The sequence below is a fragment of the Clostridioides sp. GD02404 genome (assembly GCF_045898275.1).
In the GTDB taxonomy this organism is placed as follows: Bacteria; Bacillota; Clostridia; order Peptostreptococcales; family Peptostreptococcaceae; genus Clostridioides; species Clostridioides difficile_A.
Genome location: NZ_JBJOCA010000003.1, coordinates 115,344 through 173,014, shown reverse-complemented (window position 1 = coordinate 173,014; position 57,671 = coordinate 115,344). Strand labels below are relative to the sequence as shown.

Here is a 57,671-nt window from a genome sequence, read left to right as displayed (position 1 = left end):
TTGTTTCTTCTTCTATAAAGTACTTCTCTAAGTCTAAATCTTCTTTAGTTGTGTATCTCCAATCAAGTATAAATCTCATATTTAGGTCAATTACACAATCACCAGTAAGTTTGGTATGTGTATCTCTCCATAGACCAAATTTTGGATTTCTACCTAAATACTCATCACCAACATTATATCCACCTACAAATCCTACTTTACCATCAATGACAACAATTTTTCGGTGATTTCTATAGTTTAAGTTAAAGTTTACGATTTTTAAGAATGATGGAAAGAAACTTCCAACCTTAACACCACTTTCTTTAAGCCTAGAAAGTGTACTATTCTTTAGTGTTCTACCACCAACGGCGTCAAATAAAAGTCTTACCTCGACACCTTCTTTAGCTTTAGCTACTAGAATGTCGATTATTTCAGTTCCGATTTTGTCATCTTTGAAAATGTAAAATTGTATGTTTATATATTTTTTAGCCTTTTTAAGTTCTTCAAGAAGACTGTTAAAAAATTGACTAGACTCAGCATAAATCCACACATCGTTATTATTGGTATAATGAGCATTATTTGAGTTAGCTAATGCATAAATCATATCCTTATGTTGATGTATATCTGAATCAATTTCAGAAGTAGATTGTAACTTTACCTGAGTATCTAGTATGTTACTTTTGATTATCTTATCGTCCTTTTCTTTTAATCTAAACATATTGTTTTTTGAAATGTTTCTACCAAAAGCTATATAAAGTATGAATCCAAGTGCAGGGATTAACACTAATATAAGAAGCCATGTTAGAGTTGTATTTATGTTTCTTTTTTCCCTAAAGATAAGGTTCAGTATAACCATGAAATTAATTATATATATTGTAGTAACTGCTATTTCATATATTGACATTTCGAAAAATGATATATCAAACATAAACTTTCCTCCTTCAAATATTTATTAAAATAAGTAATTATATATAATAACACAAACATATATCTATTATATATAATACCTCAACAATAAAAAAGTAAAATAAATAATCGAGAGGTAAATTTTTCAAATTCAATATAAATTATTTCGAAATTAACAAAGTTGGTATATAATAAATAGTATAATTATATGAGACAGCTATATATATGCATATAGTATATTTTTTATGTTAATAAAATTTATTATATATCATATTGTTATTATATAATTATTGCCATAAAAAGACAAGGAAAAGTATAATTTTTAAGGGGGAAGGATTTATGAGTAAAGGATTCTTGACACCTGGGGAAACAGCACAAGCAACAATAAGTGCTGGCATCAAAAAAGCGAATATTTCAACACAAAATGCAATTTTATTAGGTTTATTTGGAGGAGCATTTATAGGGTTAGGGGCATTGGGAAGTATGATAGTTAGTCAGACTTTTGCTAAGATAGACCCAGGGGTAGCTAGTTTTTTAAGTGCTATGATATTTCCAGTAGGTCTTATGCTTGTAGTGGTAGCAGGAGCAGAGTTATTCACTGGAAATACTTTAATGATTATTCCACTTATGGATAAAAAAATAACATTAGGAAAAATGTTAAGAAACTGGGGACTGGTTTATTTTGCAAATTTAGTAGGTTCAGTTTTGTTAGTAGCAATTTTATTTTATTCTTCTACATTGACAGGGGATGTAGCTACAAAAGCTATAGCTGTGGCAGAAGCTAAAGTTAATTCAACTATGGTTTCCATGTTTTTAAAAGGAATACTTTGTAATGTTCTAGTAGTTTTAGCTGTATGGATGGCTACAGCGTCACAAGATGTAATTTCAAAGTTAGGTTCATGCTGGACAGTAATAATGTTATTTGTGTTATGTGGATTCCAACATAGCGTTGCAAACATGTTTTTTATACCAATGGGGATGGTATTAGGAGCAAATATAACTATGGTTCAATTCATAACTAATTTAGTATTTGTAACACTTGGAAATATCGTTGGGGGTTCCATAATAGTTGGAGGAATTTATTATCTTTGCTATGTTAAAAATAGTTAGATAAATAATACGAATTAAATTGCCTTTTAAAGCATTGATATCAGTGATATTGATGCTTTTTTTAAATTATTTATATTCTTTTATATGTTGTTATTTTTTTTTTTTTAATTTATTATATATTTATTGAATATAGTTTGTAATTAAGAAACTTAAAATATAAAATCCATATGATAAGCAAAATCATATATTATTGAATATAGTTAATACTATATATTAATGTAATTTAAATAAGAATGACAGCTAAAGTTCAGTATAATTTGGGAGGAAATACAATGAATAATCAAGATATATATGAAAATTTATTAAATATATTAAGTAAAGATGATATAAAGGTTGATGAACCTATGAAAAAGCATATTTCATTTAGAGTAGGAGGACCAGCAGATATATTGGTTAGACCTAGAACAGAAGAGCAATTAAAAAATGTACTTCTTTTGGTGAAAAAGGAATCAATTCCATATTTAATAATTGGAAATGGCTCAAATATTTTAATTAAAGATGGTGGAATAAGAGGCGTTGTAATAGAATTGGCAGATAATTTCAATTCTTATGAGATAAATGATACTAGGATGATTGCTCAGTCAGGAGTTTTATTATCAGTTTTAGGTAAAGCTCTTCAAAAGCAGGAATTAAAAGGATTTGAATTTGCATCAGGAATACCTGGAACATTGGGAGGAGCATTAGCCATGAATGCTGGAGCATATGGTGGTGAAATGAAGGATATAGTAAAGTCAGTAAAATTGATGGATATGGAAGGAAATATATTTGAATTATCAAATGAACAGATGGAATTTGGGTATAGAAAAAGCATAATATCAAAAAATGGCTATATAGCTTTATCCGCAGAATTAGAATTGCAAAAAGGCAATTATGATGAAATAAAAAGTTTAATGGACGATTTGGCAACAAGAAGAATAACTAAACAACCATTAAATTTTGCTAGTGCAGGAAGTACATTTAAAAGACCAACAGGATATTTTGCAGGTAAATTAATAGAAGAAACTGGATTAAGAGGTCTTACTTTGAGAGGAGCACAAGTGTCTGAGAAGCATTGCGGATTTGTAGTTAATAGAGGAGAAGCAAATGCTAAAGATATCTTAGATTTAATATATGTTATAAAAAGTGCTGTATATGCCAAGTTTGGGGTTATGTTGGAAGAAGAAGTCAAAATACTTGGAGAGGATTAACAAATGAAAATACTGGCTGATTATCATACACATACATTATATAGTCATGGAAAAGGGACTATTGAAGACAATGTAAAGGTGGCCATTTCTAAAGGAATAAAGACAATAGGGATATCAGACCATAGTTATAAGCATATTGCATATGGTGTAAAGAAAAAAGATATTCTTAAAATGAGAGAAGAAGTAAACTATTTGAATGATAAATATGGTGATATAAATATACTCTTGGGTATGGAATGTAACATATTAGATGATAAAGGCAATATAGATATGGAAGATAAATTTATTAAAGAATTTGATTATATTATGGCTGGATATCATTTTGGTTCTACTCCAACATCATTCAAAAGTCTATTAAATCATTGTAATAATTATGTATTCAAAACTGAAAAAGCAAAAGAATATAATACAAAAGCTGTAATAAATGCAATGAGTAATAATGATATTTTTATAATTACTCATCCTGGAGATAAAGGCGATGTTTATATAGAAGAAGTAGCAAAGATAGCAAAAAAGACAGATACTAGACTTGAAATAAATAGTAGCCATTCTTTTTTAAATGTGAATCAGTTAAACAAGATAAAAGAGTTAAAAAATACATTTGTAATAGGCTCAGATGCACATTGTCCACAAAGAGTTGGTGACTTTGAACTGGCTATAAAGACTATATTTGATTCTAATCTAGATGTATCATTAGTAGAAAACATTATAATAGAATAAACATAAGATAAAAGGGAGGAGTTAGCAATGAAATTTGTTATAGTTACAGGTCTTTCAGGATCTGGAAAAAGTGAGACAATGAGAGCTTTAGAGGATATGGGATTTTATTGTGTAGATAATCTACCTCCTGCTTTGATAACTAAATTTGCAGAATTATGTTATCAGCCGAATTCAAGTATTGATAAAGTTGCTCTAGGTATAGATATAAGAGGAAGAAAGTTTTTTGAAGCTCTTCATGAAAGCTTAAATTACTTAGAAAAAGAAAATTATGAATATGAAATGGTATATTTGGATTGCAATGATGATGTATTGTTAAAAAGATATAAAATGACAAGAAGAAATCATCCATTGGCAAAAGATATGCAGATTCCAGAAGGTATAAAAATGGAAAGAAAAATAATGGAGCCTTTAAAGGAATTATCCACTTGTATAATTGATACAACTAATATGAAGCCAAAAGACCTTAAAGAAGAAATAAAGAAAATATATTCTTCTGGTGAAGATAATCCAAACTTAACAATATCTGTAGTATCTTTTGGATTTAAACATGGTATACTTGCTGATGCAGATTTAGTATTCGATGTAAGATTTCTTCCAAATCCCTATTATATTGAAGAATTAAGGTCTAAAACGGGTGATGATAAAGAAGTTAGAGACTATGTTATGAATTCTAAAATAAGTGAAGAATTTTATATAAAACTTTTAGATATGATTCATTTTTTAGTGCCTCAATATATAGAGGAAGGAAAACAACATTTAGTAATTGGTGTTGGATGTACAGGTGGAAGACATAGGTCAGTTACTATAACAAATCTTATAGCGGAGGATTTATCTAATAAAGGATATAGGGTTGTAAAGAAACACAGAGACTCTATGTTACGATAATGGAGGCAAACATGGCTAAATTACTTATTATTGTAGGAATTTTAGGTTGGATTGCATTAATTGTATCGTTATTTATATATAAGAAAGCAAAGAATGAAAAAGTAAAATTATTTCAAAGGTCTATTGTTGAAAATAGAGACCCAAATGTGGTTGTGATAGGTGGAGGTACTGGTCAGTCAGTATTTTTAAGAGGTCTTAAACATACTACACAGAATATAACTGCGATTGTTACTGTTGCTGATGATGGTGGAGGTTCAGGTGTACTGAGAGAAGACTTAGGGATGCTACCACCAGGAGATATAAGAAACTGTCTATTAGCACTTGCAAATATAGAACCAACAATGAATGAAGTCATGCAATATAGGTTTACAGAAGGTCTTCTGAAAGGTCAGAGTTTTGGAAATCTATTTTTAGCTGCTATGAATGGATTATATGGAAACTTTGAAAAAGCTGTATATAAATTAAGTGAGATTTTTGCTATAACAGGAAGAGTTTTGCCAGTAACTTTAGAAGATGTAAACTTGGTCGCGAAATTGGAGAATGGCAACATAATAAATGGAGAATCTAGCATACCTAAAGAATCAAAAAGTCAGAAAAGCTCTATTGACAAAATTTTCTTAAATCCAAAAGATGTAAAACCATTAAAGGATGTTATTGCTTCTATTTATGATGCTGATATTATAATCATGGGTCCTGGAAGCCTATATACAAGTATAATACCAAATTTGCTTGTAGATGGGATTGTAGATGCCATTAAATCGTCTTTAGCTCCAAAAGTATATATATCAAATATAATGACTCAACCAGGCGAGACAGAAGGTTATAATGTATTAGAACATGTTGAGGCTATAGTAAAGCATACTGATGAAAATTTGATAGATTATGTAATAGCAAATAATGAAATATTACCTGAGGAAATGCTCAACTTATATAGACAAGATGGAGCAGAACAAGTTTTGCTAGATAAAAAGCAAAAAGATAAATTAAAAGATATGGGTATAAGAACTGTAGAAAAGAATTTAATTGAAATAAAAAATAATTATATAAGACATGATGCAAAGTATATATCTAACATAGTTATTGAGTTAGCCCTAAATCATAATTACAACAAAAGTTAGTAAAAAAGGATTTTAAAAAATTGTGTAGAAATCCTTATCATTATGTTAGTTTTAAGGAGTGAACATCGATGAGAGAAGAGGTTAGTGCTGGTGGTGTAGTCCTGTTTGGCAATACGATTCTTTTACTAAGGAAGTTCAATGGAGATTGGGTGCTACCCAAAGGAAAAGTAGAAGAAGGGGAAAATAACCAAGAGGCAGCATTACGTGAAGTAAGTGAAGAAACTGGAGTAAAGGCAGATATATTGAAATATTTAGGTGAAATACATTATACATTCAAAGAAAACTGGGATGAAAACAGAGCAGTTCATAAAACAGTTTTTTGGTATTTGATGCAAGCAAAGAATATGGATACTATTCCACAAAAAGAGGAAGGCTTTATTGATGCCAAATTTATCCATCTAGATAGAGTAGTAGACCTAGCTAGGTACGATGATGAAAAGGAGATAATAAAGGTTGCTTTACAAGAAATAAAAAAAAGGTTAAAGAAAAATTAGTTAATAGGTGATAGAGATGTCTTTTTCAACTGAAACCAAAAATGAACTAGCGAGAATTGTATCTGAGAATGAATGTTGTAATATAGCTGAATTATCAGCTTTAGTCAAATCAGGGGGAAGTATACAAATCGTTGGATATAAAAAGCTAAATCTAAAGATAACAACTGAATTAAATTCGATAGCCCGAAAAGTATTTAAGTTATTAAAAAAGAATTTTAATATTAATACTACAATCTCTGTAAATAAGAATCAAATGTTGAAGAGAAATAACAGTTATGTATTAATGGTAACGAGTGAAATGGGTTCAGAAATATTATTAAAAAAATTAGGTATACTTGAAGATAAAGAAGGATTTTTTACTATAAACAAAATACCAGATAACTTAATTAAACACGAAGGGTGTAAAAGAGCTTTCATAAGAGGTGCTTTTCTTGGCGGAGGTTCTATAAGTGACCCAGAAAAGAACTATCATATGGAATTTGTGACTAACAATGAGGAGTTTGCAGATTCTTTAAAAGAACTTATAAACTCTTTAGGTTTTAATAGTAAAATTGTGGCTAGAAAAAATAATCATGTTGTTTATATTAAAGAAAGTGAGCAAATATCTGATTTGCTGAGTATTATAGGAGGACACCACGCTCTTTTAAGTCTCCAAAATACTAAAATAGTAAAAGAAATGAGAAATAATGTAAACAGGATAGTAAATTGTGAGACAGCTAACCTTTCTAAAACAGTAAATGCAGCAGTAAGACAAGTGGAAAATATTAAGTTCATACAAGAAACTATAGGAATTAGCAGTTTGCCAGAAAATCTACAAGAAATAGCTAAGATTAGAATTGAGTATGAGGACATGACTCTCAAAGAACTTGGAGAGATGTTAGAGCCACCAATAGGAAAATCTGGTGTAAATCATAGACTTAGAAAAATAGAGGAAATCGCGACAGATTTGAGAAAAAAATCGTTGTAATAAAATGAGGGGACAATCTCAGAATAAGTATTAATTTTTAACATATAATGGGATATGTTGAAGTTAATCCCTATTTTGAGATAAAAGTCTCTGTTTTTGTTTTAAGACATATATTTGTGGTAAAATTAAATTTATAAAACAGGAGGTGATTTAATGAACAAAGATTTTGCTCATCTTCATGTACATACTGAGTATAGTTTACTTGATGGATTTTCGAGGGTGAAAAAACTTATAAAAAGAGCTAAGGAGTTAAATATGAGCTCAATAGCTATCACTGACCATGGTTGTATGTTTGGTGTTATAGATTTCTACAAAACAGCTATGGAAGAAGGAATAAAGCCAATTATAGGGTGTGAAGTTTACACAGCTGCACGTGGGCTTAGAGATAAAGACCCAAACTATGATAAATATCAAGGACATTTAGTCCTATTAGCTAAAAATATAGAAGGTTATAAAAATTTAATAAAAATAGTTTCAACTTCATATGTAGAAGGCTTTTATTATAAGCCTAGAGTTGACATGGAAGAACTTAAAAGACACAATAAAGGGATTATAGCACTTTCTGCATGTCTTGCAGGAGATGTAGCACGTGCTTTAATGAATAGAAATTATGATAAGGCAAAACAATTTGCTATTGATTACAGAGATATATTTGGAGAAGAAAATTTCTTTTTGGAGATTCAAGACCATAATTTGCCTGAGCAAAAAGAAGTAAATTCTGGACTAGTGAAGTTATCAAAAGAGACTGGTATTCCACTGGTTGCAACTAATGATGTTCACTATGTAAATAAGGAAGATTCAAAGATACACGATGTACTTATGTGTATTCAAATGGGAAAAACATTAAATGACCCAAATAGAATGAGATTTGGTAGTGATGAGTTTTATTTGAAATCAAGAGAAGAAATGGAAGAACTATTTCCATATGCATTAGAAGCTATTGACAACACTACGAAAATAGCTGACATGTGTAATGTAGAGTTTGATTTTAATACTATACATCTTCCTAAGTATGATGTTCCAAAAGGATATACACCAGAAACTTACTTAAGGGAGTTATGTTTTAATGGATTAAAAGAGAGATATGATAGTCCTAGTGATGAGGTATTAGAGAGGTTAAATTATGAATTAGATGTAATTGAAAAAATGGGTTATGTGGAGTACTTCTTAATTGTATGGGATTTCATAAATTTCTCTAAAGAAAATAATATTATAGTAGGTCCAGGTAGAGGTAGTGCAGCAGGCTCAATAGTGGCTTATACACTTAAGATAACTGATATAGACCCAATAAAATATTCTCTCTTGTTTGAACGTTTTTTAAATCCAGAACGTATATCTATGCCAGATATAGATATAGACTTTTGTTATGAGAGAAGAGAAGAAGTTATAGATTATGTAAAGAGAAAATATGGTGATGACCATGTCGCACAAATAATAACTTTTGGGACAATGGGTGCAAAAGCTGCAATAAGAGATGTCGGTAGAGTGTTAGATATAGGCTACAATAAAGTTGACAAGATAGCTAAAGAAATTCCTTTTGCTTTAGGAATGACAATAGATAAAGCTCTAGATACAAATCCTAATCTTAAAGAATTGTATGACCAAGACCCTGAAACAAAAGAGATAATAAATATATCTAAACAGATAGAAGGAATGCTAAGACATGCTTCTACTCATGCGGCAGGAGTAGTTATATCAAAAAACCCTGTGGATGAGTATGTGCCTTTATATAAACATCAAGATGCAATAACAACACAATTTACTATGACGACACTTGAAGAACTTGGTCTTTTAAAGATGGACTTTCTTGGATTAAGAACGCTGACAGTTATAAGAGATACTCTTGACCTAATAGAAAAAAATAGAGTTATAAAAAATTATACAGAAAAAATAGACTTTTCAAAGATGGATTATGATGACCCAAAGGTATATGAGATGCTTTCATCTGGAAATACATTAGGAGTATTCCAGTTGGAGAGTGCTGGTATGAGAAGCTTTATTAAGCAACTAAGACCAGACAACTTTGAAGATATTGTAGCAGGAATATCTCTATTTAGACCAGGTCCAATGGACTCTATACCTGCATATATAAAAAATAAAAGTAATCCAAAAGATGTAACATACCTACATGAAAAACTAAAGCCTATAATGGAAGTAACCTATGGTTGTTTGGTGTATCAAGAGCAAGTTATGCAGGTTGTTAGAGATTTGGGCGGTTATAGTTATGGTCGAAGTGACTTAGTTAGAAGAGCCATGAGTAAGAAAAAGATGGATGTAATGGAAGAAGAAAGACAGTATTTTATTCATGGTAAGTTTGACGAGGATGGTAACATAGAAATTGCAGGCTGTATAAGAAATGGCGTAGAAGAAGAAATAGCTAATAAAATATTCGATGATATGATAGACTTTGCTCGTTATGCATTTAATAAATCACATGCAGCAGCATATGGAGTTTTAGCATATGAGACAGCTTATCTAAAAACATATTATCCAGTTGAATTTATGGCAGCATTAATAACAAGTGTTATGGGAAATACTGACAAGGTAGTTGAGTATATAAGAGAATGTAAAGCATTAGAAATAGATGTATTACCTCCAGATATAAATAAAAGTTTTTCAAAGTTTTCAGTTGAAGGGAATAATATAAGGTTTGGCCTAGCTGCTGTAAAGAATGTTGGTGTAAACATAATAAACAACATAATTGATGAAAGAGAATCTAATGGATTATTTGTAGATTTAGTAGATTTAGTTAAAAGATTAGACCAAAAAGATACAAATAAAAGAGTAATAGAAAGTCTAATAAAATGTGGGGCTTTTGATAATATAAGTGAAAATAGAGCTAGCTTAATGGTTGGTTATGAAAGCTTATTAGAAAGTGTATCTATGGATAGAAAGAAAAATGTTCAAGGTCAAATTTCTCTATTTGATGCTTTTGGAGATAGTGAAGAAGATAATGATTTTCAACAAATATATAGTTTACCTAAAAGGCAAGAGTATGAGGAAAGAGAGAAACTTAACCTTGAAAAGGAAGTGCTGGGAATGTATGTAAGTGGACATCCTTTATCACAATTTGAAAAAGAGTTGCAAGAAAAGACATCTATAGATAATGGAAAATTAAATTCATTAAAAGAGGACGAAGAAGCATATATACAAATGAATGAAACAGATGCCATAATGGGCGGAATGATTGTGAATAAAACTATAAAAACTACAAAGAGAAATGAAATTATGGCATTTATTGAATTAGAAGATTTGTATGGTGCTATAGAAATAGTAGTTTTTCCTCAATTATTACAAAAATACAATGTCATTTTAAATGAAGATAATATAATCTATGTAAAAGGAACATTAAGTATAAAAGAAGGCGAAAATGCAAAACTTATAGCTAGAGAAATAAAAGATATAAACGATAGCACTGATTTTGCAACTAGAAGCTACAATTCAGGAAGAACTAAAAGTATACAAAACATTAAACCAGAAAGTGGTAAAAAATTGTATTTGAAAATAGATAGTATGTCTGACACAGATACAACCAATAATATTGTAGAAATAGCTAAACAACATCCAGGTAATGATAGTATATACCTATATCCTATGGATGAAAATATAAATGGTAAGCGTAAAGCGTATAAAATGACAGGAGTATTGACCTGTATATGCGATGAATTTATAAATAACTTAGAAAAGTTACTTCCTAAAGATAACATAAAAATAAAAGCTTAGTTTTTTGGATAAAAATCTAAATATATTATAATAATATGAAAAATATTGTCCGTTTTGTGATATAATATCACAAAATGGACATTTAAGGACATTTAATTTTTTTAGTCTTGATGGGATTGAAAAATGATATAGGGACAAAAAAAGTCCATTAACATACAATAACAATGATTATAATAAAAAATTGACATAAAATCCAAGGAGGTAAAAAATGAAAACTATAGGATTACTAACAAGTGGAGGAGATGCTCCAGGAATGAATGCTGCGATTAGAGCGGTTGTAAGGTCAGCAATATATTATGGATGCAAAGTATATGGAATTAATAGAGGATATAAGGGATTACTAGAGGAAGATTTAACTGAAATGAACTTATCTTCTGTTGGAGATATCATACACAGAGGAGGAACTATATTAAAATCTTCTAGATGTGAAGAATTTAAAACAGAAGAAGGTAGACTAAAAGCAGTAAAAATTCTTAAAAAGTATAAAATTGATTGTTTAGTTGTAATTGGTGGAGATGGCTCATTTACAGGAGCTCAAAAACTTAGTGACTTAGGATTTCCAGCTATAGGTATACCAGGAACTATAGACAATGATTTAGCATATACAGATTATACTATAGGATTTGATACTGCAATGAATACTATTATAGATGCTATAGGTAAGATAAGAGATACATCATCTTCTCATGAAAGAGTTAATATAGTTGAAGTAATGGGAAGACACTGTGGAGACTTAGCTCTATATGCAGGTCTTGCAGGGGGAGCTGAAACTATAATAGTACCAGAAGTAGAAATTAAAGTGGATGAAGTTGCTTTAAGACTAAAGACTACTCAAAAAAGAGGTAAGAGACATAGTATAATCGTTCTAGCAGAAGGAGTCGGAAGTGCTAGCGATTTAGAAAAAGAACTTAAAAAAGAGTCAGGAGCAGATTTAAGAGTAACTGTATTGGGTCATGTCCAAAGAGGAGGAAGCCCAACTGTATTTGATAGAATACTAGCAAGTAGACTTGGTGTAAGAGCAGTAGAATTATTACTGGATGGAAAATCAGCTAGAGTTGTAGGAATAAAAGAAAATAAGATAATTGATTTAGAAATAAGTGAAGCTTTAGCTCAAAAGAAAGTATTTGATAAAGAAGCTTATGAGATGGCAAAAATATTATCTATATAAGTTTTAGTATTAAAAATAAATCTGTGGAATAATATCTCAGGAGGAGCAAATATGTTAAATAATGTAAAGAAGACAAAAATTGTTTGTACACTAGGTCCAGCATCACAAAGTGAAGAGGTTTTAACTCAACTTATGCAAAATGGTCTAAATGTGTGTAGATTTAACTTTTCTCATGGTTCTCATGAAGAGCATAAGGAAAGAATAGATATGGCGAAAAAAGTTAGAGAAAAATTAAATAAGCCAGTTGCTATATTATTAGACACTAAAGGTCCAGAAATTAGAACAGGTAATTTTGAAGACCCAGAGGTACTTTTAGAAGAAGGACAAAAGTTTACTATAACTATGAAAGACGTTATGGGAACTAAAGAAATGTGTACAGTAAGCTATAAAGGACTTGCTGAAGACGTTAAAGCAGGAGATTCTATATTAATAGATGATGGTCTAGTTGGTTTAAGAGTAAAAGAAATAAATGGGGAAGATATAGTTTGTATTGTTGAAAACTCGGGAATAGTTAAAAATCATAAAGGAGTAAATGTACCTGGTGTTAAGATAAATTTACCAGCAATAACTCCTAAAGATATAAGCGATATAGAGTTTGGGATAAGTCAAGGTATAGATTATATAGCAGCTTCTTTTGTAAGAAAGGCATCTGATGTACTAGCGATAAGAGAAATACTAGAGAACAATAATGCAACTGATATACAAATAATATCTAAGATAGAAAACCAAGAAGGTGTAGAGAACCTAGACGAAATATTAAAGGTTTCTGATGGTATAATGGTAGCTAGAGGTGACTTAGGTGTTGAAATACCTACTGAAGAGATGCCAATAGTTCAAAAAATGATGATAAAAAAATGTAATGAATTAGCAAAACCAGTTGTAACTGCAACTCAAATGCTTGATTCTATGATAAGAAATCCAAGACCAACAAGAGCAGAAGTTACAGATGTTGCTAATGCTATATATGATGGAACAGATGCGATAATGTTATCTGGAGAAACTGCTGCTGGAAAATATCCTGTAGAAGCAGTAAAAATGATGGCTACAATAGCAAAAAGAACAGAAGAAACTTTAGATTATGATAGATTACTAAAGGAAAATGGTACTAACAATGTTACTGTAACAGATGCAATAAGTCATGCAACTTGTACAACAGCAGTAGATTTAAATGCATCAGCTATAATAACATCTACTTCTTCAGGATACACTGCTAGAATGGTATCTAAGTTTAGACCAAAATCTCCAATAATAGCCACTACAAATAATGAAAAGACTATGAATAAATTAGCTCTTACATGGGGAGTTTATCCAGTTAAATCTTCTGTTGCAGGAAATACAGATGAAGTTATAGAAAAAGCAATAGAAGCAGCTAGACAAGCAGATTATATAGATAATGGAGAATTAGTAGTTATAACTGCTGGAGTACCAGTAGGAGTAAGTGGAACTACTAACTTAATAAAGGTACATGTAATAAGTGAAGAAATTGTTCAAGGTATAGGTGTAGGTAATCAAACAGTTGAAGGTAAAGTTCGTATAGTAAAGAATGGTGAGACTTGTATAGATTTCAATGAAGGAGACATACTTGTTTCTACTACTACTGATGCTGAAATGAACAATTATATAGAGAAAGCAGGAGCTGTAGTAACGGAAAATGGTGGAATGACATCACATACAGCTATTGTAGGTATAAACTTAGATATACCAGTTATCGTGTCTGCTACAGATATAACAAATCTAGTAAAAGATGGAGATGTTGTAACTGTGGATGCATCAAGAGGTGTGGTATATAGAGGTTCAACTAGAGTTTTATAGGAAAAATAATAAATTTATTTATCAAGGGGCTTTATAAGCTCCTTTTTTTTTGGTAAAATAAAATATTGTAGCTTAGTAAAAAATATAGTTTAGTTAATAGCAATATTTTAATATAAATTTAAAGCAAAAAGTTTGTAAAGGTTTAAATATAATAGATTGATTGGAGGGTGATTTATGCTTTCGAAAAACGAGGTGTATATTGTAGATATAGTAGACATTGGACAAGGCGGAGTAGGAGTAGGAAAGTACAATGGTATTACAGTTTTTGTAGAGGGCGGATTAATACAAGATAAGGTCAAAGTTAGGATTAATAAAGTAAAGAAAAATTATGCTGTAGGAGATATTGTTGAGATAATAGAAAAATCTCCATTTAGAGTAAAAAGAGTGTGTAATGATAATCTTAGGGATTGTGGAGGATGTCAGATACAAGATTTAGATTATAATAAGCAGCTTGAAATGAAAACGAATGAAGTTAAGCAAGTACTTACTAGAATAGGTAAGTTAGAAGATGTAGAAGTTCATGACACTATAGGAATGGAGAATCCATATAGATATAGAAATAAAGCACAATTTCCAATACAAAAGAATGATGGTGTCCCGATTATTGGTTTTTATAAAAAGAAGACTCATGATGTAATATCGACAGAAAAATGCGTAATACAACATGAGATAAATGACAAAATTGTTAAGATAATAAAAACATATATAAGAGCTTATAAAGTGAGTATATATGATGAAAAGACTCATACAGGATTAATTAGACATTTGGTAACAAAAATAGGTTTTACAACTAAAGAAGTGATGGTTGTATTAGTGGCTAATGGAAATAAACTTCCATATCTTAAAGAATTAGCTTCTGTACTTAAGGAAAATATACCTGGTTTTAAAACTTTGGTTGTAAATGTAAATCAGAAAGATACAAATGCTATTTTGGGAAGAGAAAATATAGTTATTTATGGTGATGGAAAAATAAATGATTATATAGGCGACTTAATGTTTGAGATTTCACCATTATCATTTTTCCAAGTAAATCCTGTCCAAACTAAAGTATTATATGATAAAGCTCTTGAGTATGCAAATCTAAAGGATACTGATACTGTTTTTGATATCTACTGTGGTATAGGTACAATATCTTTATTTTTGGCACAAAAGGCTAAAAAAGTTTATGGTATAGAAATTATAGAAGATGCTATAAAGGATGCTAAGATAAATGCTAGATTAAATAACATACATAATGCGGAATTCTATGTTGGTAAGGCAGAAGAGGTTGTACCTAAGATGTATAGTGAGGGTAAAACTGCTAATGTTGTAGTTGTAGACCCACCTAGAAAGGGATGTGACGAAAAAGTCCTAGAAACTATTGTTTCAATGAATCCTGAGAGAATTGTTTATGTTTCTTGTAATCCTTCTACTTTAGCGAGAGATTTAGATTATCTAAATATGCATGGATTTAAATGTGTTGAGGTTCAGCCTGTAGATATGTTCCCTCATTCTACACATGTGGAAACTGTAGCTAAGATAGTCAAGAAATAGTAATATTTATATAGATGATATATTGTATTTGCCACTGTAATTTAATTTCGGTGGCAAATTTAGTTTATAAATTAAAATTTTAAAATGATAAATTAAGGAATAAAGTTCGTAATCTTATAAAATTTAAGAATGTAAGAGATGCACTTTTAAAAGGCAATATAGATTATTTTAATATAATATGGATAGGAGAGATTAAGAGACATGAAAGATGAGAACGTAAGTTATTTGGGATTGGGATTATGCTTTGGTGTTATTTTGGGTTTAATATTTAAAAATTTAGCTATTGGTCTATCTTTTGGGTTAGTTATAGGAGTAGTATTAGATAGTAATAAAAACAAAACTAAATAGAGTTTTTATAGTAGAGTATAGCTAAAAATAAGAATTTGTTTTGACCTTTATAGTAAAAAAGAGGTAAAGTTAAATGTCTGGGTATATTAAATTGTAATTGAATATAAAAATATTTTATGGTAAAATAGCAATAATATTATTATAAAAGGAGAGTTTTGCCTGATGTCAGAGTTTTATATAATGGTAACCAACAAATAAATAGTTGGAGACATAGATATTCTGTATAATCAGAATTTTTAAGTGTATTTTTGATACATTTAATTGTTGTGTCTTACTCTGCCTTTATAGATAACTAACATATGACAACAAATAATAATATTATATATTACTTTGTTAAATTGTGGTGTAGTGGGCTTTAATCTGCTACACCTTTATTAATTTTACATAGTATTATTTTGAATATAATTATGTTGAAATAGAAAATATTAAATTTTTTAGTCCACAGGAGTTTTCTGTTTTTGTGTAGGTAAATATATACCACATAAAAAGGCAGATATAAATACCTGTGGACTTTTTTTGTATAAAATACAAGATATTCATGTAATAAAAGTGAATATTACTGAACTTAGTAAATTAGCTAAGTCTCATAAAAGATTTTAAAAAGAACTGAGATTTAGTGTAAAGCATAAGATGTTTATTTTTAGGAGGATGAAAAATGAATGATATAAAACAGATTGATTTACAGGAATATGGTCTAGATAGTAGCTTTATCACTCAGAGTATCGAATATAATGATTTGTATATTGCACGTATTATCTCACAGGAAAAAAACATTTATCAGGTAATATGGCTCTGCTTGGTTCATCAGGGGTTGCAAAATCTTCATTAATTAAATTTATTAACATGTTAGATTTGTCACCAACTTATTACTTTAATGAGGCCTTGGTGGCAAAATTAATTTATTGTATTATTTAAATATGTTATTATAGTCATCATGTTGACAATATTCTGAGCCTGTGATAATCTATAATAGTCAATATGATGACTGTTATAGATTTATATAAGAATAGTTAATTTATATAACTGTATGTGGAGATATGTTGGTGTTTATGTTTGATAACCGAATGTAGAGTGAAAAGAAGTATCTATTAATTAAAACATGAGGAGATATTAGTATGAATAATAAAATTATTAATGTTCAAAATTTAACCAAAATTTTTGGTGAGAAAGAAGTTATTTGTAGATGTAATATGACAGTTCCACAGGGCGTAATTTATGGGTTTCTAGGAGCAAATGGTGCAGGAAAAACAACAATTTTTAAACTCATAACAGGATTATTAAATCCAACTTATGGACAAATAAATATTCTTGGTTTAGATATTGGTGAAAACCATAACAAGATATTGAAACAACTTGGATGTATGATTGAATCTCCTATTTTTTATGACCATCTTTCTGCTACAGAAAATTTGGAAATACACCTTAAGTATATGGGTTGTATTGATGCTAATATTGAAAAAACATTAAATGATGTAGGGCTTGTTAACATAGGGAAACAGCCTGTATCTAAATTTTCTCTTGGAATGAGACAACGATTAGGGATAGCTAGAGCGATTATTCATAAACCACGTATTTTAATACTTGATGAGCCAATAAATGGTCTAGACCCAATGGGAATACGAGAAATGAGAGAACTTTTTATAAGACTTGTTCAAGAAGAACATATGACTATTCTAATATCTAGCCATATTCTCAGTGAAATTGAGTATATAGCAGATATTATTGGTGTGATTGTAAATGGTAGTATTGTGGAAGAAATTACTTTATTGTCTATTAAGGAAAAATTTCCAGAGGGGTTAGAAGAGTATTTCTTTAATATTATGAATGGGGGAAATACATATGAATAATTTGATGAGATTAGAATTAAGGCGTACCAATGTTAAAATTTATCTAATAGCTACAGGAATCATTACTATGTGTAGTTTTTGTATGCTATATATGTTTGCATATATGTCTATGATAGGTTCAGATGGGGAATTTTTTGATTATATAGGTATACTATCTATTACTAGTTCTATAAATATGGCATGTTTTTGTGTACTTGGCTCTGTGATGCACTCACGATTTATTATTGATGAATATATCGGCAAACGAGCTATGTTACTATTTTCTTATCCAATTGAAAGAAAAAAGGTATTTTATTCTAAATTCTTATTAGTAACTTTATTTACTGTTGGAGGGATGATTTTGAGTAATTTACTCATGTTTGTTATTTTTTTCTTAAGTGAATCAGTTTTTCCAATTGTTAATGATAGCCTTTCAATTAGTATAATAAGTAAGTCTATTTTTATAACATTGATGATGGCTATTATAGCAGGAGGATTTTCAGCAATATCAATGTCAGTCGGGTTCAAGCTTAAATCTGTACCAACAGCAATTGTGGTAGCAGTAATACTTTGTGCTTTAGTTACTAATATTTTATCTCTTTCACCTCTTACAATGATACCAACAATTGCCACTACAATATTTTCAATAATAGTTTCGTTTCTTAGTGTTAAGTCACTAGCGAATAGAATCAATTATTTAGAAGGATAGATAGAAAGAAATATGAGTTATACTAAAGTCAAATAGAAAGACTATTCATTGCATTTGCTCATTAGTATATACATCATATGAAATTTTGTGAAGAGTATTTGTTTTAAAAGGTATGAGTTAGAATAGTAATAAATTTTATATAAGTATCCAAAATGGCATATAAGAGTATACCATTTTGGATGTTACTTTATATATTTGAATATATTTAGTGCTAAAACCAACTAAAACTTCCTTTATTATTTCTTTTTGAATAATACAAAGCATAATCTGACTGTTTATATAAAGACTGAAATGTATCTAAATTATTTTCTAATCTAGATATACCTATAGAGCAAGCGTTGCTACTAGAACACAATTCTAAAACCTTTTTTGCTTTATTTTCAACATCCTCTTTTGATTGATTGCCATATTCAAAAACAGCAAATTCATCTCCACCAAGTCTTCCGATAATAGCATCATTGATAAATACTTTAGTCAAAATTTCTGAAAAATGTATTAGTATCTCATCTCCTCGAATATGACCAAATATATCGTTTACCTGTTTGAAATTATCCAAATCAAAAATGTAAAAGTAGCCATGTGAAACAGTTTCAAGCATTTCTTTTATATGTACTTCAAAAAAATGTCGATTATATAGTCCAGTCATGAGGTCTTTTTCTGATTTTTGCTTAAACTCATGTGCCATCGCTAATGCTTCTTGTGCTTTTTCAGCTATAGTTTTAGGATAATATTCATCTTTCATTTGGTCAAAATTTGGAATAGAATGGTGTACATGTATAATTCTAATTATATCACCTGTAACTTTATATACTATTGTAAAGCGAGTATCCATTTCTATATAAACATCTTTTTCTAAATAATCTTTTTCTATAACCCAAAGAGTTCCATATACGATAAAAGTTTCATCTGTGACTTTGACACATGAATACCATTCATCTATAATTTTAAAGTCTATCTGTTCTGATTCTTTTTGGTCTTTTTTAAGATTCATAATAAATTCTTCTAATGATTCATAAAATTCATGTTTTCCTGTTCCAATTAATGTAAGGTTATCATCTAATAAGGAAATAATAAATTTAATACCTTCTTCTTCTGGATTTAAAACATAAATATGCCAAATCTTTTTTGATAAATCATTTAATGTTTTTTGTATTGTATTATCTTCCATGGATTACCCCCTTAAGATTTGCAGTTTATAGTTTTAGTGTATTATAAATTAAACTATTATTACAATATTATAATATAGAACTAAATAAATTGCATCATGTGTAAAGAGAAGTATGTTTTTTATAATAAAATTATTATAGTAAAGTAATCAATTTAATAGAAGTATTACATTTTAAAACTATGAAGAAAAATGGTAAATTAGATTTGAATTTAACTATGAAGAAATAAAATAAATCTAAATGAATTAGAGTTTTAATCTATACTTGAACATAAATAATCTTTATGATATGATGTCAATAATGATACTATGAAAGGAGTGCCTTGATGTCGGAGTTATATAATGGTAACCAACAATTAAATAGTTGGAGACGCATATATTCTGTATAAGCAGAATTTTTAAGTGTATTTTTGATACATTTAATTTGTGTGTCTTATTCTGCCTTTATAGATAACTGACATATGACAACAGATAGTATTTGAAATATATATTACTTTGTTAAACTATGGTGTAGTAGGCTTTAATCTGCTACGCTTTTATTAATTTTGCATAGTATTATTTTGGTTATAATTATGTTGAAATAGAAAGTATTAACTTTTCTAGTCCACAGGAGTTTTCTGTTTTTGTGCTGGTCAATACATGCACAGAAAAAGGCAGATATACCTGTGGGCTTTTTTTATATAAATTATAAAATATGGAGGTAGTTGAAATGAGTATAATTGAACTTAGGCAGCTGACTAAATCTTATAAAAGATTTGAGAAAGAAGCAGGGCTTATGGGAAGTGTAAAATCTTTATTTAACAGGAAATACACAGAGAAAACAGCTATATCATCATTTGATTTAAAAGTGGAGGAAGGAGAATTTGTTGGATTAATAGGTCAAAATGGAGCTGGTAAAACCACTCTTGTTAAGATGCTAACTGGTATTATTTCACCATCTTCTGGAGATATATCTGTTATGGGTTATTATCCTAATAAATTGGAAAATAGCTTTAAAAGACAGTACGCTATTGTTATGGGACAGAAAAGTCAATTATTCTTTGAATTGACACCAGCAGATACATTTCTTTTATTTAAAGAGTTATATGATATATCTGATGAAGAGTATAAAAGAAACTTGGATTACTTTATCGAATTATTTGATGTATCAGAGTATCTAAACGTTCAAGTTAGGACGCTTTCTTTAGGGGAGAGAATGAAAATGGAATTAATAGTAGCCCTTCTACATAATCCTAAAATATTGTTCTTAGATGAGCCAACAATAGGTCTAGATGCAGTAGCACAAAAACAAATTAGATATTTTCTAAAAAAAGTGAATGAAACAAAGGGAACTACTATTATACTTACTTCTCATTATATGGAGGATATTAAGAGTCTATGTAGTAGAAGTATTGTTGTAGAAAATAGTCATAAAATATATGATGGCTCTACAGAAGAATTGTTTAATCATTTCCAGAAATATAAAAAAATAACAGTTAGTTTCACTGATGAAGCTGATATTAAATTTCCTAAAGATTGTAAAATCATTGAGCAAACGAAGCATAAGATATCAGTAGTTATGCCAAAAGAAAGAGGAAATGAAACTGTTAAATGGATTTTTGATAATTATGATGTCAAGGACGTGATAATTGAAGAAGAAGATATAGGTAATATTGTAGAGAGAATATATAAGAAAGGAAGTGAGGAGTATCGTGAGTAACTATAATCAGGTATATTCTAGTCATTCAATGTTTTATAAATTTAAACAAAATATCCGAAGATATTATGAAGTAGCCAAAATTAATTTTAAAGTACAACTTATCTGGAGATTTGATGTAGTAGTTAATATGATGTTTACTATTATAAAAATTTTATTTGCTTATATCTTATGGAAAGCAGTTTTTGGTGAAAATAAAATAGTTTCTGGTTTTACATTTAATTCAATGTTGTCTTATTACATAATAAGCTCATTTTTATCAGGTATTGATATGTCAAAGAGTACTAGTGAAGAGATATGTAATCGTGTAAAACTAGGTACATTTTCAAAATATATGATTATTCCAATTAATGTTCAAAATTATTTTATTGCTAAAAATTTTGGAATGACATGTTTCTATTTTGTATTTAACATGATTTCTGCTTTTGTATGGATTTTCATATTTAAATTGGATTTTGCTTTTACATCTAATCCAGTTCAAATAGTAATTTCAATCTTAATGATTTTTTTAGGGCTTATTTTTATGATGCAACTCCATTTCTTTATTGGTATTTTGTCATTTAAATTTCTTGAGATTGGTTTTTTTAGAATGATAATTGAAAATATATCTGAATTTGTTACAGGAACAATGATACCACTTATACTTTTACCAGAAGTTTTAGTAACAGTCATGAAGGTATTTCCATTTTATTATACAACATATTTACCATCTATGTTACTAATAGGAAGAAACAGCAATGAGGCAGTACAAGGCTTGATTATTATATCATTATGGGTTTTGTTCTTTTTTATAGTGAATAAAATCATGTATAAAAGAATGAGAACACTATTTGATGGGGTGGGTATATGATGAAAAAAAATTTTAAAATAATATTTATGTTATTAAGGATGAAATTATCAAAGATGATGGTATTTAGATTTGATTTTTTTGGAGCATTTTTTGTAGATAGTTCACTATTTATATTACAACTATTAATGTTTAATGGTATATATTCTCATATAGACTCAATAGGAGGTTGGCAACATGGAGAGATGTTAATATTTATAGGAACTTTTTCATTAATAAATGCAATAAATATGACAATTTTCTGTTTTGGTATTTATGATATTCCAAGGAAGATTCAAGAAGGAGAGTTAGATTATTATATTACAAAACCAATAGACCCACTATTTAGATTGACATTTGAAAACATTAATATTGGTTCATCTCCATTAATTTTGGCAAGTATACTTATAGTTTTATATGGGGTATCTGAATTAAATCCAAAGATAACTTATATCACGATAATAATGTATATCTGTATGGTATTATTGATGGTATTGCTTTTCTATGATGTAGGTATTATACTTCGAACAGTTTCATTTTTTGTTATATCATCTTCTGCTATAATGAGACTAGAAGATAATTTATTACCAATGAACATGAAAATTCCTGGAGTAATATATGAAGGTGTTTTTAAATTATTATTCTATTTAATTTTACCATATGGAATTATGTCAACAATTCCAACTCAAATTTTGTCAGGAACAATAACAATGAATGGATTGATATATTCAATCTTAATTGTATTCTTGTTTACATTATTTATGTGGAGATTTTGGAAGTTAGGTATGAAGCATTATAAAAGTGCAAGTAGTTAATAACTTTACAGCTTTGAGGTGATGAGAATTAAAAATATAGCAAATATTATTACTATATTTAGAGTTATTTTATCAATAGTATTACTTAAAACAGAAGTATTCTCTAATTTATTTTTTATAATCTATATTGTTTGTGGCTTAAGTGACTTTTTAGATGGATATATAGCTAGAAGAATGAATCTAACAAGTGAATTTGGCTCAAGGCTTGATAGCATAGCAGATATATGTTTTGTAATTTCCACATCTGTTATTATATTTCCCATAATAAATATACCAAAGTATATAGTGTTATGGGTAGTAGTAATTGCTATCATTCGTATTACATCAATAATTATAGTAATTTATAAATACAATACATTTTTTATATTACACACATATGGAAATAAAATATCTGGATTTATGTTGTTCTGTTTGCCTTTATTTTATAATCTGGTTAACATAAGTTTGTTTACTAGTATTATTTGTGTTGTAGCAAGTATCTCGGCTATTGAAGAAGTACTGATACATATATTTTCTAAAAAGTTGAAAAAAGATACTATATGAATGTTTATAAGTAAACAGGTTTCATGTGATACTAAACAATAAAAACAAGTGTTAGTGATTAAAATCATAAAATGCTTGGAGTAAAGGATAAGGAGTTATTTTTAGATATTATGATAACGTATAATAGCAAGATTAATTAAAAATCTATCCAAGGAATTAGATATAATCTTTATGGAGAAAGGAGGTTCTTTAATGTCTAATAGGTTGGATATAATTTTAAATATAAGTAATGCACAAGAGAATGACCTGAATGAGTGATATATCTTATTCAGAAAATCGGAAACAAGATAATCTTCATGCGAAGGATAATTTACTTGCACAAAGATTTAATTTGTTTTCTCTATTAAAATTTGCATTTCCCACTATTTTTATGATGGTTTTTATGGGATTATATACAATTGTTGATACTATATTCGTATCAAGATTTGTTAATACAAATGCTTTATCAGCAATTAATATTGTTTGTCCTATTATTAATATTATAGTTGGACTTGGAACGATGCTTGCTACTGGGGGGAGTGCTATAGTAGCTCGTAAGATGGGAAGCGGTGAGACTGATGAAGCAAATAAGGTTTTTACTTTAATTGTATTATCTGGAGTTGTACTTGGGATGATAATTACTGGTATTGGATTTGTATTTATGGATTATATTATTATATGGTTAGGAGCAAGTGAGATTTTGATTAAATATTGTCGCTCATATCTTCTTATTATTTTGATTTTCGCTTTTGCCAACATATTACAAGTATTATTTCAAAGTCTATTTGTGACAGCTGGAAAACCAAAGTTTGGATTATGGTTAGTAATAGGTGCAGGGTGTACTAATATAATTTTAGATTATGTGTTTATTGTTCCATTACAAATGGGTCTTGGTGGGGCAGCGCTTGCAACTGGTATAGGATATTTGATTCCTACTATTTCAGGGTTAGTTTTCTTTTCAAAAAGTAATGGGGCACTTAGATTTTGTATACCTAAAATAGATAAGAAAGTGTTGTTTGAGACTTGTTTTAATGGCTCATCTGAAATGGTAAGTCAATTATCCACAGCAGTTACCACTTTTTTATTTAATATTATAATGATGAAGTTGATTGGTGAAGATGGAGTTGCGGCTATTACAATAATTATTTATTCTCAGTTTCTCTTAACCTCAATTTATATAGGTTTTTCAATGGGAGTTGCTCCAATAATAAGCTATAATTATGGAAGTAGAAATAATATACAATTAAAATACATTTTTAAAATTTGTATGTTATTTATATCAATAGCTTCTTTATTGGTGTTTGTGTTTTCTATGATATGTTCACCAAGTTTAGTAGAGATTTTTTCTCAAAGAGGAAGTAATGTTTATAAGATTGCAAGGTCTGGATTTTATATATTTTCTTTTAGTTTTATTTTTTGTGGATTCAATATTTTTACATCATCTATGTTTACAGCACTATCAAATGGAAAAATATCTGCAATACTATCTTTTTTACGTACGTTTGGCTTTATAACTATAGGTTTGCTGATATTACCAAATATATTTGATATATATGGTATATGGCTAGCGGTACCAATTGCTGAGTTATTAACCTTATTTTTAACAGTTAGTTTTATATATAAATATAAGAATAAGTATAACTATATATAAATATAAGAATAATCATAGTTAACATATATCTTTTTAACTGTATATCATTTAGCCTAACCACCATGGGAACTCCAAAATAAAGAGATTCCATAACACTATTTAAATCACCATGAGTAATAAAAACATCTGCTTTTTCTAATATTTCAAGTTGTGGTGTAAAGGGATAAATATAAATTTTCTACTAACCCAAGGTAGGGTAGACATGTCCAGAAAAAGGTGAATTTATAAATAAAATTTTCATACATAGTAGGATGATACAATATTTTACTCATTTATCCTATATTCTTTAATTTGACATATTTATGAAACATCGAATTATACTGTGAAATATGCATTGACATGCATATAGTAAATAGTTTTCATTAATCGATAGAGATATATACTTGATTTTATTTAATTATTTGAATATACTTTAAGCAGAACATAGGGAGTGAGAGGGATGAAATAGACAAAAAATAAGAACTCTTTATAGGAGCGATTTTAAAATGGAGACATACTTTAATAAAAAAATATTACTCGTGGATGATGAAAAAGATATAATAGATTTAATTGAAGAAGTACTTATAAATGATGGTTTTAAAAATATTGTTAAAGTCTACAATGGTTTAGATGCTATTTCTTTATGTAAGACAGAATGCCCAGATGTCATTATTCTTGACATAATGTTACCAGATGTGGATGGAATAGAAGTGTGTAAAAAAATTAGGGAGTTCTCATACTGTTCAATTCTTTTTCTTTCATCAAAAGATGATGATATTGACAAAATACTTGGTCTTAGTAGTGGTGGGGATGATTATATAACGAAGCCATTTAGCCCAAGAGAGGTTGTATTTCGAGTTAAAGCTCAATTACGTAGACAACAATACCAAAGTATTATACCATCAGACGATGTATTTATTAAGTTAGGGAATATTACTATAGACACAGAAGGAAGTCGTGTTTATAAAGATAGAAATGAAATTGAGTTAACTGGAAGAGAGTATCAACTTTTAAGTTATATGGCTCAAAATGTAAATAAAATTATAAGTAAAGAAAGATTATATGAACAAGTGTGGGGGGCATATAGTAGCATCTGTGATAATACAATTATGGTGCATATACGTCATATAAGAGAAAAAATTGAAAATAATCCTTCAAATCCTAAAATACTTATAACAGCTAAAGGTCTAGGATATAAACTTGTAAATAGAGTTGATTAGAATGGATTTTAATATTAATAGGCACTTATTTATGAGTGCCTATTAATATTTGTATTCTAGTAATAGACTTTATAATCTAGTAGATTCTTATTTTTTAAGTTTCTTAGCAATGAAACTTCAGCCAAAAGATTAATACATGTATTGAAGTATTGATTAAACAATATTACAGATAGATTTATATTAATTGTTTTTCTATATTAAATACCTTATCAATCCAACCTTTATAGAATTTTTCTTCATGGGATACTAGTATGATACTTCCTTTAAACTGTTTCAAGGCATTTTGTAAAGCATCCTTTGTTTCTGCATCAAAATGGTTGGTTGGTTCATCTAGAATCAAAAAATTGCAAGGAGATAACATCATACAACATAATTTAACCTTAGATTGTTCACCACCACTTAGAGTAGATACACTTCTTGAAACATGCTCTTCTTTTACTCCACATTTAGCTAGGTGACGTCTAATCTCTTTTGTATTAAATTTTGGATACTTATCTGCCACTATTTGAAGTGGTGTTTTAGTAGGATTTTCCCATTTTAAATCTTGTTCATAATAACCAATTTTAACTTGTTCTGAAAACTTAAAACTTCCAGCGATACAAGGAATATCTTTAACTAATGTCTTTAACAAAGTTGATTTACCAATTCCATTAAATCCAGTTATAACTATTTTTTGACCTCCATCAACAGAGAAATTTAGTTTTGGAAGCAAAGAATAGTAGTAGCCGACTTCAAGATTGGTAACTGTAAGAGCATTTTGAGCAGATATTTCAATCTCTGAAAATTGAACATTTGGTTTTCCTACAAAGCTAGGAGGAGCTATTCTTTCTATTTTATCCAATTGTTTTTGTCTTCCTCTTGCAATTTTTGAATTTACTCCAGCTTTATTTTTACGTATAAATGTTTCTTCTTTTTCTATTTTCTTTTGTTGTGCTTGATATCTTCTAATATAATCCTCTCTTAAATGTGATTTTTGTTTAAGAAACTCTGAGTATTTTCCATGATACTTCTTAATCATACCAAATTCTATATCAAGAATGCCTGTAGAGATTTTCTCTAAAAAGTCAAAATCATGGGAAACTACAATAAATGCTCCAGCAAATGTATTTAAATAACTTGAAAGCCACTCAACATGTTCTTTATCTAAAAAGTTTGTTGGCTCATCTAATAATAAAACTTCATGATTAGAAAGTAGTAGTTTCGCCAAGATTACTTTTGCTCTTTGCCCACCACTAAGTTCTCCAACTACACGATTCATTCCTATTGAATCTAACCCAAGACCATTTGCTATTTTGTTAACTTCATTGTCTACAGAGTAGAAATTGTTTGCTATTAGTTGTTCTTGATATTCTGATGCCTTAATTAGTAGTTGCTCATTTCCAGACAGAGCGCTCTCTTGATATAGCAAATTCATCTCTTTTTCTATTTTATAAAGCTCTTCAAATGCAGAGTGCAAATAGAGGGATATTGTTGTATCTCTATTAATTTCTGCATATTGGTCTAGATGACCGATTTTGATATTAGTTTGCCATTTAATTTCTCCTTCATCTGGAATAACTTCTCCTAATAAAATTTTGATTAAGGTACTTTTCCCTACACCATTTTGACCAACTATACCAATATGTTCACCTTTGAATAAATCAAAGTTAGCTTTCTCATACAGTGACTTATCCATAAAACCTTGTGATAAATTAGTTACTTTTAATAAACTCATAATTCAAACTCCTTTTCTTTTATTAAAAAATTTATGAAAATAAAAAAAGCAGAGGAAAGGCATTCTAAAATGCCGACCTCTGCTTTTGGAAAAACAAAAGGTCATAGACAAGCATTGTTGTCTATGACCAGAAAATCTATATATCTATCGGCAAATAGGCGATTTTAAATAAGCATAGCTGAAAAAACTATACTAACCTATATTTGCCGACGAAGATAGAAAGCTCTAAGCCTTCAGATTAACCTCTACACAACGCTTCATCGTATACATTTGTGTAGAGTTAAGTTTTCTAACAAGTTTAACTAATTCTATATAAATCATAATTATTCACATCCTAATCTTAATTCTAGTTTATTTATATTTAAACTGTACTTTGTACTTTTGGTATCATCTTATTTATTTAAAATATATTTTACTAATTATAACTTAAGTTATGTTATCATAATACATAGTTATAGTCAACAAGAAAATTATTTTCATGTAGTCACTTTGATAACATAATAAATTAAAATTTATATTATTAAGATGAAGGATAGTATTAATTATAATAATTCTCCATATCTTTTTACAAATACCTTTTTTAATATAGTTACTAAAACCATATAAGATAAAATAGTAAAAATCAATCCAATAAAATATATGCCTGGAAGTGGCATCATACCAATAGCATGACCAAGAGATGTATATGGTATAATAGTACCAATCACAATTCCCATTGTTGTAAAAAGAGTTAATTTCCATGAAGCTCGACTTTTAATAAATGGGATGTGTGGAGTTCTTATCATATGAATAACTAATGTCTGAGACCATAAAGATTCTACAAACCATCCAGCATGAAATAGAGATATAAATCCAAGCTGACCTATAGTATCTAAGCTATGAAAACTTCCACCAAATACATTTGGGCATACTACAAAATACATTAGTATATATGTTGTAATATCAAATACTGAACTAGTTGGACCAATCCAAGTCATAAATTTACTTATAGATGATGAATCCCATTTTCTTGGAATTTTTAGATAATCATCGTCTACATTATCCCATGGAATAGTTATACATGAAATATCATAAATTAAGTTTAATATTAAGAGTTGAATTGGTAACATTGGTAAAAATGGTAAGAATGCACTTGCTATTAATACAGAGAACATATTACCAAAATTAGAACTTGCAGTCATCTTTATATATTTTATTATATTTGCATATGTTTTTCTTCCTTCAATAGCACCTTGCTCTAGTACCATAAGGTCTTTTTCAAGTAGTATAATATTTGCACATTCTTTAGCTATATCAACTGCGGTATCTACAGATATTCCAACATCAGATGCCTTCATAGCAGCAGCATCATTTATACCATCTCCCATAAATCCAACAATATGTCCATTTCTGCGAAGCGATTCAACTATACGAGATTTTTGTTCTGGAGAAAGCTTTGCAAATATACTTGTATGTTCTACCATTTTATCAAGATTTTTATCATCCAGGCCTTCTATATCTGAGCCAAGCAAGATATTTTCAATTTTGATGCCTACTTGTTTACAAATACACTTTGTTACTGCATCATTGTCGCCAGTTAGAACCTTTACATCAACTCCATTTTTAAGTAGAGCTTTTACTGCACTAGATGTACTTTCCTTTGGTGGGTCAAGGAATGCAAGATAACCTATTAAAACCATGTTACTTTCGTCAGAAACTGAAAATTCATCTATAGGTGAAGGATTGTTTTTCTGTGCAATTCCCAAAACTCTCATACCTTTATCATTGTATTTAGAAACTGTTGCAATAACTTCTTTACATATTTCATCTGTCATTAATTGAATCTCATTTTTATACTCAACATGAGTACAGATTGACAACATTTCTTCAATAGCACCTTTTGTGATAAGCTGAGTTTTTCCAAATTTATTTTTAACTACTACACTCATTCTTCTTCTATTAAAATCAAATGGAATTTCATCAATTTTTGTATAATCTCTCCAAAGTTCTTGCATACCATTATCATTTGCATGGTTAATAATAGCTATATCCATAAGATTTTTAAGTCCTGTTTGATGATAACTATTTAAAAATGCATGTCGAAGAATTCGTTTATCTTCTTTTCCATGAATATCAAGAGAATACTCTAAAACTACTTTGTCTTTAGTCAAAGTCCCAGTTTTATCAGTGCAAAGTATGTCCATAGCACCAAAGTTTTGTATAGAGCCTAAATCTTTAACAATAACTTTCTTTTTTGACATAGCAACTGCTCCTTTAGCAAGGTTAGCAGATACTAACATTGGTAACATCTCTGGTGTAAGTCCAACAGCTATTGAAAGTGCAAACAAAAAAGCTTCCATCCAATTACCTTTTGTAAAGCCATTTACAAAGAGAACTATTGGAACCATAATAAACATAAATCTTATAAGTAGCCATGAAACTGAGTTAACACCCTTTTCAAAACCTGTTACAGTTTTTTTGCTTGTTATTTGCTGAGCCATAGAACCAAATATAGTACAATCACCTACTGAAATAACAATGGCTATGGCTGAGCCACTAATTATGTTACTGCCCATAAATGCAATATTATCTAAATCAAGTATGTTATTGGTAGTTCCTTTGTAGACATCAGAAAATTTTTCTATTGGCTCACTTTCTCCTGTAAGAGAAGATTGACTAACAAATAAGTCTTTGCATTGTAATATACGTACATCAGCTGGAATCATATCACCAGCAGCGATATGAATAATATCTCCTACAACTACTTCTCTTAGTGGTATTTCTATTAATCCTTTAGAATCACGCATAACTGATATAGTGGTATTTACCATATCACTTAGGGCTTGTGCCGCTTTGCCAGAACGAGATTCTTGAATAAATTGTAGCAATCCACTTATAGTTACCATTGTCAATACGATAATGACTGTAGTTGCATTTTTATCAGTTGGATTTGCTAAAATAACATCTGTGATAAAAGAAATTATAGCTAAAATAAGAAGTACAATAGTGAATGGGTTTATAAAAGCTTTGACAAATTTTTTTATCATTGAGTTATTAGATTTTTGAGTGATTTCATTACTACCATACTTGTTTCTCATTATATTAACCATTTTTTCAGAGTAACCACTATAAGAATTTCTATATTCATTTAATAAAATAGAGTCGTTCATTATAGCTGAATCAAGTATATCTTCTTTTGAAGTTGAATTACATGTAGTTTGTGTAATAAACTTTTTATTTAATTTTTTTATCATGTCTGAGACCTCCTTAAATATTTATCTATTTTTAAAATAAGGAAGTAAAGACATAAGCCTGTGACGAAAAACATCACTAGTTTTAAATTTATTAAAAATAGGGAGAAGAAATGAGACGTACAAAATAGTACAATTCTTCAAATAAGTGACTACTTCGCTCAACAGAGCTTATGTTATTACTACTTCCTGCGTCCATTCTTCTCACCTCCAAAATTCAAAATATATAAATCTAAAATAAGCATTAAAAAATCCCTTATCAAAGCATAAACAATGACAAGGGAATTAAACCTATAATAAAAACAACCAAGGCATAGAAAACCTAAGTATATTTATAATACAGTAAAAATATTTAATCATCGTTCAAGCTTTAACTTCATAGGGCAATGAAATTGCATTAGATTATGCCTTGGAATCGACATAGACTGTTGACCTTCTCATAGTGTCTCCACTATTTTGCGGCAGCAACCCGTATCCCTATGGTAGCCTCACCTACCGAGATATTTAATTTATATGAGATTATAATACATAAAAAAATATTTGTCAATACATGAAAAACTACATACACAACTAATATATTATATTCTTTTGACAAAATTATTGTTTCAAATCTTGTATTTGTAGAATTACAAGTACCTTTAATATATGCCTTTTTTAAACAAAGTTATATAAAAATTTATTTCTGATAAAATTGTATAATCTATGAATATAATTAAGACTATTGGCTCCATAATTTTGATATAGTTTTACTATCTTTGTGAAATATTATAACCTGTAGAACTGGCTGAATACTATTGTTGAATTTTCAAGTATGTGCTAATATACATATATAATTGTTGGAAATAAAATAAATGTAAACTTTATATATGAAAGTATACATTTAAAGTAATCATTAAGGATATGTGTTTATATATGATTATATAAACAAGTATACTTTGAATATAATGTAATTAGTGGGATAGTAGTATTATTATGAAAATAATCACAAGTAATTTCAATAAAGACCTTTATAAAGGGGGGAATCAGGTTTGTGTCGATTAAAAGAATTGTTTTTATAATGTCTTTAATTAGCTGTATAGTATTTATGTATCTCCCAATACAAGCAATTGCTACATCAGAAAAACACGTTGTAAAGGTAGGTTTTTTTGAGTTTGAAGGGTATCATGAGTATAATGAAACTGGAAATAGAAGTGGGTATGGATATGAGTATCTTCATGAGATTGCAAAGCATACTGGCTGGACATATGAATATGTATCTGGTACATGGGAAGAATGTCAAGCTATGTTAGAAAATGGTCAGATTGATTTGCTTACATCTGCACAGTATACAAAAGAGCGTGCAGAAAGATTTGACTTCTCAGAATTGCCTATGGGAAGTAGTTATGCACGCATTACAGTAAAACGTGGAAATTCAAAATATTTACCAAATGATTATAAAAATTTTAATGGAATAGTGATTGGGCTACTTGATAGTAATAGTAGAAATGAAAATTTAAAAAAATTTGCAAACGAAAAGAATTTTAATTATACATCTAAATATTTCAAGAACCAAGAAGAATTAGAAAGTGCATTGGAAAATGGAAAAGTAGATGCTATATTAACTAGTAGTTTAAGAAAGGCTAAAAATGAAAATGTAATTGCTCAATTTTCTCCTTCTTCATTTTATTGTATTGTAAAAAAAGGTAATACTCAACTGTTACAAGAAGTTAATAACGCTCTAGAAGATATAGAAATGGATAATCCTGCATATAAGTTTAATTTGTATAGTAAGTATTATCAATCTAGTAATCAAAATGAGTTTATTCTTTCTAAAGAGGAACATAATTATCTAAAAAGAAATAATAGTATACGTGTAGTTAGCATGCCAGAATCATATCCACTATCGTATTTAGACAATGGAAAATTTAATGGTATAATATCAGACATGTTTAATTTAATTGTTAAAGACCTTGGTTTGAATATAAATTATATAGAAACCAACTCATATAAAGACTCAATTAATATGTTAAAAGAGGGAAAAGCAGATGTAATATGCTTTTTTAATTCTGATTATGGATGGGCAGAACAGAATGGAATAAAAATTACATCTCCTTATATGGAATTGAATTACAGTGCAATAACTAAGAATTATAGGAATACTGAATTTAATGATATTGCTGTTGTAGATAATGATAAATTTAATGATGAGTATATCAAAAAACGTTATGAGAAAGCAAATATTAAAAGTTATAAATCTGAAAACTTAGCTATAAATGCAGTAGAAAGAGGCGATGCAGATGTAGCATTTATAAATACATATTCTGCTGAAAATTATATACAAAAAGATTATAATAATTTAAAAGCAATTTTAGTTACTGATTATAAAACTAATATATCTTTAGGTGTTAACCAAGATACAAATCAAGTATTATATTCTATTTTGGATAAAAGAATAAATTCACTTAATAAGGATGAGTGTTCTGAAATTATTGCAAAGCATACAATGTTTCAAAATTATGATACTAGTTTGTCTCAATTTGTACATCAGCATCCAGTTCAGACAGTTTTAGTTTCTTTTTGCTTTTTCTTAATTATAATAGCAGTGCTTTTTTATATAATTGCAATTAATAGAAGACACTCAGTACATATTTTTGATTTAGCATTTAAAGATACAATTAATGGAATTTGGAACTATAACGGATTTGAAAAAGAAACAACAAAAATTTTAGAGAAACATAAAGAGAAGTATTATGCATTGGTTGCTTTTGATATAAAGAAATTTGCTGTGATAAATGAGAATTATGGTAGAGATTCTGGAGATATAATCATAAAAGAAATAGTTTCAGTTTTAAAAAGAATTATAGGTGATACAGCCTTATTAGCTCATGTAAAAGCAGACCATTTCCTTTTTCTTTTACCATATGAGTTTAAAAAGGATTTGGAACTAGTTCTTAACAATATAAATGAAAATATATCATATTTTGAAGTGAAAGGTTTTAGTATTAAAGTCAAACCTAACTTTGGAGTATACAATATTGAAACTGAGAATATTCCTGTAACTAAGGCGATAGATTATGCCGAAATTGCTAGAAGAAAATCAAAGGAAAGTAAATATTCTATAGTCTATTTTGATGAGTCACTTAGAGAAAATCTTAGAAAAGAAAAAGAGATTGTTGATAGGATAGATTATGCATTAGAAAATGAGGAGTTCCAAGTTTATTATCAACCTAAATTTGATATGAGAACAAATAAAATTATTGGAGCAGAAGCACTTGTTAGGTGGAATCATAAAGAGCTTGGTTTTATGAATCCAGGAGAATTTATTCCTATACTTGAAAAGAGTGGTGGAATTATAGATGTTGATTTTTTTGTATTGGATAAAGTATGTAGATTGACTCGTTTTTGGATGGATTCTGGAATTAAACCAATTTCAATTTCTGTAAATCAATCGAGAGCACATTTTCAAAGAAAAGATTATATAAATAGATTACAAAATATACTTGTTAAATATAATATACCTAGAAATATAATTGAACTTGAGATAACTGAAAGTTTGTTTGAAAATGATAGTATATCAAATGATATGATAAAAAAGATTAAAGAGCTTGGATTTTTTATTTCTGTTGATGACTTTGGTTCAGGTTACTCTTCTTTGAATCTTCTAAATCAGGTTTCTGTAGACATTTTAAAAATAGATAAATCTCTATTAGATAATTCTAAAGGAGAAGGGAAGATTATAAGTAAAGTAGTTGAGATGGCAAATGACTTGGGCTTAGAGGTGATTTGTGAAGGTGTTGAAAATATAGAGCAAGCAGAATTTTTAATGAGTATTAATTGTTATTATGCACAAGGTTATTTATATGCTAAACCTATGCCAAAGGATATGTTTGTTCAGAAGGTGGAGAAGTCTAAAGATATATAGAAATTGTATAAGTATTTAAGTTGTTATAGTAGTATATTAAAGATTATAATAAATAAAATATTTGTGTATGACATATATAAATGAATGAAAAAGTTAAATGTATAGTAAAGGCACTTCATAAATTATGAAGTGCTTTTTATTATTGTAAAAATAAGTAATATATTATGAATAACAAAAATAATAACATTAATTAAATCTTAGATAATCTTAGGTATAATATATGATTTACTTTGAAAAAACTTAAATTTTAAGGTGAAATAATATAATTATATTAAATTTTATTGAAATAATAAAAATTATTTACTTAATATAACTTATTAGTTAGAATTATACTAAATAATTAAGGAGGTGAGTAGCGATAGATGAGATAGATTTAAAAATAATTAATTCTCTAAAGAAGAATAGTAGAGCCTCAACTTCTGAAATAAGCAGGCAAGTCAATTTATCAATACCAGCAGTATCAGAACGCATAAAGAAAATTGAGCAGTCAAATATAATTCAAAAGTATACTATCCAAATCAATCGAGAAAAAACAAAATATAAACTTTTAGCTTTTATATTTATCAATACTGATTTATCTGAAAGTATGGAAGATTTTAAGCAAACTATATTGAAACATGAGACTGTATTGGAGTGTCATCATATTTCAGGAGAGTATGATTATTTGATAAAAGTATTAGCAGAAGATACAAGTGACCTTGAAGAATTTATATCTGTTACATTAAAAAGAATCAAGGGAATTCAGAAAGCTAATACAACTATTGTTCTATCTACAATTAAAGAAGAAATTAATACATGTAAAAATATTTTTTAAATATATTAGCAGCTAAATATTAAGTATATTACTTATCTTTATTTTAACTAAACTTTAGGAGGAAAATATAATATGAAAATTTTAGTTTTTTTAGCAAAAGGTTTTGAAACTATGGAATTTAGCGTATTTATAGATGTTATGGGATGGGCTCGTAATGATTATGATTGTGATATCGATGTAGTAACTTGTGGCTTTAAAAAGAAGGTTATAAGTACGTTTAATATTCCAATACTTGTTGATAAGACCATAGAAGAAGTATGTGTTGATGATTATGATGCTCTTGCTATTCCTGGAGGCTTTGAAGAGTTTGGATTTTATGAAGAAGCATATAACATGTCTTTTTTAAACTTAATAAGAGAGTTTGATTCAAAAGAAAAGATAATTGCGTCTATTTGTGTGGCGGCATTACCAGTTGGTAAAAGTGGAGTTTTAAAAAATCGTAAAGCTACTACATATCATTTGAAAAATGGTCAAAGGCAAAAACAATTAAGCGAGTTTGATGTAAATGTAATTAATGAACCAATTGTTGTAGATAAAAATATTATAACTTCATATTGTCCAGAAACTGCTCCACATGTAGCTTTTAAACTTTTGGAAATGTTGACATCCAGAGAACAAATGGAGATTGTTAAACTAGCTATGGGATTTAAACTATAATGAGCTATAGATGTTCTAAGTAATCAGAACCCCAATCACACATACAATCTAGAATTGGAATAATACTCTTTCCAAAATCCGATAGTGAATATTCTACTTTTGGAGGAACAATAGGATAAACAACTCTGATAATTAAACCATCTGCTTCTAATTCACGTAGCTGTTGAGTTAACATTTTAGGAGTTGCTTTAGGAATTAATTTTCTTAGTTCATTAAATCTCAATATAGTATCTTTAAGATGCCAAAGTATAAGTGTCTTGTATTTACCACCAATCAATGCGAGTGTTGCTTCTATTGGACAACTGTATTCACTAGAACATTTTTTCATTTTTAAGCTCCTTTCATATATTTTAAAGTATCTTTTTAGGTACTATATTACAAAAAAGTGCATTATTGTAATATAAAACTATAGTGATAAAATTATAGCATAGGTTAAATGAATCATCAACTTGACCTAATAAAATGATGGGAGGTAATTAAATGGATTTTGTTGAACTTGCAAAAAAAAGATATTCTTGTCGTAATTATCAAAATAGAAAGGTCGAAAAAGAAAAACTTGAGAAAATTTTAGATGTTGCGAGAATAGCTCCAACTGGTGGTAATCGTCAACCTCAAAGATTAATTGTTATTCAAGAAAAGGAAGGGCTAAATAAACTTTCGAAGGCTGCTAATATATATGATGCACCATTAGCTATTATCGTGTGTGGAGATAAGGAAAAAGTTTGGACAAGACCTTTTGATGGGAAACAACTTACAGATATTGATACAAGTATAGTCACTGACCACATGATGTTACAGGCAACTGAACTTGGATTAGGAAGTGTTTGGGTGTGCTATTTTAATCCAGATGTAATTAGAGAAGAGTTTAGCATGCCAGATAATTTAGAACCAGTAAATATATTATTGATAGGATATGAATCTAAGACACCAGAAAGCCCAGATAGACATGAAAAAACTCGTGTCCCTTTAAGTGAAATAGTTTCTTATGAAAATATTTAGTCAGAAAAGCAAGTTACATACATGATAAATGCCATAAAGTATTTACTATAAAGAAAGTTTAAAATAAGTAATATTTGCATGAAATTAATTTTGGTGAAGTATATCTAGTTTTAATAAAAGATATACTTCACTAATTTATTTGTTTAAAATATTTATTAAACATGAAGGATTTATGAATTAACTAAAATATATCTATTGAATTAACTTTTAAATCTGAAAAAGCACTTGAGACATAGTCTTTTATATCACTTAGATGCTCTTGAATTTGTTTTTCTGATATTCCATCAACTCCATATACAAAATACAAAATATTTTTAGTATCTTTTGTTATAGATGTTCGATTATCTGGTCCATTAAGAATGCTGGATAATATACCGATATTATCAGATAAAAATAAATCATGTTTTGTTAAAACCTGTTCTTTTCCGGTTATACCATAAAAATGTTCACCACCATTTGCTACATCTATTTTCAAAGGTAATTCTATCTTATCAAGGTTATGTCCTGCTGTTAGAAGAAGGTTTTTTAATTCTGCTAAAAACATTGATTCAACTGTTATGCCTACATCTGGGATACCTTTTGATTTTAACAAAAGAGATTCCAATTGAAGTAATACAGGGTAAGTTTTCTTGAATCTTTTATAATATTTTATGTAATTTGAAATGGGTTCTGTTTTAATTTTTTCTTGACGATTGTACTCTGGTCTTTGCTTAAGGATAGTTTCAGTTACAGAGTTTTTAAGAAATAGAAAATTTTCTTTATTAGGATTTGAATATGTAATATTTATAGCCATAACTCCAAATTTAATATTAGGATACATTTCTTTTACTTTATTTGATATTTCTAGCATAATATAGACTCCTTTTTATTTTTTATTTTATGATATAATCTTAGCAAGATAAAAGTGGATTTTGTAGTTCCACTTTTATGTCAATTTTATAGAACCACTTTTGGAGGTATTAAAGTGTGGATTACGATTAATAGAAATAGCAATATATCATTATCAAGACAAATTTATTGTAAGATAAAGGATATGATTTTGGACGGAACCTTAAAGTTTGAACAAAAATTGCCATCATCTAGAACGTTGTCAAAGGAATTATCTGTTTCTCGTAATACGGTTTTGGATGCATATAATCAATTAATGGCAGAAGGATATTTGGATACAAAAAATGGATATGGTACATTCGTATCTAAAGGAATATTAGAATATAAAGTTGACTTTAAATTAAATTATACTTTTGAAAGTGTAGATAATTTGCACATCAATAAACAAAAGAATTGCATAGATTTTCGTTCTGGTATTCCAGAATTAAAACTATTTCCACGTAAAGAATTTTCAAAGCTATATAAACAAATACTATATGATTTATCAGATTCAGATTTTAGATATGGAAGTGTGGCTGGTGTATGGTGCTTGAGGGTAGAAATATCTGAGTACTTATTTCGAACTAGAGGGATTAGATGTAATCCAAAAAATGTTATGATTGTTTCTGGCTCAACACAGGGATTGTCTCTAATTTCACAGCTTTTATATAAGAACAATAAAAAAGTAGTTGTAGAAGACCCTATCCATAAAGGATTATTAAAGGTTATTTTGTCTGCTGGATATTCGGTTGTTGGAATTAAAGTGGATGATAAGGGTATTGATACTGATTTAATAAAATCAGTAAAAGATGTTTCTTTTGTTTATACTACACCTTCTCATCAATATCCCTTAGGAGGTATTTTACCTATTCAAAGAAGACTAGAACTTATTAGATGTGCGACAGAGAATAGTTACTATATAATTGAAGATGACTATGACAGTGAATTTAGATATGAGGGGCCACCAATTAGTTCCCTTTATGAACTTAATCCAAGAAAAGTAATTTATATAGGTTCTTTTAGTAAAATATTATCTCCAGCTATTCGTGTTGGATTTATGTTACTACCAGACAATCTTTTAGAGGATTATAAAGCTTTAAAAATGTACTCTGATGTTCATACAGAAACTATAGTTCAGTATGTACTAGCTGAGTTTATTAGAGATGGAAGCTTAGAAAAGTATATATTTAGAATGAAGAAACTATATAATAGAAAACGTAAACACCTCATTGAAGTATTAAACACTGAGTTTAAAAATGAATTTAAAATAAAAGGTGAGGCAGCAGGTCTTCACATAGTTGTGCATTTTTATAATATTAAGTTTACAGAAAGCTTAATTAATAAAGTTTTTGAAGCAAATATAAAAGTTTATCCTATACAACAGTATGCAATTAAGGATATATTAGAATATGACCATGAAATTATACTAGGTTATGCTCATCTTAGTATCGATGAAATTGAAAAAGGTATAAAAATACTCAGTAAAATAATACATATGAACCAAGATATATAGATAGAATCTATAGCAACTTATATAATAGATTCAATCGAGTTGACATTTTAATAATAGTTATTATATTAATGTATCATTATTATTTTTATATTGAGATGTTTAATATTATATTGTAGATATTTTGTTACTATTAACTAAGTTAAGATAGCAATTTATATTAAGAAAAAAGTTTTTGCATAGGTTATAATACTTAAAAGGAGATGATGGAGTTGAAAACAAATACAGATGTGATTATGGAAATCATTGATTATATAGAAGAAAATCTTACAGAAAATCTAAATTTAGATAAAATAGCTGATATTGCTAATTATTCAAAATATCATTTACACAGAATGTTTACAAATATTGTAGGATGTACTATTCATCAATACATACAAAGAAGGAGACTTACTGAAGCAGCTAGACAACTTATATTTACAGATAAATATATTATAGACATAGCTATTACAGTAGGATATTCTACACATCAATCATTTACACTGGCATTTAGAAACTTATACAAAGAGTCTCCACAAGTATATAGAAATAAAGATGAATTTTATCCTATACAACAGAGATTTGTTTTAAATCTAAATCATCAAATCCAAAATGCAAAATGTATGTCTTATACAAGTATTAACTATAAACAAAGAAGAGATGAAATCAATTCTTATCTTAACTTTAACATTAATTGTGAGGTGAAAGTAGCATGAGTTTAGTACCACATGTAATTGAACAAACTGGTCAAGGGGAAAGGTCTTATGATATATATTCGAGATTATTAAAAGATAGAATTATATTTATAGGAGAAGAAATTAATGATGATATTGCAAGTCTAGTAGTAGCTCAATTACTGTTTTTAGAATCAGAGGACCCAGATTCAGATATAATTATATATATAAATAGTCCTGGAGGCTCTGTTACAGCAGGATTTGCTATATATGATACGATGCATTATGTAAAATGTGATGTATCAACTATTTGTATTGGTATGGCTGCAAGTATGAGTGCTTTTTTACTTGCAGGAGGGACAAATGGAAAAAGATGTGCTTTACCTAATGCAGAGATTATGATTCATCAGCCAATGGGTGGAGCTAAAGGTCAAGCAACTGATGTAAAAATAGCAGTAGATCATATGTTGAAAACAAAAGAAAAATTGGATGGAATTCTTTCTAAAAATACAGGGAAATCAATAGAAGATATTAGAATAGATACAGACAGAGATAATTTTATGACTGCACTAGAGGCTAAAGAATATGGGCTAATTGATTATATAATGAATAAAGAAGAGTAGAAAATTTATTTCAGAATCCAATCTACAATATATAGATAATAAAAAATAACCATGTTTAGATAAACTTGGTTATTTTTTATTTCAAAAAGAAAAGTTTCTTGGAATTATAACCATGTTTTTTAATCAACCAACAATAGACCAAAATGGTTTTGAATTTCTCCTTTTTCTCTTAATGTACTTATTTCTAGCCCATTTGACCTTACTGTAGCAAATACATCAATGCCACAAGCTTCCATTGATGGAGCTGTTTTGTTAGGAAAATTACAAGTAGTGGGGTTACACTTAGCACACATTGTACAAGGGCCACTTCCAAAAGCAATTACTTTATAATATCCATCTAAAAACATTTCTCTTGCAAGTTTGACAGCTAAAGGAGTAACAATACTCATTTCATGACATCTAAATAGAATAGCCTTGTCATAACAATCTATTATTGCTTGTGTTTGCTGATAGGTTGGAACATTAGGTGGACAACAATGGCTATGACCAAATGTGTTACAACCAAATTGACACTTGTAAATCGTCCATGCTGCTGTAAGAATAGTTTTAGGGTCTATTGAAATAGCGATATCAGCTCCATTAGATTTTAATACCTCGAAGTATCTTTCCATAATTTGCCTCCCATAAAAATTAGTTTGATTTTTTTATTATAAATGAATAAATAATGAATAAATTTAACGATTTCTTATATTTATGATAGCTCAAAAATATATATCAAACAAATCAAAGTATTAGAATTCTGAATTAAATAAAAATGAACTATAGATATGCTGGATAAATAAAGTTATATACTATTTTTTTGTCGTTAAAAGTTTATGAAATTTCAATAACAAATTGATGATAAATACCATATATTACTTATGTCTGTAATATATAGAAGACAAAGGAGTTGTACATTATGATTACAATAAGTTTGTGCATGATTGTTAAGAATGAAGAAGAAGTTATAGGAAGATGTTTAGAGTGTGTAAAAGATATTGTAGATGAAATTATAGTTGTAGATACTGGTTCTACAGATTCCACAAAAGAAATAGTCTCAAAATATACAGACAAAGTATTCGATTTTGAATGGATAGATGATTTCTCTGCTGCAAGAAATTTTTCATTTTCTAAAGCTTCTAAAGACTATATAATGTGGCTTGATGCAGATGACATAATTTTAGAAGATGATAGAAAAAATTTATTAAAAATTAAGGAAAACTTAGATACCTCTATTGATATTGTAATGGCAAAATACAATGTTTCTTTTGATGAAAATGGCAAACCAACTTTATCATATTATAGAGAACGATTATTTAAGAGAAGTTCTAATTACAGATGGGTTGACCCTATTCATGAAGTAATACCTCTTGTTGGAAAACTATTTTATTCTGACATTGCAATATCTCATAAAAAACTACACAGACAGGACCCTCTAAGAAATCTTAGAATATTTGAAAAAATGATTTCAGAAGGTAAAGTATTAGAGCCAAGACATCAATTTTATTACTCAAGAGAACTTTATTATAATGCGAGGTATGAGGAAGCAATAGCAGGTTTTACTAAGTTTTTAGACTCAACTAGAGGTTGGATTGAGGATTGTATCAGTGCTTGCAGAGATTTAGCCACATGTTATTACTTAATTAATGATGAAAAAAATGCCTTATATTCTTTATTTAGAAGTTTTGAATTTGATGAGCCAAGAGCAGAAGTTTGCTGTGATGTAGGAAAGCATATGTTTGATAGACAAAAATATAAAGAGTCTGCTTTTTGGTATAAGGTAGCATTAACAAGAGATAAAGATGACATTAATGGAGGATTTAAATCAAATGATTGTTATGGATATATACCATATATACAATTGAGTGTTTGTTATGACAGATTAGGAGAAGCAGATAAAGCTATTTATTATCATGAAAAAGCAAAAGAAATCAAACCTAATGATAGCGCTATTTTGCATAATGAAACCTATTTTAGTAAACTTAAAAAATAATTGATAAGTCACAATAATACTAATTTTGACATATTATATAAAGAGCTTAAAAGCTCAAATATATTAGGAGGTGCTTTTAATAATGAGTAGAAATAAATATTTTGGCCCATTTGATGACAATGATTGCGACAATAATAGCTATGATGATTGCAATGGTGGTCATGATAATTTTAATAGTTGTGATTGTCACCATGGATGTCCACCATCATGTGTAGGGCCAACCGGTCCGATGGGTCCAAGGGGTAGAACTGGAGCAACAGGTCCAACAGGTCCGACAGGTCCAAGAGGCCCAGGAGTAGGAGCAACAGGTCCAACAGGCCCAACAGGTCCAACAGGAAATACAGGAGCAACAGGGAATACAGGAGCAACAGGATTAAGAGGTCCAACAGGAGCAACAGGGTCACCAGGTCCAACAGGAGCAACAGGAGCAACAGGATTTGGAGTAACAGGTCCAACAGGAGTAACAGGAGCAACAGGAAATACAGGAGCAGATGGAGCAACAGGCCCAACAGGTCCAACAGGAGTAACAGGAGCAAATGGAATAACAGGTCCAACAGGAGCAACAGGAGCGACAGGATTTGGAATAACAGGTCCAACAGGTCCAACAGGAGCAACAGGAGCAAATGGAGCAGTTGGAGGAACAGGAGCAGCTGGAGCAACAGGAGCAACAGGAACACCTGGAGCAACAGGTCCAACGGGTCCAACAGGTCCAACAGGAGCAAACGGATTAGCAGGTCCAACAGGTCCAACAGGAGCAACAGGAACACCTGGGGCGACAGGAATAACAGGTCCAACAGGAGCAACAGGAGATACAGGAGCAGATGGAGTAACAGGTCCAACAGGAGCAACAGGAGCAACAGGATTTGGAATAACAGGTCCAACAGGTCCAACAGGAGCAACAGGAATAGGAGTAACAGGAGCAACAGGTCTAATTGGTCCAACAGGAGCAACGGGAAATACAGGAGTAACAGGTCCAACAGGAGCAACAGGAGCAACAGGAATAGGAATAACAGGCCCAACAGGAGCAACAGGGGCAACAGGAGAAGATGGAGTAACAGGGGCAACAGGAGCGACAGGGGCAACAGGAGCAGCTGGAGCAACAGGAATAACAGGAGCGACAGGAGCAACAGGAATAGGAATAACAGGTCCAACAGGTCCAACAGGCCCAACAGGAGTAGGAGTAACAGGAGCAACAGGTCTAATTGGTCCAACAGGGGCGACAGGGGCAACAGGAGCAACAGGCCCAACAGGAGCAACAGGAAATACAGGAGCAGCAGGTCTAATTGGTCCAACAGGAGCAACAGGAAATACAGGAGCAAATGGAGCAACAGGTCCAACAGGCCCAACAGGAGCAACAGGAAATACAGGAGCAGATGGATTAGTAGGTCCAACAGGAGCAACAGGAGCAACAGGAGTAGGGATAACAGGCCCAACAGGCCCAACAGGAGCAACAGGCGTAGGAATAACAGGAGCAACAGGGGCAACAGGAGCGACAGGTCCAACAGGGGCAGATGGATTAGTAGGTCCAACAGGAGCAACAGGAAATACAGGAGCAGATGGAGTAGCAGGCCCAACAGGAGCAACAGGAGCAACAGGAAACACAGGAGCAGATGGAGCAACAGGCCCAACAGGAGCAACAGGAAACACAGGAGCAGATGGATTAGTAGGTCCAACAGGAGCAACAGGGGCAACAGGAGTAAATGGAGCAACAGGAGCAACAGGTCCAACAGGAGCAACAGGAAATACAGGAGCAGATGGAGCGACAGGTCCAACAGGAGCAACAGGAAATACAGGAGCAGATGGATTAGTAGGTCCAACAGGAGCGACAGGAAATACAGGAGCAACAGGGGCAACAGGAAATACAGGAGTAACAGGAGCAACAGGAAATACAGGAATAGCAGGAGCTAGTGCAATAATACCTTTTGCATCAGGTATACCACTATCACTTACAACTATAGTTGGCGGATTAGTAGGTACACCAGGATTTGTTGGTTTTGGTAGTTCAGCTCCAGGTTTAAGTATAGTTGGTGGAGTAATAGACCTTACAAATGCAGCAGGTACATTGACTAACTTTGCATTCTCAATGCCAAGAGCTGGAACAATAACATCTATTTCAGCTTACTTTAGTACAACAGCAGCACTTTCACTTGTTGGTTCAACGATTACAATCACAGCAACACTTTATGAATCAACAGCACCAAATAACTCATTTACAGCTGTTCCAGGAGCAACAGTTACACTGGCTCCACCTCTTACAGGAATATTATCAGTTGGTTCAATTTCTAGTGGAATTACAACTGGATTAAATATAGCGGCAACAGCACAAACTCGATTCTTACTAGTATTTACTGCAACAGCTTCAGGACTTTCATTAGTTAATACCGTAGCAGGATATGCAAGTGCAGGAATTTCAATAAATTAGATTAGATAATTAAAAAAAGGCTTCTAGTATCTTATGGATATTAGAAGCTTTCTTAATATTAATTGATAAGCATAATGGAAAGTACTATTATATAATATAAAATAATAACATTAAACTTGAAAGATAAAATTGTCTAGGGGGGATATTATGAAAAATAAAATCGAAAGATTAATGAATAACTTTGTAAAAGATTATTGTAAATCAAATAATATAACTACAAAATGGCAAGAACTTTTATTTGCTTATGCATCTGCTGAAGATGATATGTTTCAGAAATTAAAAAGTGTTGTAGGAACATCTCATGCAATGCCAAAAGACTTTCTGAAAAATGGTAAAACTATAATTACATATTTTATACCTTTTGATGAAAGTGTAAATGATAGTAACATTGGGGGATTTGAATGTTCAGAAATTTGGGCAAAAGCATATATAGAAACTAATAGATTAATTTCAGATTTGAATAATTTTTTATGTGAAGAGCTAGAAAAGATAGGATTTAGTTCATATGCTATTCCTGGGTCATATAATTTTGATAACAACAAATTAGTTAGTGATTGGTCACAAAGACATATCGCATTCATAGCAGGTCTGGGAACCTTTGGATTAAATAATATGCTTATTACAGAAAAAGGGTGTTGTGGAAGGATAGGAAGTATAATCACAGGTTTAGAGTTAGAACCAACTAAAAGACCAGAACAAGAATACTGTTTATATAAACAAAATAACAGTTGCAAAAAGTGTGTAAGTAAATGTGTAAAAGGAGCCTTAAAAGAAGATGGGTTTGATAGAAATCAGTGTTATGAGATGTGCATGTTAAATGAAGCTAAGTATTCTTATATAGGTGGATGTGATATTTGTGGAAAATGTATAGTTGGAGTTCCTTGTTCAGTAATAAGTCCATCAAGATAAAGATTTAATATCGATTAAAGATTCTGATTATATGTGTAATGAGTCGTAAAGATAGAAAAAATATAAAATATAAATAAAGAATTTGTAATGATTGACAACCATTTATGCTATTGATAGACTTGTATGTATCGTTGTGACATGTAAGGAGGGGTGAGAATTTATGTTTGATTTAATCTTTATTTTTGCATAGCAAGGGCTATTGCAAATATAAAATTTAATATATAAATAGCCCTTTGCTATTCCTAATAAAAAATTAATATTTAATAGGAGAGCAAAAATGAGCTATAAAAAAGCAATACATATATTACCAGAGGAATTACTCAAATTGATACAAGAATATGTAGATGGAGAATATATATATATTCCTAGAAAATATAATAATAAAAAAGAATGGGGAAGTAATACATCTACTCGTGAGGAGTTATCAATTAGAAATATGCAAATTTACGAAGATTATCAAGTTGGATATGATTTGAAATATTTATCAGAAAAATATTATCTATCTTTGAAAAGCATTCAAAGAATTGTATTACAAGAGAAAAAGAAAAGATAGTTAAGAGTGAGTCAGTGTAATTTTATAATTATACTGACTCATTTTCTTTTGGTAAAAGTGTTTGAGGTATAGTTTCTTTTAGGTGGATGTTATAATTTAATTAATTTCAATAACTTATACAATTAGGTAACAAAGTTAGTTGTAAAGTACTTAATAAGAAGTAATAGTCTTTTGTATAAGCGAAATTAAAATTTATTAAAATTAGGAGGTCTTGTTTTGAGAAAAATACTTGATTATATTCCACCTTTTCATAACTTTCTATTAGATTAGTAATATTAATAGAAAGGAAATTTTGTTTATGCAAGAAATACTTTGGGAAGTAGAGTATACTTCCCAGCTACCTGTAATTAGGTATTGTAAAAAATGTGGAAAAAAGACTGAATATATTTGTTCAGATTTATTTAGAGTTAATGCTCAACATAAATATTTAGATATATGGTTAATATATAAGTGTTCAAATTGTGATTCAACATGGAACTCAACTATATATTCTCGTGTTAATCCAAAAAGTTTGAATCCAGAAATACTAGAACAATTCCATACAAATGATAATAATCTTGTTAAGCAATATGCTATGAATGTAGAACTTTTACATAGAAATGGAGCAGAAGTTGGTATTCCAGAATATAAAATAGTAGGTCAAGAGATTAATATTAATGAATTTACACAAATTAGAGTTGTAAGTAAGTATCCGTCTCAACTAAAGGTATCAACCTTATTACGTGAAAAACTAGGTCTATCCAGAAAGAAATTTGATGAAATGTTAGACTGTGGGATTATTAAAAGTATATCTGGAGTTGATTTAAAGAAAAGTAAATTAAATTATGAAATTATGTTAGAGATAGGTGAGGAGAAGCAGAAGTCTTCAAATTAGCTATAATAACTAACTTAATATATTTTCTATAACTAAATCAGTTTAAAAAATAGTGGCTATTAAAAATGAATAGCCACTATTTTTTATATAACTATTATCTCTCTAAATTTTTTAATATCTCATAGTAGTGTGCTATAGCCAATGTATTTGAGTTGTTTTTTTGACTCCATTTCATATTATATTCAGCATAAATCTATAAAAAATTTTATTATGATATTATTGATATTTATGTTTGCTTTATTTTATTCAGGATAGCATCTATAGCTGTATCAGGAACAACTGCCAAATCTTCTGCATTAAAATAATAGATTATATTAGAATCAAATAATATATTTGAATTTGGAGGAAACTCATCATCTCCAAACCAAAGTATAAATATCATAGAAGTATTACCTATATATGTAAACTTGTAGGCTAAATCACCCATGTCTACTTTCTCAGCTCCCATATTTTCCATAACTAACTTATATTTTTCTATTTGAGATGTAAAAACTTCTGAAAGCCTAGCTAGAGTTCTGTTTAAAAAGTTCGGATAGTAAACATTGCCACCAGGTATTTCTTTAAAAGTTACATATTTATTAGTTCTAGGAATACCCTTAGCATTAATTAAGTATCTAATTATCAAAATTTTAAGTTCAAAGTTTTTACAGATACTACCATTATTATTCCAAACTTCTCCACTTGGATAATCTATGATATATCGTTTACCAAAAAAATTTAGTGTGAATCTGTTCAAATCACTGTTGAAAGATATATTACTTAAATTGCTAATTGTATGAGGGTCTAATTCTTTAAATTTTTCTCGAGCATAGTTAAATGGAACATTATAATTACTTTTTGTTAACTTTTCATCCATAATTTTTTCCTCCAATTTAAATAATTAAAGATGTGTTTAGAAGAAGTTCTCTTATTATTGATTTTATTACATATTTAAAATATTACAATAATAAGTTATTAAATAAATTTTGCTATTTAAGTAAATACATATAAAATAAATACAAAGTACTTGAAATGTAAAGTTTTTGTATCTAAAATATTTTATTTGTAAAATATTAAGTAGTTATTGTAAGCTATAATATGGGAGTATAATAGTAGATGTAAATTTGCAAAGAGATTTATTAAAAGTACGGATTAAAATGTTATTAAACATATAAATGGAGGAGTTAGTATGTCTAAGATATTAGTAATAGATGATGAGCTAGATATGTTAAAGCTGATTGAAAATGTATTAAAAAGAGATGGTCATGAAGTGAAGGTAATTAATGATGTAGAGAATGCTATGGATATAAATTTTAACTCTTTTAATCTAATAATATTAGATGTAATGATGCCTAAAATTGATGGTTTTGAAGTATGTAAAGCTATAAGGAATAAGGTTGATTGTCCAATACTGTTTTTGACAGCTAAAAATATGGAAAGTGATATTATGTATGGTCTTGGTATAGGAGCAGACGATTATATAACAAAACCATTTGGTGTAGGAGAGTTAAGGGCTAGAATAACTGCTCATCTAAGAAGAGAAAATAGAGAGAAAAAAAATTTATTAACTATATCAAATGTTCAATTTAACTTTTTAGGTAAAGAAGTCTCAGTTGATGGCAAAAAAATTAATTTTACTAAGAGTGAGTATTTAATATGTGAATTTTTAGCTAAAAATAAGGGGCAAGTATTTTCAAAAGAAAGAATATATGAGTCAGTATATGGCTTTGATGGAGAAAGTGATATAAGTGCTATTACAGAACATATAAAAAATATACGAAGCAAATTAAAACAATGTGATGTTTATACTATAGAAACTGTATGGGGTATAGGATATAAATGGGTGTAATAAATAGAAGTGTAATTTAGTGAAAATATTATATATATCTACAAAATGTTTGTAAAATATTAATCTATATATTAAAATTTAATTTATAGATTAATATTTTTTGTGAATGACAAAATTGTAAGGTATTTTGTTATAAAATATTAATATTCGTAGTGTATACTAATAATAAGGTATTTGGTATTAAATCTTGAGAAAAGGATGGTTATCTCTAATGGATAAACTAAAGAATATTAGAAAGAGTTTACTACAGTATACATTTTTATTTTTACTAATAGGTATAACGATTTATCTAGTGTTTAAAACATTAGACATTAAAATGTTATCAAATGTTATAGTTATGGTAGATAAGAAATTTTTATTCATAGGTGCTTTGGCAATAATGTCTCATATAATGCTTGAAGGAGTAGTAATGAAGATAATTATAGAAAGTACTCACAAAGTTAATATTAGATTTATTGGTTTTAAGTTGGCCATTATGGGATTCTATTATAATTTAATAACTCCTTTTGCTTCAGGAAGTCAACCAGTGCAGATATATGTACTTAAAAAATGTAAAATGCCACTTAGTAAGGCAAGTGCAGTTATTACCAATAAGTCTATTATTTTTCAAATAGTAGTTACTTTTTATTGTACAATACTTGTGCTAATGAATTTTTCTATGTTAGAAAAACAGATGAAAATGATTATGCCTTTAGTTTTTTTAGGGATAGCTATTAACTCATTTGTCCTAATTATGATAATATTAGTTATTTTAAATCCTGAAAAAATAAAATATTTTATGAGAGTTTCTATCAAACATATATCAAAGATTAAATTTTTAAAATTTTTAGATAATAAGATTGACTCTATAGAAAGTTTTATAGATGATTATAGTAAAGCGATAAGTTTTTTTGCCAAGAATAAAAAAGTATTAATTTCAACTATAATAGTAACTTTTATTCAATTAAGTGCTTACTTTAGTGTTTCATTTTGGATATACAAAGCATTTAATTTACAAGGTTACAGTTACGTCTATATATTAACACTACAAGCATTTTTATATATGGCGATATCACCAATACCAACACCTGGGAATGTAGGAGCTAATGAATTGGCATTTTTCACTATATTCAAATCAGTATTCCCTCAATCTTTGATGGGATATGCAGTATTTTTATATGGTGGGTTTATGTACTACTTGATTCTTATTGGAAGTGGAATATTTACTGTAATCACTCACTACAGAATGAAAAATAGGATTGGAAGAAATGTAGTTTTAAGTGAAAATTAAATAGATTTAAATAAGCGTATATTAAAAAATATGTCATAAGAGCTAGAATATTTTAATTAGATAGTTGAAATATAAAGATTATTATGACATATTTTTTTTAAAAATATAAAAGGAATTGTGAGAAAATTGTTGAATTTAATAGATAGTATTGCAAAATATTTGTAATTTTGCATATTATAAAAACATTTCATTATCTTTAAGGTAAATTTTACTTATCAGGGGATAAATCTAAGGGGGGAAATGTATGGAGAAAAAAATTTTAACAGTTTGTCCATACTGTGGAGCTGGATGCCAACTATATCTAGTGGTAAAAGACAATAAGATATTAAGAGCTGAGCCAGCCAATGGTAGAACAAATCAAGAAAGTTTGTGCTTAAAAGGTCGTTATGGATGGGATTTTCTAAATGACCCTAAAATTTTAACACCTAGGCTAAAAAAGCCAATGATAAGAAAACAAGGTGTATTAGAAGAGGTTGAATGGGATGAAGCTATAAGTTACACAGCTTCAAGATTAAATGAAATTAAAGAAAAATATGGCCCTGATTCTATTATGGGAACAGGTTCCGCAAGAGGACCTGGTAATGAAGCAAACTATATAATGCAAAAATTTATGAGAGCTGCAGTAGGAACTAATAATGTTGACCATTGCGCTCGTGTCTGACATGCACCATCTGTAGCCGGTCTGGCTTACTCATTAGGTAGTGGTGCAATGTCAAATTCTATACCAGAGATAGAAAATGCAGATGTCTTATTTATATTTGGATATAATGGAGCAGATTCACATCCAATAGTAGCAAATAGAATAGTAAAAGCTAAAAAAAATGGAGCTAAACTAATTGTTACTGACCCTAGACTAACTGAATCTGCAAGAATTGCGGATATACATCTACCTATAAAAGGTGGAACAAACATGGTTTTAGTAAATGCTTTTGGAAATGTCTTGATAGAAGAAGGTCTTTATAATAAAGATTTTGTTCAAAATCATACACAAGGTTTTGATGAATATAAAGAAATTGTTAAACCATATACAGCTAAATATGCTGAAAAGATTACAGGAATTCCAGAAGAGCTTATAAGAAAAGCTATGAGGGAATATGCAAAAGGTAAGAAAGCTATGATACTTTATGGAATGGGTGTCTGTCAATTTGGACAAGCTGTTGATGTAGTTAAAGGACTTGCATCAATTGCTTTACTTACAGGTAACTTTGGTAGAGAAAGCGTTGGAATAGGACCTGTACGTGGACAAAATAATGTTCAAGGGGCTTGTGATATGGGAGCTCTTCCTAATGTATATCCAGGGTATCAAAATGTAACTGATGATAAGATAAGAGAAAAGTTTGAAAACGCTTGGGGAGTAAAGTTATCTCCTAATAATGGTTATAGTTTAACTCAAGTTCCAAATTTAGTACTAAAAGAGAAAAAGCTTAAGGCTTATTATATATTTGGAGAAGACCCAGTACAAAGTGACCCAGATGCATCAGAAGTTAGAGAAGCACTAGATGAGTTGGAGTTTGTAGTTGTTCAAGATATATTTATGAATAAAACAGCGCTTCATGCTGATGTTATACTTCCAGCTACTTCTTGGGGAGAACATGAAGGAGTATATACATGTGCAGATAGAGGATTCCAGTTGATGAGAAAGGCTATAGAGCCACAAGGAGATGTAAAACCAGATTGGCAAATTATAAGCGAAATTTCTACAGCAATGGGATACCCTATGAACTATAAAAACACTAAAGAAATATGGGATGAACTTAGACAATTATGTCCAAGCTTCTTAGGTGCCACTTATGAAAAAATAGAAGCTCAAGGGAGTGTTCAGTGGCCTTGTAAGAGTGAAAGTGTAGAAGATAAAGGAACTATGTATTTATATGAAGGTCAGAAGTTTTCTACTCCTAATGGAAAAGGTAATTTATTTGCTGCTGAGTGGAGACCTCCTATGGAAGTTGAAGATGATGAGTATCCATTTAGTTTATGTACTGTAAGAGAAGTTGGGCATTATTCAGTAAGAACTATGACTGGTAACTGTAGAACTCTTAGTTCATTAGAAGATGAACCAGGTCGTGTTCAAATAAATTGTAATGATGCCGAGAAACTAGGGATTGAAGATGATGAACTAGTTAGAATCAGTTCAAGAAGAGGAAGTGTAATAACAAGAGCAACAGTTACTGATAGAGTTAAGGAAGGTGCAACGTATATGACTTATCAGTGGTGGGTTGGAGCTTGTAATGAACTTACAATAGCAAACTTGGACCCTATATCTAAAACACCAGAATATAAATATTGCGCTGTTAAACTGGAGAAACTTGAAGACCAAGAATTAGCAGAAAAATGTGTGAAAGAAGAGTATCAAAATCTTAAAGATAAAATGACTGCTACAAATATTTAGTAGTTAATTGTAATAAAGATTTATAAAAAGCGGAAAGGCTAATATTTTATGAATAATATATACTCAAAAACTAAATTACAAGAAAACAGCAAAGATGAAGTTTTTGAAAACAGTTATAGTCTAGTGGATTATAAATATTTAAATTCTTTTAATGTAGAAATAAACAAAGTAAATGAATATGAACTATCAACAGACAATGAAGAAATAATTGCAGAATATCCGCTTAGTTTTATTTTGAATGATAAATATGTAAATACATTTTTATGTACGCCATATAATTTAGAAGAACTTGTAGTTGGTTTTTTGAAAACAAAGGGATATATAGAAAACAAAAGAAGTTTATTGAGCTTGGAGATAAATGAGAAGGAACGTTTTGCAAAAGTAAATATTCAAAATAAACAGGAAAGCAAAGATGAGCAAATTATATTTTTGAATTCACTAGACTATATAAAATGTACTCCTGTAGAGAGTGATATAAAAATAAATTATGATACAGTTTATAGCATAATGGATAGAAATTTAAATTCGTCATACTTATTCAAAAACACAGGTGGAGTGCACAGTGTGTCCATATTTAATTACAATAAAAATATAGTAACCTGTGAAGATGTGGCTAGACATAATGCAATGGACAAGGCAATTGGATTTTGTGTCTTAAATGAGATATCCTTGAAAGATAAAATTATAGCAGTAAGTGGAAGAATATCATTAGAGATGATATTGAAAGCGGCTATGACCCAAATTCCTATTGTAGTATCAAAATCAGCACCAACTAATTTATCAATAGAGCTTTCTAAAAAATTAAATATAACTCTTATTGGGTTTGTGAGAGGAAGACGAATGAATATTTATGCAAACCCACAGAGAGTTATCAAAAAGTGAGACTGAGTATATGTGTGCTAAAAAAGAAGAACAAAAATATTCAAAGTGTGAAATCTGTGGAGTATTAATTGATGACACTGATAAAGTATATGAAAACACATACAATTTGTGTAAAAAATGTAAGCGAAATATAAGTACTGAGAAAATCTTAAAATATATAAATATATATAATGAAAAATAACTAGGGATTTAGAAATATACAAATTGAAAGGTGGGATAATATGAAAAATAAAATAGGCTCTTTTGTAATAGCAGACCCAAACAAATGTACAGGTTGTAGAGCTTGTGAAGTAGCTTGTTTTACAATGCATAATCAACATAACAATGTAGGTTATACAGTTGGAACGGTTGATATACCTGTTATACCTAGACTTTATTTGGTAAAAGGTGATACTTTCTGTATGCCGATACAATGTAGACACTGTGAAGATGCTCCTTGTCTAAACTCATGTCCACAAAAAGCTATAATCAAAGAAAATAACATTATGTCTGTAAATGAAGAAAAATGTATAGGATGTAAAACTTGTCTGCTAGCATGTCCTTTTGGAGCTATAGATTTACTTCCACAATATGAAGATGGTAAAGAAGTAGAACAAGTAATTTTAGAAGAAAATAAAAAAATAGCTTATAAATGTGACTTATGTAAAGACAATGAAAAGATAGCTTGTGTAAGTGCATGTCCTCAGGAAGCTTTAAAACTTGTTACTCCAATAGATGACAAAAAGGCTAAGAATATACAGGCTGCACTTAGCTTATTGTTAACAAATAAATAAAGGATACAGGGGTAGGTGACGTTTATGATAATAAATATAGATAAAGATTTATGTACTGGATGTAGAGAATGTTCCAAAGTCTGTCCAGTAAATGCTATTGAAGGTGAAGAGGGAAAACCACAAGAAATAAATTTAGATAGATGTGTTATGTGTGGTCAATGTGTTCAAACTTGTAAATCATATGCCTCAGTCATAGATGAAGGATTCGAATTTTTGCAAAGTAAAAAAGAAGAAAGAGATATACCAGAATCTATAAATGAACCTATATTTGCAGCATATAATGTATGTGATGTAGATAAGGTTAAAAAGGCTTTAAATGACCCAAATGTATTTACTATGGTTCAATGTGCACCTGCAGTTAGAGTAGCTTTAGGTGAAGATTTTGGATATTATCTAGGATACCTAGGTGCTGGCAAAATGGCAGCAGCACTTAGAGCTTTAAATTTTGATAGAGTATATGATACTAACTTTGCAGCAGATTTGACTATTATGGAAGAAGGTAGCGAGTTGATTAAAAGGGTGACAGAAGGTGGAACTCTTCCAATGTTTACATCTTGTTGTCCAGCATGGGTAAAGTTTATGGAAAAAAATTATCCTAAATTAACTAATCATTTATCTTCTTGTAAATCACCTCAACAGATGGGTGGTGCAATATTTAAAACTTATGGTGCAGAAATAAATAATATAGATGCATCAAAAATATTTAGTGTTTCTATAATGCCATGTACATGTAAAAAATATGAATGTGATAGAGAAGAAATGGATTCTAGTGGATATAGAGATGTAGATGTAGTGTTAACTACAAGAGAATTAGCTTATCTAATAAAAGATATGGGAATTGATTTCAAAAACTTAAGAGAAGAAAAGTTTGATAGTCCTTTAGGTAGCTATAGTGGAGCTGGAACTATATTTGGTGTTACTGGTGGAGTTATGGAAGCGGCTATAAGAACTGGTTATGAGCTTATAACTGGAGAAAGTATTCCTAATGTAGAAGTAAAACAAGTAAGAGGAGAGAATGGTTTTAGAAAGTCAACTATTAAGATAGGAGATTTAGATCTAAGAGTTGGAGTAGTGAGTGGACTAAAAAATGTAATACCAGTACTTGAAGATTTAGAAAAAGGAAAATTAGATGTAGATTTTATTGAAGTTATGACTTGTCCTGTTGGATGTGTAAGTGGCGGAGGTCAACCAAAAATTTTACTAGAAGAATATAAAGAATTAGCCTATGAAAATAGAACAAAGGCAACATATGTGCATGATGAGCATTTGGCAGTTAGAAAATCTCATGAGAACCCTGAGATTAAAAAATTGTATGATGAATATCTAGTAGAACCATTAGGAGAAAAATCTCATCATTTATTACACACTACATATTGTATAGGAAAGGAAGTGGCTAAGTAATGAACTATTTTGTTATAGCGGACCCTGATAAGTGTATAGGATGTAGAACTTGTATGATAGGATGTGTAGTTGCACATTCAGATGAGGATATTTTTTACAAAAACCCAGATGAGATAAATTTTAACCCAAAACTTTCTGTTATAAAGACAAAGGAAGTTAGTGCCCCAATACAATGTAGACATTGTGAAGATGCTCCTTGTGCAAAGGCATGTCCAAATGGTGGTATAGTTAGGATAGGGAACACAATAAAAATAAATGAAGAAAATTGTATAGGATGTAAGACTTGTATGTTAGCATGTCCTATAGGTGCAATAGATATAGTTACATTAAAAGACATAGACGAAGGAAAGCTTTGTTTTAGAGAAAGAATGACAGCAAATAAATGTGATTTTTGTATAGAATCTCCAGAAGGACCTGCATGTGTAAATGTCTGTCCAACTAAAGCATTTACTATAGTTAAGGATGAGGATATAGATAGCAAAGTTAAAAACAAAAGAAAGTTAGCTATATTGTAATATATAAAAAGATGGAGCTCTCTTTATTATTAAGAGTTCCATCTTTTTAATTATTGTTTATATATTAAAAAATCAATTATTGCATTAGTTTATCGAGCCTTTCTCTATTCATTTTTTTCATTCCTATAGAAGTTATAATAAGTAAAGTATAAGCAATTATAACTGATAAAATTATGATGTACCAAGAAAATCTATAACCAAAGTTATCAACTAGTAATCCAAATAATGTCGAACCTAATGCAAAGCCTACTGCAAAAATTAATTGTACGATTCCATATATACTACCAAACTCTTTTTGGCCAAAGAAAGTACCTGTTAAATAAGCGGGTCCAATCATATAAGCAAATACAGAAAGCCCTTTTAAGGTAGCAAACACAAATGCAAAAGTAGAAGATTTATCTACAAGTAGTAGTGATAAAGTAGCTACAAGGACTAATATGAAAGCTACAATAAGTGGCTTTACTTGACCAAATTTATCAAACAGTAATCCTCCAAATATATTACCAATGAGAGCGAATAAAGCAAAAACGGAGCCTACTGTTCCTACTAAAATTGG

The 57,671-nt window shown here is 29.5% G+C and carries 51 protein-coding genes, 1 pseudogene and 1 riboswitch (2 of these 53 cut by a window edge); of the genes and pseudogenes, 42 read left to right on the top strand and 10 right to left on the bottom strand.

Annotation, left to right across the window (positions count from 1 at the left end):
• Positions 1–907 carry the 5' portion of a cardiolipin synthase gene (gene cls / locus Q3287_RS03550; protein ID WP_054271849.1) on the bottom strand. 575 nt of this gene lie to the left of the window's left edge, so 907 of the gene's 1,482 nt are visible here — the first part of the coding sequence; it begins with the start codon at positions 905–907; its stop codon lies beyond the left edge, outside the window.
• A gap of 317 nt (positions 908–1,224) precedes the next feature.
• Here cls and Q3287_RS03545 point away from each other — a divergent pair, with 317 nt between their 5' ends.
• The 15 genes from Q3287_RS03545 to Q3287_RS03475 all read left to right on the top strand — a co-directional run bounded on the left by Q3287_RS03545 (position 1,225) and on the right by Q3287_RS03475 (position 18,485).
• Positions 1,225–1,995, top strand: coding sequence for a formate/nitrite transporter family protein (locus tag Q3287_RS03545; protein WP_407963536.1), 771 nt, complete (start codon positions 1,225–1,227; stop codon positions 1,993–1,995).
• 272 nt (positions 1,996–2,267) lie between these two features.
• Complete coding sequence (gene murB, locus Q3287_RS03540) at positions 2,268–3,182, top strand: UDP-N-acetylmuramate dehydrogenase (protein WP_054271847.1); 915 nt, start codon at positions 2,268–2,270, stop codon at positions 3,180–3,182.
• A 3-nt stretch (positions 3,183–3,185) separates the two neighbouring features.
• Positions 3,186–3,902, top strand: a complete 717-nt coding sequence (locus Q3287_RS03535; protein WP_054275752.1) for a PHP domain-containing protein — start codon at positions 3,186–3,188, stop codon at positions 3,900–3,902.
• 27 nt (positions 3,903–3,929) lie between these two features.
• A complete protein-coding gene (rapZ, locus tag Q3287_RS03530) occupies positions 3,930–4,787 on the top strand; it encodes an RNase adapter RapZ (protein ID WP_054271845.1) in 858 nt (285 codons plus the stop codon).
• A gap of 11 nt (positions 4,788–4,798) precedes the next feature.
• Positions 4,799–5,905 carry a gluconeogenesis factor YvcK family protein gene (gene yvcK / locus Q3287_RS03525; protein ID WP_161803422.1) on the top strand — a complete coding sequence of 369 codons (1,107 nt, stop codon included), beginning with the start codon at positions 4,799–4,801 and terminating at the stop codon, positions 5,903–5,905.
• A 68-nt stretch (positions 5,906–5,973) separates the two neighbouring features.
• The gene (locus Q3287_RS03520; RefSeq protein WP_003416968.1) at positions 5,974–6,399 is read left to right on the top strand and encodes an NUDIX hydrolase; all 426 of its coding nucleotides are present in this window, start codon (positions 5,974–5,976) and stop codon (positions 6,397–6,399) included.
• 16 nt (positions 6,400–6,415) lie between these two features.
• A complete protein-coding gene (gene whiA, locus Q3287_RS03515) occupies positions 6,416–7,366 on the top strand; it encodes a DNA-binding protein WhiA (RefSeq protein WP_054271843.1) in 951 nt (316 codons plus the stop codon).
• 153 nt (positions 7,367–7,519) lie between these two features.
• Positions 7,520–11,089: a DNA polymerase III subunit alpha gene (locus tag Q3287_RS03510; protein WP_054275750.1), complete on the top strand. Its 3,570-nt coding sequence runs from the start codon at positions 7,520–7,522 to the stop codon at positions 11,087–11,089.
• A 208-nt stretch (positions 11,090–11,297) separates the two neighbouring features.
• A complete protein-coding gene (pfkA, locus tag Q3287_RS03505; protein WP_054271841.1) occupies positions 11,298–12,257 on the top strand; it encodes a 6-phosphofructokinase in 960 nt (319 codons plus the stop codon).
• Positions 12,258–12,308: 51 nt separating this feature from the next.
• A complete protein-coding gene (gene pyk, locus Q3287_RS03500) occupies positions 12,309–14,069 on the top strand; it encodes a pyruvate kinase (RefSeq protein WP_054271840.1) in 1,761 nt (586 codons plus the stop codon).
• Positions 14,070–14,243: 174 nt separating this feature from the next.
• The gene (gene rlmD / locus Q3287_RS03495) at positions 14,244–15,602 is read left to right on the top strand and encodes a 23S rRNA (uracil(1939)-C(5))-methyltransferase RlmD (protein WP_074179246.1); all 1,359 of its coding nucleotides are present in this window, start codon (positions 14,244–14,246) and stop codon (positions 15,600–15,602) included.
• Positions 15,603–15,803: 201 nt separating this feature from the next.
• Positions 15,804–15,950, top strand: coding sequence for a hypothetical protein (locus Q3287_RS03490; protein ID WP_167640151.1), 147 nt, complete (start codon positions 15,804–15,806; stop codon positions 15,948–15,950).
• A 655-nt stretch (positions 15,951–16,605) separates the two neighbouring features.
• The gene (locus tag Q3287_RS03485; RefSeq protein ID WP_235701917.1) at positions 16,606–16,779 is read left to right on the top strand and encodes a hypothetical protein; all 174 of its coding nucleotides are present in this window, start codon (positions 16,606–16,608) and stop codon (positions 16,777–16,779) included.
• A gap of 286 nt (positions 16,780–17,065) precedes the next feature.
• Positions 17,066–17,797 (top strand): ABC transporter ATP-binding protein, encoded by a 732-nt coding sequence (locus tag Q3287_RS03480; RefSeq protein WP_407963535.1) that lies wholly within the window; start codon positions 17,066–17,068, stop codon positions 17,795–17,797.
• Entirely contained in the window at positions 17,790–18,485 is a 696-nt protein-coding gene (locus Q3287_RS03475; RefSeq protein WP_054277695.1) for a hypothetical protein, read from the top strand. Before Q3287_RS03480 ends, Q3287_RS03475 begins: the two co-directional genes overlap by 8 nt.
• Before the next feature lie 211 nt (positions 18,486–18,696).
• Here Q3287_RS03475 and Q3287_RS03470 read toward each other — a convergent pair whose 3' ends face one another.
• Positions 18,697–19,653, bottom strand: a complete 957-nt coding sequence (locus tag Q3287_RS03470) for a diguanylate cyclase domain-containing protein (protein WP_054277694.1) — start codon at positions 19,651–19,653, stop codon at positions 18,697–18,699.
• A 706-nt stretch (positions 19,654–20,359) separates the two neighbouring features.
• Between Q3287_RS03470 and Q3287_RS03465 the strand changes: the two genes are divergently transcribed.
• The 5 genes from Q3287_RS03465 (at position 20,360) to Q3287_RS03445 (ending at position 25,160) form a co-directional block, all read left to right on the top strand.
• Positions 20,360–21,349, top strand: coding sequence for an ATP-binding cassette domain-containing protein (locus tag Q3287_RS03465; RefSeq protein WP_407963534.1), 990 nt, complete (start codon positions 20,360–20,362; stop codon positions 21,347–21,349).
• A complete protein-coding gene (locus tag Q3287_RS03460; RefSeq protein WP_227832164.1) occupies positions 21,342–22,196 on the top strand; it encodes an ABC-2 family transporter protein in 855 nt (284 codons plus the stop codon). Before Q3287_RS03465 ends, Q3287_RS03460 begins: the two co-directional genes overlap by 8 nt.
• Positions 22,193–22,987 (top strand): ABC-2 family transporter protein, encoded by a 795-nt coding sequence (locus tag Q3287_RS03455; RefSeq protein ID WP_200908125.1) that lies wholly within the window; start codon positions 22,193–22,195, stop codon positions 22,985–22,987. The genes Q3287_RS03460 and Q3287_RS03455 overlap by 4 nt, the downstream gene beginning before the upstream one ends.
• Before the next feature lie 21 nt (positions 22,988–23,008).
• The gene (locus Q3287_RS03450; RefSeq protein ID WP_407963533.1) at positions 23,009–23,530 is read left to right on the top strand and encodes a CDP-alcohol phosphatidyltransferase family protein; all 522 of its coding nucleotides are present in this window, start codon (positions 23,009–23,011) and stop codon (positions 23,528–23,530) included.
• Positions 23,531–23,780: 250 nt separating this feature from the next.
• A complete protein-coding gene (locus Q3287_RS03445; RefSeq protein WP_407963532.1) occupies positions 23,781–25,160 on the top strand; it encodes an MATE family efflux transporter in 1,380 nt (459 codons plus the stop codon).
• On the opposite strand, the gene Q3287_RS03440 is transcribed toward Q3287_RS03445, so the two are convergent.
• Positions 25,123–25,329 (bottom strand): glycosyltransferase, encoded by a 207-nt coding sequence (locus Q3287_RS03440; RefSeq protein WP_285891449.1) that lies wholly within the window; start codon positions 25,327–25,329, stop codon positions 25,123–25,125. The two genes, Q3287_RS03445 and Q3287_RS03440, sit on opposite strands and share 38 nt — an antisense overlap.
• A gap of 316 nt (positions 25,330–25,645) precedes the next feature.
• Between Q3287_RS03440 and Q3287_RS03435 the strand changes: the two genes are divergently transcribed.
• On the top strand, positions 25,646–26,359 hold the full coding sequence (locus Q3287_RS03435) for a response regulator transcription factor (protein WP_407963531.1): 714 nt from the start codon (positions 25,646–25,648) through the stop codon (positions 26,357–26,359).
• Between the two features lie 175 nt (positions 26,360–26,534).
• On the opposite strand, the gene Q3287_RS03430 is transcribed toward Q3287_RS03435, so the two are convergent.
• The gene (locus tag Q3287_RS03430) at positions 26,535–28,073 is read right to left on the bottom strand and encodes an ABC-F family ATP-binding cassette domain-containing protein (RefSeq protein WP_054277690.1); all 1,539 of its coding nucleotides are present in this window, start codon (positions 28,071–28,073) and stop codon (positions 26,535–26,537) included.
• A 542-nt stretch (positions 28,074–28,615) separates the two neighbouring features.
• Complete coding sequence (gene mgtA, locus Q3287_RS03425; protein WP_407963530.1) at positions 28,616–31,306, bottom strand: magnesium-translocating P-type ATPase; 2,691 nt, start codon at positions 31,304–31,306, stop codon at positions 28,616–28,618.
• Between the two features lie 345 nt (positions 31,307–31,651).
• Positions 31,652–31,810, bottom strand: a riboswitch (M-box (ykoK) riboswitch).
• Positions 31,811–32,333: 523 nt separating this feature from the next.
• Here mgtA and Q3287_RS03420 point away from each other — a divergent pair.
• The 4 genes and pseudogenes from Q3287_RS03420 to Q3287_RS03405 all read left to right on the top strand — a co-directional run bounded on the left by Q3287_RS03420 (position 32,334) and on the right by Q3287_RS03405 (position 36,675).
• A complete protein-coding gene (locus tag Q3287_RS03420; RefSeq protein WP_407963529.1) occupies positions 32,334–35,204 on the top strand; it encodes an EAL domain-containing protein in 2,871 nt (956 codons plus the stop codon).
• A 358-nt stretch (positions 35,205–35,562) separates the two neighbouring features.
• Positions 35,563–35,697 (top strand): annotated as a pseudogene (locus Q3287_RS03415) (Lrp/AsnC family transcriptional regulator); the annotation flags it as partial.
• Positions 35,698–36,018 carry an Lrp/AsnC family transcriptional regulator gene (locus Q3287_RS03410; RefSeq protein WP_407815432.1) on the top strand — a complete coding sequence of 107 codons (321 nt, stop codon included), beginning with the start codon at positions 35,698–35,700 and terminating at the stop codon, positions 36,016–36,018.
• A 72-nt stretch (positions 36,019–36,090) separates the two neighbouring features.
• Complete coding sequence (locus Q3287_RS03405) at positions 36,091–36,675, top strand: DJ-1/PfpI family protein (protein WP_407963528.1); 585 nt, start codon at positions 36,091–36,093, stop codon at positions 36,673–36,675.
• A gap of 4 nt (positions 36,676–36,679) precedes the next feature.
• On the opposite strand, the gene Q3287_RS03400 is transcribed toward Q3287_RS03405, so the two are convergent.
• Complete coding sequence (locus tag Q3287_RS03400) at positions 36,680–37,003, bottom strand: helix-turn-helix domain-containing protein (RefSeq protein ID WP_054277684.1); 324 nt, start codon at positions 37,001–37,003, stop codon at positions 36,680–36,682.
• 152 nt (positions 37,004–37,155) lie between these two features.
• On the opposite strand from Q3287_RS03400, the gene Q3287_RS03395 reads away from it, so the two are divergent.
• Positions 37,156–37,674 carry a nitroreductase family protein gene (locus Q3287_RS03395; RefSeq protein WP_407963527.1) on the top strand — a complete coding sequence of 173 codons (519 nt, stop codon included), beginning with the start codon at positions 37,156–37,158 and terminating at the stop codon, positions 37,672–37,674.
• A gap of 181 nt (positions 37,675–37,855) precedes the next feature.
• Here Q3287_RS03395 and Q3287_RS03390 read toward each other — a convergent pair whose 3' ends face one another.
• Entirely contained in the window at positions 37,856–38,524 is a 669-nt protein-coding gene (locus tag Q3287_RS03390; protein WP_407963526.1) for a phenylalanine--tRNA ligase beta subunit-related protein, read from the bottom strand.
• Between the two features lie 114 nt (positions 38,525–38,638).
• Here Q3287_RS03390 and Q3287_RS03385 point away from each other — a divergent pair, with 114 nt between their 5' ends.
• From Q3287_RS03385 to clpP, 3 genes are all read left to right on the top strand, one after another.
• Positions 38,639–40,054, top strand: a complete 1,416-nt coding sequence (locus Q3287_RS03385) for a PLP-dependent aminotransferase family protein (RefSeq protein ID WP_407963525.1) — start codon at positions 38,639–38,641, stop codon at positions 40,052–40,054.
• A gap of 209 nt (positions 40,055–40,263) precedes the next feature.
• Entirely contained in the window at positions 40,264–40,746 is a 483-nt protein-coding gene (locus tag Q3287_RS03380; RefSeq protein ID WP_054271768.1) for a helix-turn-helix transcriptional regulator, read from the top strand.
• Positions 40,743–41,327 carry an ATP-dependent Clp endopeptidase proteolytic subunit ClpP gene (clpP, locus tag Q3287_RS03375; protein ID WP_054271767.1) on the top strand — a complete coding sequence of 195 codons (585 nt, stop codon included), beginning with the start codon at positions 40,743–40,745 and terminating at the stop codon, positions 41,325–41,327. Before Q3287_RS03380 ends, clpP begins: the two co-directional genes overlap by 4 nt.
• A 119-nt stretch (positions 41,328–41,446) precedes the next feature.
• On the opposite strand, the gene Q3287_RS03370 is transcribed toward clpP, so the two are convergent.
• Complete coding sequence (locus Q3287_RS03370) at positions 41,447–41,938, bottom strand: DUF2284 domain-containing protein (RefSeq protein WP_054277679.1); 492 nt, start codon at positions 41,936–41,938, stop codon at positions 41,447–41,449.
• Between the two features lie 287 nt (positions 41,939–42,225).
• On the opposite strand from Q3287_RS03370, the gene Q3287_RS03365 reads away from it, so the two are divergent.
• The 5 genes from Q3287_RS03365 (at position 42,226) to Q3287_RS03345 (ending at position 48,057) form a co-directional block, all read left to right on the top strand.
• Positions 42,226–43,299, top strand: coding sequence for a glycosyltransferase family 2 protein (locus tag Q3287_RS03365; protein ID WP_054277678.1), 1,074 nt, complete (start codon positions 42,226–42,228; stop codon positions 43,297–43,299).
• A 541-nt stretch (positions 43,300–43,840) separates the two neighbouring features.
• On the top strand, positions 43,841–45,721 hold the full coding sequence (locus tag Q3287_RS03360) for an exosporium glycoprotein BclB-related protein (protein WP_407963542.1): 1,881 nt from the start codon (positions 43,841–43,843) through the stop codon (positions 45,719–45,721).
• Positions 45,722–45,868: 147 nt separating this feature from the next.
• Complete coding sequence (locus tag Q3287_RS03355) at positions 45,869–46,630, top strand: epoxyqueuosine reductase (RefSeq protein ID WP_407963524.1); 762 nt, start codon at positions 45,869–45,871, stop codon at positions 46,628–46,630.
• Positions 46,631–46,907: 277 nt separating this feature from the next.
• Complete coding sequence (locus tag Q3287_RS03350; protein ID WP_054277675.1) at positions 46,908–47,183, top strand: CD3324 family protein; 276 nt, start codon at positions 46,908–46,910, stop codon at positions 47,181–47,183.
• 298 nt (positions 47,184–47,481) lie between these two features.
• Positions 47,482–48,057, top strand: coding sequence for a DUF1062 domain-containing protein (locus tag Q3287_RS03345; RefSeq protein ID WP_407963523.1), 576 nt, complete (start codon positions 47,482–47,484; stop codon positions 48,055–48,057).
• Between the two features lie 226 nt (positions 48,058–48,283).
• Here Q3287_RS03345 and Q3287_RS03340 read toward each other — a convergent pair whose 3' ends face one another.
• Complete coding sequence (locus Q3287_RS03340; protein WP_407963522.1) at positions 48,284–48,913, bottom strand: DUF3786 domain-containing protein; 630 nt, start codon at positions 48,911–48,913, stop codon at positions 48,284–48,286.
• Positions 48,914–49,225: 312 nt separating this feature from the next.
• Between Q3287_RS03340 and Q3287_RS03335 the strand changes: the two genes are divergently transcribed.
• From Q3287_RS03335 to Q3287_RS03300, 8 genes are all read left to right on the top strand, one after another.
• Positions 49,226–49,885 carry a response regulator transcription factor gene (locus tag Q3287_RS03335; RefSeq protein ID WP_054271759.1) on the top strand — a complete coding sequence of 220 codons (660 nt, stop codon included), beginning with the start codon at positions 49,226–49,228 and terminating at the stop codon, positions 49,883–49,885.
• A 211-nt stretch (positions 49,886–50,096) separates the two neighbouring features.
• Positions 50,097–51,155, top strand: a complete 1,059-nt coding sequence (locus tag Q3287_RS03330) for a lysylphosphatidylglycerol synthase transmembrane domain-containing protein (RefSeq protein ID WP_054277672.1) — start codon at positions 50,097–50,099, stop codon at positions 51,153–51,155.
• Between the two features lie 244 nt (positions 51,156–51,399).
• Entirely contained in the window at positions 51,400–53,544 is a 2,145-nt protein-coding gene (gene fdhF, locus Q3287_RS03325) for a formate dehydrogenase subunit alpha (RefSeq protein ID WP_079740432.1), read from the top strand.
• 48 nt (positions 53,545–53,592) lie between these two features.
• Entirely contained in the window at positions 53,593–54,426 is an 834-nt protein-coding gene (gene fdhD, locus Q3287_RS03320; RefSeq protein ID WP_407963521.1) for a formate dehydrogenase accessory sulfurtransferase FdhD, read from the top strand.
• The gene (locus tag Q3287_RS03315) at positions 54,395–54,607 is read left to right on the top strand and encodes a hypothetical protein (RefSeq protein ID WP_200908124.1); all 213 of its coding nucleotides are present in this window, start codon (positions 54,395–54,397) and stop codon (positions 54,605–54,607) included. The genes fdhD and Q3287_RS03315 overlap by 32 nt, the downstream gene beginning before the upstream one ends.
• A gap of 40 nt (positions 54,608–54,647) precedes the next feature.
• Positions 54,648–55,199, top strand: coding sequence for a 4Fe-4S dicluster domain-containing protein (locus tag Q3287_RS03310; protein WP_407963520.1), 552 nt, complete (start codon positions 54,648–54,650; stop codon positions 55,197–55,199).
• A gap of 24 nt (positions 55,200–55,223) precedes the next feature.
• The gene (locus Q3287_RS03305; RefSeq protein WP_407963519.1) at positions 55,224–56,600 is read left to right on the top strand and encodes a [FeFe] hydrogenase, group A; all 1,377 of its coding nucleotides are present in this window, start codon (positions 55,224–55,226) and stop codon (positions 56,598–56,600) included.
• Positions 56,600–57,115, top strand: coding sequence for a 4Fe-4S dicluster domain-containing protein (locus Q3287_RS03300; RefSeq protein ID WP_054271751.1), 516 nt, complete (start codon positions 56,600–56,602; stop codon positions 57,113–57,115). The genes Q3287_RS03305 and Q3287_RS03300 overlap by 1 nt, the downstream gene beginning before the upstream one ends.
• Positions 57,116–57,191: 76 nt before the next feature.
• Here the strand turns inward: Q3287_RS03300 and Q3287_RS03295 are convergent, their stop codons facing one another.
• Positions 57,192–57,671 carry the final stretch of a conjugated bile salt MFS transporter gene (locus Q3287_RS03295; RefSeq protein WP_054271750.1) on the bottom strand. 801 nt of this gene lie beyond the right edge of the window, so 480 of the gene's 1,281 nt are visible here — the last part of the coding sequence; its start codon lies beyond the right edge, outside the window; its stop codon occupies positions 57,192–57,194.

Excerpts from the sequence above, each read along its gene's own strand:
- Q3287_RS03430 (WP_054277690.1), bottom strand. The coding sequence starts at position 28,073 with ATGAGTTTATTAAAAGTAACTAATTTATCACAAGGTTTTATGGATAAG.
- Q3287_RS03400 (WP_054277684.1), bottom strand. The coding sequence starts at position 37,003 with ATGAAAAAATGTTCTAGTGAATACAGTTGTCCAATAGAAGCAACACTC.
- Q3287_RS03455 (WP_200908125.1), top strand. The coding sequence starts at position 22,193 with ATGATGAAAAAAAATTTTAAAATAATATTTATGTTATTAAGGATGAAA.
- Q3287_RS03310 (WP_407963520.1), top strand. The coding sequence starts at position 54,648 with ATGAAAAATAAAATAGGCTCTTTTGTAATAGCAGACCCAAACAAATGT.
- Q3287_RS03470 (WP_054277694.1), bottom strand. The coding sequence starts at position 19,653 with ATGGAAGATAATACAATACAAAAAACATTAAATGATTTATCAAAAAAG.
- Q3287_RS03490 (WP_167640151.1), top strand. The coding sequence starts at position 15,804 with ATGAAAGATGAGAACGTAAGTTATTTGGGATTGGGATTATGCTTTGGT.
- Q3287_RS03520 (WP_003416968.1), top strand. The coding sequence starts at position 5,974 with ATGAGAGAAGAGGTTAGTGCTGGTGGTGTAGTCCTGTTTGGCAATACG.
- Q3287_RS03300 (WP_054271751.1), top strand. The coding sequence starts at position 56,600 with ATGAACTATTTTGTTATAGCGGACCCTGATAAGTGTATAGGATGTAGA.
- Q3287_RS03355 (WP_407963524.1), top strand. The coding sequence starts at position 45,869 with ATGAAAAATAAAATCGAAAGATTAATGAATAACTTTGTAAAAGATTAT.
- pyk (WP_054271840.1), top strand. The coding sequence starts at position 12,309 with ATGTTAAATAATGTAAAGAAGACAAAAATTGTTTGTACACTAGGTCCA.
- Q3287_RS03435 (WP_407963531.1), top strand. The coding sequence starts at position 25,646 with ATGGAGACATACTTTAATAAAAAAATATTACTCGTGGATGATGAAAAA.
- Q3287_RS03345 (WP_407963523.1), top strand. The coding sequence starts at position 47,482 with ATGCAAGAAATACTTTGGGAAGTAGAGTATACTTCCCAGCTACCTGTA.
- Q3287_RS03370 (WP_054277679.1), bottom strand. The coding sequence starts at position 41,938 with ATGGAAAGATACTTCGAGGTATTAAAATCTAATGGAGCTGATATCGCT.
- Q3287_RS03395 (WP_407963527.1), top strand. The coding sequence starts at position 37,156 with ATGGATTTTGTTGAACTTGCAAAAAAAAGATATTCTTGTCGTAATTAT.
- Q3287_RS03405 (WP_407963528.1), top strand. The coding sequence starts at position 36,091 with ATGAAAATTTTAGTTTTTTTAGCAAAAGGTTTTGAAACTATGGAATTT.
- Q3287_RS03485 (WP_235701917.1), top strand. The coding sequence starts at position 16,606 with ATGAATGATATAAAACAGATTGATTTACAGGAATATGGTCTAGATAGT.
- clpP (WP_054271767.1), top strand. The coding sequence starts at position 40,743 with ATGAGTTTAGTACCACATGTAATTGAACAAACTGGTCAAGGGGAAAGG.
- Q3287_RS03480 (WP_407963535.1), top strand. The coding sequence starts at position 17,066 with ATGAATAATAAAATTATTAATGTTCAAAATTTAACCAAAATTTTTGGT.
- Q3287_RS03535 (WP_054275752.1), top strand. The coding sequence starts at position 3,186 with ATGAAAATACTGGCTGATTATCATACACATACATTATATAGTCATGGA.
- Q3287_RS03545 (WP_407963536.1), top strand. The coding sequence starts at position 1,225 with ATGAGTAAAGGATTCTTGACACCTGGGGAAACAGCACAAGCAACAATA.
- Q3287_RS03330 (WP_054277672.1), top strand. The coding sequence starts at position 50,097 with ATGGATAAACTAAAGAATATTAGAAAGAGTTTACTACAGTATACATTT.
- rlmD (WP_074179246.1), top strand. The coding sequence starts at position 14,244 with ATGCTTTCGAAAAACGAGGTGTATATTGTAGATATAGTAGACATTGGA.
- Q3287_RS03390 (WP_407963526.1), bottom strand. The coding sequence starts at position 38,524 with ATGCTAGAAATATCAAATAAAGTAAAAGAAATGTATCCTAATATTAAA.
- Q3287_RS03340 (WP_407963522.1), bottom strand. The coding sequence starts at position 48,913 with ATGGATGAAAAGTTAACAAAAAGTAATTATAATGTTCCATTTAACTAT.
- Q3287_RS03465 (WP_407963534.1), top strand. The coding sequence starts at position 20,360 with ATGAGTATAATTGAACTTAGGCAGCTGACTAAATCTTATAAAAGATTT.
- murB (WP_054271847.1), top strand. The coding sequence starts at position 2,268 with ATGAATAATCAAGATATATATGAAAATTTATTAAATATATTAAGTAAA.
- mgtA (WP_407963530.1), bottom strand. The coding sequence starts at position 31,306 with ATGATAAAAAAATTAAATAAAAAGTTTATTACACAAACTACATGTAAT.
- rapZ (WP_054271845.1), top strand. The coding sequence starts at position 3,930 with ATGAAATTTGTTATAGTTACAGGTCTTTCAGGATCTGGAAAAAGTGAG.
- Q3287_RS03365 (WP_054277678.1), top strand. The coding sequence starts at position 42,226 with ATGATTACAATAAGTTTGTGCATGATTGTTAAGAATGAAGAAGAAGTT.
- whiA (WP_054271843.1), top strand. The coding sequence starts at position 6,416 with ATGTCTTTTTCAACTGAAACCAAAAATGAACTAGCGAGAATTGTATCT.
- yvcK (WP_161803422.1), top strand. The coding sequence starts at position 4,799 with ATGGCTAAATTACTTATTATTGTAGGAATTTTAGGTTGGATTGCATTA.
- Q3287_RS03445 (WP_407963532.1), top strand. The coding sequence starts at position 23,781 with ATGAGTGATATATCTTATTCAGAAAATCGGAAACAAGATAATCTTCAT.
- fdhD (WP_407963521.1), top strand. The coding sequence starts at position 53,593 with ATGAATAATATATACTCAAAAACTAAATTACAAGAAAACAGCAAAGAT.
- Q3287_RS03335 (WP_054271759.1), top strand. The coding sequence starts at position 49,226 with ATGTCTAAGATATTAGTAATAGATGATGAGCTAGATATGTTAAAGCTG.
- Q3287_RS03315 (WP_200908124.1), top strand. The coding sequence starts at position 54,395 with ATGCAAACCCACAGAGAGTTATCAAAAAGTGAGACTGAGTATATGTGT.
- Q3287_RS03305 (WP_407963519.1), top strand. The coding sequence starts at position 55,224 with ATGATAATAAATATAGATAAAGATTTATGTACTGGATGTAGAGAATGT.
- Q3287_RS03475 (WP_054277695.1), top strand. The coding sequence starts at position 17,790 with ATGAATAATTTGATGAGATTAGAATTAAGGCGTACCAATGTTAAAATT.
- Q3287_RS03450 (WP_407963533.1), top strand. The coding sequence starts at position 23,009 with ATGAGAATTAAAAATATAGCAAATATTATTACTATATTTAGAGTTATT.
- Q3287_RS03510 (WP_054275750.1), top strand. The coding sequence starts at position 7,520 with ATGAACAAAGATTTTGCTCATCTTCATGTACATACTGAGTATAGTTTA.
- Q3287_RS03350 (WP_054277675.1), top strand. The coding sequence starts at position 46,908 with ATGAGCTATAAAAAAGCAATACATATATTACCAGAGGAATTACTCAAA.
- pfkA (WP_054271841.1), top strand. The coding sequence starts at position 11,298 with ATGAAAACTATAGGATTACTAACAAGTGGAGGAGATGCTCCAGGAATG.